This window comes from Thalassotalea sp. PS06 (assembly GCF_007197775.1).
GTDB lineage: Bacteria > Pseudomonadota > Gammaproteobacteria > Enterobacterales > Alteromonadaceae > Thalassotalea_A.
In genome coordinates this window covers 1,211,102-1,268,772 of the sequence record NZ_CP041638.1, presented here as the reverse complement: position 1 = coordinate 1,268,772, position 57,671 = coordinate 1,211,102, and the positions used below count along the sequence as shown (strand labels likewise).

The 57,671-nt window shown below is 45.4% G+C and carries 48 protein-coding genes, 2 tRNA genes and 4 rRNA genes (2 of these 54 running past the window's edge); 24 read left to right on the top strand and 30 right to left on the bottom strand.

Annotation, left to right across the window (positions count from 1 at the left end):
• The 13 genes from nuoH to FNC98_RS05480 all read right to left on the bottom strand — a co-directional run.
• A protein-coding gene (gene nuoH / locus FNC98_RS05540) for an NADH-quinone oxidoreductase subunit NuoH (RefSeq protein WP_143580318.1) crosses the window boundary here: on the bottom strand, positions 1 to 711 show its 5' portion. 294 nt of this gene lie to the left of the window's left edge; only the first 711 of its 1,005 coding nucleotides appear in the window; its start codon is at positions 709 to 711; the stop codon falls past the left edge of the window.
• The gene (nuoG, locus tag FNC98_RS05535; RefSeq protein WP_143580317.1) at positions 711 to 3,638 is read right to left on the bottom strand and encodes an NADH-quinone oxidoreductase subunit NuoG; all 2,928 of its coding nucleotides are present in this window, start codon (positions 3,636 to 3,638) and stop codon (positions 711 to 713) included. Before nuoG ends, nuoH begins: the two co-directional genes overlap by 1 nt.
• 14 nt (positions 3,639 to 3,652) lie before the next feature.
• Complete coding sequence (nuoF, locus tag FNC98_RS05530) at positions 3,653 to 4,951, bottom strand: NADH-quinone oxidoreductase subunit NuoF (RefSeq protein WP_143580316.1); 1,299 nt, start codon at positions 4,949 to 4,951, stop codon at positions 3,653 to 3,655.
• Positions 4,952 to 4,963: 12 nt separating this feature from the next.
• Positions 4,964 to 5,494 carry an NADH-quinone oxidoreductase subunit NuoE gene (nuoE, locus tag FNC98_RS05525; RefSeq protein ID WP_144035470.1) on the bottom strand — a complete coding sequence of 177 codons (531 nt, stop codon included), beginning with the start codon at positions 5,492 to 5,494 and terminating at the stop codon, positions 4,964 to 4,966.
• Positions 5,495 to 5,578: 84 nt separating this feature from the next.
• Positions 5,579 to 7,369 (bottom strand): NADH-quinone oxidoreductase subunit C/D, encoded by a 1,791-nt coding sequence (gene nuoC, locus FNC98_RS05520; RefSeq protein ID WP_143580315.1) that lies wholly within the window; start codon positions 7,367 to 7,369, stop codon positions 5,579 to 5,581.
• Positions 7,366 to 8,004 carry a NuoB/complex I 20 kDa subunit family protein gene (locus FNC98_RS05515; protein ID WP_143580314.1) on the bottom strand — a complete coding sequence of 213 codons (639 nt, stop codon included), beginning with the start codon at positions 8,002 to 8,004 and terminating at the stop codon, positions 7,366 to 7,368. The genes nuoC and FNC98_RS05515 overlap by 4 nt, the downstream gene beginning before the upstream one ends.
• A gap of 3 nt (positions 8,005 to 8,007) precedes the next feature.
• Positions 8,008 to 8,421 (bottom strand): NADH-quinone oxidoreductase subunit A, encoded by a 414-nt coding sequence (gene ndhC / locus FNC98_RS05510; protein WP_260680489.1) that lies wholly within the window; start codon positions 8,419 to 8,421, stop codon positions 8,008 to 8,010.
• A gap of 684 nt (positions 8,422 to 9,105) precedes the next feature.
• Positions 9,106 to 9,477, bottom strand: coding sequence for a hypothetical protein (locus FNC98_RS05505; RefSeq protein ID WP_143580312.1), 372 nt, complete (start codon positions 9,475 to 9,477; stop codon positions 9,106 to 9,108).
• A gap of 179 nt (positions 9,478 to 9,656) precedes the next feature.
• On the bottom strand, positions 9,657 to 10,094 hold the full coding sequence (locus tag FNC98_RS05500; protein ID WP_143580311.1) for a T6SS immunity protein Tdi1 domain-containing protein: 438 nt from the start codon (positions 10,092 to 10,094) through the stop codon (positions 9,657 to 9,659).
• Positions 10,095 to 10,318: 224 nt separating this feature from the next.
• Positions 10,319 to 10,741: a hypothetical protein gene (locus FNC98_RS05495; RefSeq protein WP_143580310.1), complete on the bottom strand. Its 423-nt coding sequence runs from the start codon at positions 10,739 to 10,741 to the stop codon at positions 10,319 to 10,321.
• A 266-nt stretch (positions 10,742 to 11,007) separates the two neighbouring features.
• A complete protein-coding gene (locus FNC98_RS05490) occupies positions 11,008 to 11,406 on the bottom strand; it encodes a hypothetical protein (RefSeq protein WP_143580309.1) in 399 nt (132 codons plus the stop codon).
• A 1,119-nt stretch (positions 11,407 to 12,525) separates the two neighbouring features.
• Positions 12,526 to 14,919 (bottom strand): Lon protease family protein, encoded by a 2,394-nt coding sequence (locus tag FNC98_RS05485; protein ID WP_143580308.1) that lies wholly within the window; start codon positions 14,917 to 14,919, stop codon positions 12,526 to 12,528.
• A gap of 97 nt (positions 14,920 to 15,016) precedes the next feature.
• Positions 15,017 to 15,502 (bottom strand): zinc ribbon-containing protein, encoded by a 486-nt coding sequence (locus FNC98_RS05480; protein WP_143580307.1) that lies wholly within the window; start codon positions 15,500 to 15,502, stop codon positions 15,017 to 15,019.
• A gap of 263 nt (positions 15,503 to 15,765) precedes the next feature.
• Here FNC98_RS05480 and leuS point away from each other — a divergent pair, with 263 nt between their 5' ends.
• The 14 genes from leuS (at position 15,766) to lipA (ending at position 29,555) form a co-directional block, all read left to right on the top strand.
• Positions 15,766 to 18,345, top strand: a complete 2,580-nt coding sequence (gene leuS, locus FNC98_RS05475; RefSeq protein WP_143580306.1) for a leucine--tRNA ligase — start codon at positions 15,766 to 15,768, stop codon at positions 18,343 to 18,345.
• Complete coding sequence (gene lptE / locus FNC98_RS05470) at positions 18,345 to 18,848, top strand: LPS assembly lipoprotein LptE (protein WP_143580305.1); 504 nt, start codon at positions 18,345 to 18,347, stop codon at positions 18,846 to 18,848. Before leuS ends, lptE begins: the two co-directional genes overlap by 1 nt.
• Positions 18,849 to 19,904 carry a DNA polymerase III subunit delta gene (gene holA / locus FNC98_RS05465; protein WP_143580304.1) on the top strand — a complete coding sequence of 352 codons (1,056 nt, stop codon included), beginning with the start codon at positions 18,849 to 18,851 and terminating at the stop codon, positions 19,902 to 19,904.
• Positions 19,904 to 20,551 carry a nicotinate-nucleotide adenylyltransferase gene (gene nadD / locus FNC98_RS05460; RefSeq protein WP_143580303.1) on the top strand — a complete coding sequence of 216 codons (648 nt, stop codon included), beginning with the start codon at positions 19,904 to 19,906 and terminating at the stop codon, positions 20,549 to 20,551. Before holA ends, nadD begins: the two co-directional genes overlap by 1 nt.
• A gap of 49 nt (positions 20,552 to 20,600) precedes the next feature.
• Positions 20,601 to 20,924: a ribosome silencing factor gene (rsfS, locus tag FNC98_RS05455; RefSeq protein ID WP_143580302.1), complete on the top strand. Its 324-nt coding sequence runs from the start codon at positions 20,601 to 20,603 to the stop codon at positions 20,922 to 20,924.
• 6 nt (positions 20,925 to 20,930) lie between these two features.
• Positions 20,931 to 21,401, top strand: a complete 471-nt coding sequence (gene rlmH, locus FNC98_RS05450) for a 23S rRNA (pseudouridine(1915)-N(3))-methyltransferase RlmH (protein WP_143580301.1) — start codon at positions 20,931 to 20,933, stop codon at positions 21,399 to 21,401.
• Positions 21,402 to 21,404: 3 nt separating this feature from the next.
• Positions 21,405 to 23,360, top strand: a complete 1,956-nt coding sequence (mrdA, locus tag FNC98_RS05445) for a penicillin-binding protein 2 (RefSeq protein WP_143580300.1) — start codon at positions 21,405 to 21,407, stop codon at positions 23,358 to 23,360.
• 28 nt (positions 23,361 to 23,388) lie between these two features.
• Entirely contained in the window at positions 23,389 to 24,501 is a 1,113-nt protein-coding gene (gene rodA / locus FNC98_RS05440) for a rod shape-determining protein RodA (RefSeq protein ID WP_143580299.1), read from the top strand.
• Positions 24,502 to 24,570: 69 nt separating this feature from the next.
• Positions 24,571 to 25,449: a septal ring lytic transglycosylase RlpA family protein gene (locus FNC98_RS05435; protein WP_143580298.1), complete on the top strand. Its 879-nt coding sequence runs from the start codon at positions 24,571 to 24,573 to the stop codon at positions 25,447 to 25,449.
• A gap of 120 nt (positions 25,450 to 25,569) precedes the next feature.
• Positions 25,570 to 26,733 carry a serine hydrolase gene (locus tag FNC98_RS05430; RefSeq protein ID WP_143580297.1) on the top strand — a complete coding sequence of 388 codons (1,164 nt, stop codon included), beginning with the start codon at positions 25,570 to 25,572 and terminating at the stop codon, positions 26,731 to 26,733.
• Between the two features lie 3 nt (positions 26,734 to 26,736).
• The gene (locus FNC98_RS05425; RefSeq protein WP_143580296.1) at positions 26,737 to 27,591 is read left to right on the top strand and encodes an aminotransferase class IV; all 855 of its coding nucleotides are present in this window, start codon (positions 26,737 to 26,739) and stop codon (positions 27,589 to 27,591) included.
• Positions 27,592 to 27,608: 17 nt separating this feature from the next.
• The gene (ybeD, locus tag FNC98_RS05420; RefSeq protein ID WP_185968075.1) at positions 27,609 to 27,875 is read left to right on the top strand and encodes a DUF493 family protein YbeD; all 267 of its coding nucleotides are present in this window, start codon (positions 27,609 to 27,611) and stop codon (positions 27,873 to 27,875) included.
• A 98-nt stretch (positions 27,876 to 27,973) separates the two neighbouring features.
• The gene (gene lipB / locus FNC98_RS05415) at positions 27,974 to 28,582 is read left to right on the top strand and encodes a lipoyl(octanoyl) transferase LipB (protein ID WP_144035468.1); all 609 of its coding nucleotides are present in this window, start codon (positions 27,974 to 27,976) and stop codon (positions 28,580 to 28,582) included.
• A gap of 4 nt (positions 28,583 to 28,586) precedes the next feature.
• The gene (gene lipA / locus FNC98_RS05410; protein ID WP_143580295.1) at positions 28,587 to 29,555 is read left to right on the top strand and encodes a lipoyl synthase; all 969 of its coding nucleotides are present in this window, start codon (positions 28,587 to 28,589) and stop codon (positions 29,553 to 29,555) included.
• A gap of 78 nt (positions 29,556 to 29,633) precedes the next feature.
• Here the strand turns inward: lipA and FNC98_RS05405 are convergent, their stop codons facing one another.
• From FNC98_RS05405 to prmB, 3 genes are all read right to left on the bottom strand, one after another.
• A complete protein-coding gene (locus tag FNC98_RS05405; RefSeq protein WP_185968074.1) occupies positions 29,634 to 30,812 on the bottom strand; it encodes an MFS transporter in 1,179 nt (392 codons plus the stop codon).
• Between the two features lie 262 nt (positions 30,813 to 31,074).
• On the bottom strand, positions 31,075 to 32,163 hold the full coding sequence (gene aroC, locus FNC98_RS05400; protein ID WP_143580293.1) for a chorismate synthase: 1,089 nt from the start codon (positions 32,161 to 32,163) through the stop codon (positions 31,075 to 31,077).
• A 2-nt stretch (positions 32,164 to 32,165) separates the two neighbouring features.
• Positions 32,166 to 33,101, bottom strand: a complete 936-nt coding sequence (gene prmB, locus FNC98_RS05395; protein WP_143580292.1) for a 50S ribosomal protein L3 N(5)-glutamine methyltransferase — start codon at positions 33,099 to 33,101, stop codon at positions 32,166 to 32,168.
• Between the two features lie 95 nt (positions 33,102 to 33,196).
• Between prmB and smrB the strand changes: the two genes are divergently transcribed.
• On the top strand, positions 33,197 to 33,736 hold the full coding sequence (smrB, locus tag FNC98_RS05390; RefSeq protein WP_143580291.1) for an endonuclease SmrB: 540 nt from the start codon (positions 33,197 to 33,199) through the stop codon (positions 33,734 to 33,736).
• A gap of 48 nt (positions 33,737 to 33,784) precedes the next feature.
• Here smrB and sixA read toward each other — a convergent pair whose 3' ends face one another.
• Positions 33,785 to 34,261 carry a phosphohistidine phosphatase SixA gene (gene sixA, locus FNC98_RS05385; RefSeq protein WP_143580290.1) on the bottom strand — a complete coding sequence of 159 codons (477 nt, stop codon included), beginning with the start codon at positions 34,259 to 34,261 and terminating at the stop codon, positions 33,785 to 33,787.
• A gap of 528 nt (positions 34,262 to 34,789) precedes the next feature.
• Here sixA and FNC98_RS05380 point away from each other — a divergent pair.
• From FNC98_RS05380 to FNC98_RS05370, 3 genes are all read left to right on the top strand, one after another.
• A complete protein-coding gene (locus tag FNC98_RS05380) occupies positions 34,790 to 35,209 on the top strand; it encodes a rubrerythrin family protein (protein ID WP_143580289.1) in 420 nt (139 codons plus the stop codon).
• Positions 35,210 to 35,277: 68 nt separating this feature from the next.
• A complete protein-coding gene (locus FNC98_RS05375) occupies positions 35,278 to 36,618 on the top strand; it encodes a heterodisulfide reductase-related iron-sulfur binding cluster (RefSeq protein WP_143580288.1) in 1,341 nt (446 codons plus the stop codon).
• Between the two features lie 288 nt (positions 36,619 to 36,906).
• Positions 36,907 to 37,509: a DUF3501 family protein gene (locus FNC98_RS05370; protein WP_143580287.1), complete on the top strand. Its 603-nt coding sequence runs from the start codon at positions 36,907 to 36,909 to the stop codon at positions 37,507 to 37,509.
• Between the two features lie 176 nt (positions 37,510 to 37,685).
• On the opposite strand, the gene FNC98_RS05365 is transcribed toward FNC98_RS05370, so the two are convergent.
• The 3 genes from FNC98_RS05365 to FNC98_RS05355 are packed head-to-tail and all read right to left on the bottom strand — an operon-like array spanning position 37,686 to position 42,449.
• Positions 37,686 to 38,756, bottom strand: a complete 1,071-nt coding sequence (locus FNC98_RS05365) for an efflux RND transporter periplasmic adaptor subunit (RefSeq protein ID WP_143580286.1) — start codon at positions 38,754 to 38,756, stop codon at positions 37,686 to 37,688.
• Entirely contained in the window at positions 38,749 to 42,126 is a 3,378-nt protein-coding gene (locus tag FNC98_RS05360) for an efflux RND transporter permease subunit (protein WP_143580285.1), read from the bottom strand. Before FNC98_RS05360 ends, FNC98_RS05365 begins: the two co-directional genes overlap by 8 nt.
• A gap of 20 nt (positions 42,127 to 42,146) precedes the next feature.
• Positions 42,147 to 42,449 (bottom strand): ArsR/SmtB family transcription factor, encoded by a 303-nt coding sequence (locus FNC98_RS05355; protein ID WP_143580284.1) that lies wholly within the window; start codon positions 42,447 to 42,449, stop codon positions 42,147 to 42,149.
• A 227-nt stretch (positions 42,450 to 42,676) separates the two neighbouring features.
• Here FNC98_RS05355 and FNC98_RS05350 point away from each other — a divergent pair, with 227 nt between their 5' ends.
• Entirely contained in the window at positions 42,677 to 42,859 is a 183-nt protein-coding gene (locus FNC98_RS05350) for a DUF2892 domain-containing protein (RefSeq protein WP_144035467.1), read from the top strand.
• Between the two features lie 6 nt (positions 42,860 to 42,865).
• Positions 42,866 to 43,213 (top strand): rhodanese-like domain-containing protein, encoded by a 348-nt coding sequence (locus FNC98_RS05345; RefSeq protein WP_143580283.1) that lies wholly within the window; start codon positions 42,866 to 42,868, stop codon positions 43,211 to 43,213.
• Between the two features lie 6 nt (positions 43,214 to 43,219).
• On the opposite strand, the gene FNC98_RS05340 is transcribed toward FNC98_RS05345, so the two are convergent.
• On the bottom strand, positions 43,220 to 44,575 hold the full coding sequence (locus tag FNC98_RS05340; RefSeq protein WP_143580282.1) for a glycoside hydrolase family 2 TIM barrel-domain containing protein: 1,356 nt from the start codon (positions 44,573 to 44,575) through the stop codon (positions 43,220 to 43,222).
• Positions 44,576 to 44,985: 410 nt separating this feature from the next.
• Here FNC98_RS05340 and FNC98_RS05335 point away from each other — a divergent pair, with 410 nt between their 5' ends.
• Positions 44,986 to 45,510, top strand: coding sequence for a DUF4136 domain-containing protein (locus FNC98_RS05335; RefSeq protein WP_143580281.1), 525 nt, complete (start codon positions 44,986 to 44,988; stop codon positions 45,508 to 45,510).
• A 78-nt stretch (positions 45,511 to 45,588) separates the two neighbouring features.
• The gene (locus FNC98_RS05330) at positions 45,589 to 46,311 is read left to right on the top strand and encodes an SGNH/GDSL hydrolase family protein (RefSeq protein WP_143580280.1); all 723 of its coding nucleotides are present in this window, start codon (positions 45,589 to 45,591) and stop codon (positions 46,309 to 46,311) included.
• 17 nt (positions 46,312 to 46,328) lie between these two features.
• On the opposite strand, the gene FNC98_RS05325 is transcribed toward FNC98_RS05330, so the two are convergent.
• Complete coding sequence (locus FNC98_RS05325; RefSeq protein ID WP_143580279.1) at positions 46,329 to 47,441, bottom strand: hypothetical protein; 1,113 nt, start codon at positions 47,439 to 47,441, stop codon at positions 46,329 to 46,331.
• Between the two features lie 360 nt (positions 47,442 to 47,801).
• Between FNC98_RS05325 and yegQ the strand changes: the two genes are divergently transcribed.
• Together yegQ and FNC98_RS05315 are read left to right on the top strand one after the other, a co-directional pair.
• On the top strand, positions 47,802 to 49,202 hold the full coding sequence (gene yegQ, locus FNC98_RS05320; RefSeq protein WP_144035466.1) for a tRNA 5-hydroxyuridine modification protein YegQ: 1,401 nt from the start codon (positions 47,802 to 47,804) through the stop codon (positions 49,200 to 49,202).
• Between the two features lie 2 nt (positions 49,203 to 49,204).
• Positions 49,205 to 49,459, top strand: a complete 255-nt coding sequence (locus tag FNC98_RS05315) for a YfhL family 4Fe-4S dicluster ferredoxin (protein ID WP_143580278.1) — start codon at positions 49,205 to 49,207, stop codon at positions 49,457 to 49,459.
• Between the two features lie 618 nt (positions 49,460 to 50,077).
• Here the strand turns inward: FNC98_RS05315 and rrf (FNC98_RS05310) are convergent.
• The 8 genes from rrf (FNC98_RS05310) to FNC98_RS05275 form a co-directional block, all read right to left on the bottom strand.
• A 5S ribosomal RNA gene (gene rrf / locus FNC98_RS05310) occupies positions 50,078 to 50,192 on the bottom strand.
• 128 nt (positions 50,193 to 50,320) lie between these two features.
• A 5S ribosomal RNA gene (rrf, locus tag FNC98_RS05305) occupies positions 50,321 to 50,435 on the bottom strand.
• Positions 50,436 to 50,622: 187 nt separating this feature from the next.
• Positions 50,623 to 53,623 (bottom strand): 23S ribosomal RNA (locus FNC98_RS05300).
• 478 nt (positions 53,624 to 54,101) lie between these two features.
• Positions 54,102 to 54,178 (bottom strand) — tRNA-Ile (locus FNC98_RS05295).
• Between the two features lie 19 nt (positions 54,179 to 54,197).
• Positions 54,198 to 54,273 (bottom strand) — tRNA-Ala (locus FNC98_RS05290).
• Between the two features lie 85 nt (positions 54,274 to 54,358).
• A 16S ribosomal RNA gene (locus tag FNC98_RS05285) occupies positions 54,359 to 55,901 on the bottom strand.
• The 16S, 23S and 5S rRNA genes sit together here with 2 tRNA genes alongside, the layout of an rRNA operon.
• A 613-nt stretch (positions 55,902 to 56,514) precedes the next feature.
• Positions 56,515 to 57,054 carry a D-glycero-beta-D-manno-heptose 1,7-bisphosphate 7-phosphatase gene (gene gmhB / locus FNC98_RS05280; RefSeq protein WP_143580277.1) on the bottom strand — a complete coding sequence of 180 codons (540 nt, stop codon included), beginning with the start codon at positions 57,052 to 57,054 and terminating at the stop codon, positions 56,515 to 56,517.
• A gap of 427 nt (positions 57,055 to 57,481) precedes the next feature.
• Positions 57,482 to 57,671 carry the end of an SDR family oxidoreductase gene (locus FNC98_RS05275; protein WP_143580276.1) on the bottom strand. 572 nt of this gene lie beyond the right edge of the window, so only the last 190 of its 762 coding nucleotides appear in the window; its start codon lies beyond the right edge, outside the window; the stop codon is at positions 57,482 to 57,484.

Here is a 57,671-nt window from a genome sequence, read left to right as displayed (position 1 = left end):
ATACTCGCCAAGAAAAAACAGGGCAAATTTTAATCCGGAGTATTCGGTATGAAAGCCAGCGGTAAGTTCAGTTTCGGCTTCAGGCAAATCGAAAGGTAAGCGATGACTTTCGGCAATACCGGCAACCAGGAATACCAGGCAACCGAGCCACTGGCTGGTAATGAACCAGCTATGTTGTTGGGCTTCAACGATTTCGCGCAGGCTAAAGCTACCCGCTAATAACACCACACCCATCATCGACAAGCCCATGAATACTTCGTAACTTATGGTTTGCGCCGCCGCCCGCATCGCTCCTAACAGCGCATATTTGTTTTTGGAAGACCAGCCGGCAAGGACAACGCCGTAAACCGCCAGAGATGTCATGGCGAGAAAGAAAAGCAGACCAATATTGAGATCGCTAACGCCAATCGATTGCGAAAATGGCACCACTGCATAGCTCATTAACACCGTGATGGCACCAATAAACGGTGCTAGCAAAAAGGTAAAACGATCGGAAAAGTTTGGCGTGAACTCATCTTTACCGAGAATTTTCAACAAATCGGCAACCGACTGCAGCACGCCGCCCGGGCCTACTCGATTAGGTCCAAGGCGATCCTGCCAGATGCCAATCATGCGTCGCTCTACCCACACCAAAAAAGCAGCGATCAATATCAACGCCAAGATGATGATGATCATCTCAATGAACGGGAATAAAGGCTCGATAAATTTCATTATCTGCCCTCCCCGACAAATTGAATGGGGATGGATTGATCATTTTTCTGCAAACGCTGTAGATCCCGATTCTTCTGTTCAAGAATGTACTGTAGGTTCTCTTTAAGTTGTTGCTTATGGGATTCGATATCTGCTGCTGTAACGTTACTAACCCCTCGAATTTGCTGCAGCAGATTTTCCCGATTCATGCTTGGATGGTGAAGGTAAGCCAACCCTCTGGCGATATCTTCACAGGCTATTAATTGCACCACTAATGAGGTGTTATCTATCAGGTCGATACTGATGTATTCAGGATTATCTGCGGCTAGCTCGGAAACGTCGTTAACATGCACCACAAGACACGGAGGTGGCGACATCAATCGAAACTCGGCGACTTTATCGGTCAGTTCATCGTTAGCAAATAAGTGCTCTAACTTGCGAATAGTGATGCCGTTGATTTTGGTTTCAATGGTTTTTGAATTGGCGGAGGATGGCGTCGTTTCCGTTTCCAGAGCATAGGTAAAGTTACCGGCAACACTGAAAAGCGCCTGTCGTTCGGCGATTGGACCTGACACTCGAATTTGGTATTTACTGACGGATTGATTTGAGTTCCAGCCAGGTGCCCAGGAGAATGGCTTGGGTAAGGTATGTCCGCGATCATCGCTTTTGCCCGGGCCTTCCATGGAAAAACTATAGGGCGAATCGGTATCAATGGGGTTTTTCGGTTCATGCACCGTTTGGTTGGCAATCATCGCTGTCCGGCCTGAATAGCGCATCGGTTGACGGGCGGATTTAAATATCAGTTGTTCGGCTAGCAGCTGACTCATATCCGGGAAGCCAGGCTCTTGCTTGGCAAGAAATGCTCTTAGATGAGAAAGCTTATCTAGCTCGTTAAATATTCCATTACCAATAACATCATCAAGTAATCGACACCATTGCCAGCCCATATGCAGGGGTTGGACCTGAGGTTTGGCGGCATAAAAGGGTTGTGCCAATCCCATGTAATTTACGATTACGCCATCGCTTTCGGTAAAAGGTGTGGAAGGTAATACGATATCCGCCAGTTCAACAAGTTGATGATGACAATGATCGATGACCAATAGCTTTTCAGCGCGTGAAGCAAGGTCTTGTTTTTGCGCATTGGTAAGCATGGTTAGTGAGTTTTCCATGCAAATGAGCATAGTATTACCAAGGTCTCGCTCTACCAGCTGCTCCAGACTCAAAGTATGTTCATCAATAAGCCCGATAAGCCCCATGGCATTGGGCGCATCCGGCAATAAGGCAAACTGCCAGTTATCTGGGGCATTGGCGGCAATTTTTTCGATGGTCGCTAACAGCTCTGTTTGCCAATGACTGCAGCCGCCGATAATTAACGGCCGTTTGGCGTTTTGCAAGGATAATTTAATACTGTCGAGTAAGCTTTGCTCGTTCTCATCTAAGTCGGTGCGGTTACTATTGCTTGCAACAGCAGTGCTATTATCAGCATCCATTGATTGCAGAGCCGCTAACAAAGATTTAGCGATGGCAAGTATGTTTTTAGGTGACATTGGCGCCGCGAAAACCGCGCAATCATCAAGTTTGGAGCTTTTGCTTTGCAGCAAGTAAAGATCTGAGCGTAAATCCTGTGCCGCGGTTCTTACCGCATCATCCTGCCATCGAGGAATGCCCATTTGTTCAGCGCGCTTGAACGCCGCATTGCGACTAGCTTGCCTAACCGCCAGAGCGATTCGCGCCGACGTTTGCGTTAAATCTTCATCAAGGACGATAATACAATCACTTTGCTCAATATCTTTAATGCTTGCCTGGCGGTTATTCAGCATTAATGCCTGACATGATCGCAAGGAAGCAAGTTGCTGCTCGGTCAGTCCACTGCAGAAATTTTCGGCGCCAACCAGTTGTTTCAGGGCGGCATTACTTTCCAGGCTTGCTCGGGTCGAACCTATCCCTAGATAAGCAGATGACTTATGTTTGGCCATGGCGATAGAAAATTCATGGCGAGCAAACGCTCGGGCTAAATCGACACCGTCAAGGCGTTGTACTCTGTCTTCGCTATTTACATAGGCAAAGCCAAAGCGGCCTTTGTCACAGATAAAGTAGCCGTTGATATCATCAAAGTAGCGATTAATTACCCTACGCACACTGCCATAGCGCTCACCAACACTGATATTGCACCCTACTGAGCATCCATGGCATATGGAGGGCGACGATTGTAAATCCCATTTACGTGTGTAGTGGGAGGCAAATGGTTTGTCAGTGAATACGCCCGTGGGGCACACTTCCACTAAGTTACCCGCAAATTCACTTTCTAATACACCGTCTTGCTGACGACCAAAATACACCTGATTTTTAGAGCCACAGGCAGCAAAATCTTTGCCACCGGCGTAATCTTTATAAAAACGCTCACACCGATAACAGGTAATGCAGCGATTCATTTCATGATTAACCAAAGGTCCTAGATATTGATTGGTAAAGGTGCGTTTCTGGCCTTGGTAACGACGATGCGAATGCCCGGTCATGACAGTCATATCCTGTAAATGACAGGCGCCACCTTCACCACATACCGGACAATCGTGGGGATGATTGGTCATCATCGCGGAAATAACCTGCTCCCGAAACTCAACCGCTGGTTCGTGGTTGAGCCCCAGATACATGCCGTCAGCAACCGGTGTCATACAAGCCATAATGGTTTTGCCGCGCTGCTGCTCTTGATCAGCAAATAAAGTAACCGCACATTGCCGGCAGGCACCAATGGACCCCATAGATGGGTGCCAGCAAAAATATGGTAGATTGAGTTTTTGCGATAGTATTGCCGCCAGCAGATTCTCACCCTTGGGTAATTGCCAGGGTTTTCCATCAATATGAACCGTTACTAATTCCTCGGCTAATTCCTGAGCTAAAAGCTTGCTCGGCTCTTGCTTCGACTGCTTTTCAGGTTGAAATTTATCCATTGTCTAAATTCCCCCTAGTGGCGACCATGATATGGGCAACAGTGCTTGGAAATGTGTTGCTCAAAATCGTCATGAAAATATTTCAAAGCACTTTGTAATGGCTCAACGGCGCCGGGAGCCAAAGCACAATGGGTTTTGCCAAGCCACATGAAATCACATAGCTTGTGGAGATTATCGAGATCTTGTTGATTACCCTGACCATTTTCGATTCGGGTTAAGGTTTCCACTGCCCAAGCCGTGCCGTCACGACAAGGGGTACAAAATCCACAGGATTCCTGGGCAAAGAATTTTAAAAGATTGAGTACCATGCCCACCGGGCAATTCTGGTCATCGAGGACAATGATGCCGCCAGTACCAAGACGACTGCCAGCTTTGCTGACTTCGTCATAACCCATCACCAAATCCAGATGTTCGGCGGTTAAAAAATCCGTGGATGCACCGCCGGGTAAAAACCCTTTTAGATTCAGGCCATCCTGCATGCCTCCAGCATGTTCAAACAACAGCTCGCGAACGGTAATACCCATCGGCAGTTCCCATAAGCCGGGGCGTTTTACCCGACCACTGGCACCATAGATTTTGGTACCAGCATCCTGGTTTTTGGATATGTCTTTGAACCAGGCGGCACCCTGGTTAATGATGTGCGGAAGGTTGGATAAGGTTTCGACGTTGTTGACTATGGTTGGCTTGCCAAATAAGCCGCTCACCTGAGGAAATGGTGGCTTTGCCCTGGGGTTTGCGCGCTGCCCTTCTAAAGCATTGATAAGGGCCGTTTCTTCACCACAAATATAACGACCGGCACTGGTATGCAGATATAAATCAAGATTAAAGCCCGACTTTAAAATATCCTTGCCAAGATATCCCTGCTGATAAGCTTCATCGATAGCACTCTGCAAACGCTGAGCGGCAAGATGATATTCTCCTCGCAGAAAGATGAAAGCCTTATTAGCGCCGATGGCGTAACTGCCGATAATCATCGATTCCACCAGTTGATGGGGAACGCCTTCGAGAAGCCACCTATCTTTGAATGTACCGGGCTCCATTTCATCGGCATTACAAATCAGGTATTTGTCTTCACCAAAGCGCGGATGCCCCTCATCAAATTCAGGCACAAAACTCCATTTCATCGCCGTTGGAAAACCCGCCCCACCGCGACCTTTCAAACCCGATTCCTTAACCACTTCCTGAACCTGTTTGGCGGACATTTTCGTCAAAGCAGTCTTCACGCTTTGATAACCACCAACGTCAACATAGCCAGCCAAATTCAATGGCTGCTGCAAATTAATATGCTGGGTTAATGGTTTTTCAAAAGTCATGTAAGCCTCGGTTTATTCGTTGCTGTTCGGCGAGTCCTGACTGCTTTGCTCTCTAAGTTCTTGTAAAATGCCAACAGCGGTGGCTGGTGTTAAATGTTCAAAGTGATCCTCTCCTACCATCATTGCCGGGGCTTTATCACAGCTTCCAAGGCAGGCATTGGTAAGTAAGGTAAACATGCCATCTTCAGTGGTTTGTCCATATTCAATACCTAGATGCGCTTTAATGGCACTGCTAACTTGTTGATAACCGGTAAGATAACAGCTAATCGAATCGCAAATGTGGATGACATAACGACCTACGGGCTGGCGATAAATCAGATTGTAGAAAGTCGCAATACCCTCTAACTGGCTCGCCGGCATTTGCAGAATATCAGCAATGGCATACAGGCTATCATCGGATATCCAGCCGCGATTTTTCTGCACCAATTTTAACGCTTCAATGCCTGCGGCATGGCGTGCCCCCATAATCGCAACTTCATGCTCGATGGCGTTTATTTCATCGGATGTCAGATAGCTTCGATAATCGAGCTGTTGAATTTCAATATTGCCCTCGCCAATGCGAGGTAGTTGCGTAGCTAGTGACACTGAGATTTCCTTATAACGTTTTGTTGCATAACTATGATTTCCTTATCGGTCGACGTCGGCCATGACGTAATCAATACTGCCTAACGTCGCAATTAAATCGGCCACCATTTGCCCACGCGCAATTAACGGGATCATTTGTAAATGAGCAAAAGATGGGGTTCGAATTCGGGTGCGATAACTGATGGTAGAGCCATCACTTACCAGGTGGTAGGCCATAATGCCTTTGGTAGCTTCAACACTGACACTGACTTCGCCAGCAGGGATAACAGGGCCCCAGGAGACATTGACAAAGTGAGGGATCAGGGTGTCGATATCTTTCATCGTCCGGCTTTTATCCGGTGGTGTGGTTTGCGGGTGTTCCGCTTTATAAGGACCTTCCGGCATGTTGTTCAGGCATTGCTCGATAATGCGAATACTTTGTCGCATTTCTTCAACCCGAACCCGGCAACGATCGTAACAATCACCTTTATGGCCCACAGGAACTTCAAACTCTAACTGGTCATAACCACCATATGGGCGTTGTTTGCGAAGATCCCAGGAATAACCCGTAGCCCGTAAGCCTGGGCCTGTAACACCATATTCAATCGCTTCTTCTGTGGTATACGCGCCAACATCAACAGTACGGGCCTTGATTAAGTTGTTTTGCATCACCAGTTTTTCGTATTCATCAAGACGTTTTGGCAAGTAATTAACGTATTCACGAACCAGAGTGTCCCAACCTTTAGGCAGGTCCATGGCAACACCGCCTATGCGAAAATAACTCGGATGCATGCGAGCACCGGTGAACGCTTCAACAATGGCAAACAGCTTTTCACGGTCAATAAACATATAAAAAATCGGTGACAGCGCGCCGATATCCTGAGCGAAAGTGCCGTAAAACAGCAGGTGGCTGAGAATGCGAAACATCTCCGCCATCATGATGCGGATCACCTTTGCCCGTTCCGGTACCTCAATTCCGGCCAGCTTTTCGACCGCCATCACATAGGGGAAGTTGTTCATTACTCCACCGAGATAATCTATGCGGTCGGTGTATGGGATATAGCTATGCCAGGATTGACGCTCCCCCATTTTCTCAGCGCCGCGATGGTGATAACCAATATCCGGCACGCAATCGATTATTTCTTCCCCTTCCATTTGCAGGACAATGCGAAAAGCACCGTGTACAGATGGATGATTTGGACCCAGGTTTAAGAACGTAAAATCGGCATCTTTACTTTGTCGTTTCATGCCCCAGTCTTCGGGGCGAAATTTTAACGCTTCCTGCTCAATATCCTGCTGTTTATCCGGCAGGCTAAATGGCTCCATTTCAGTCGCTCTGGCGGGGTGGTCTTTGAGCAGCGGATGGCCAACCCAGGTGGGTGGCATAAGAATTCTGGCAAGGTGGGGGTGATTGTTAAAGCGAATGCCAAACATATCCCAGACTTCACGTTCATACCAATTTGCATTTGCCCATATACTGCAAACACTGTCGATGGTTTTATCGGAATCTGATAAGGCGACCTTGATACGAATATCCTGGTTGCGTGTCATTGAACGAAGATGATAAACCAGCGTGAAATCAACACACTGACTGGTTAGTTTATTCTCCCGGACCCGTTCATCTACGGCAAACAGATCAAAACACATATCAAAACCGTTGGGGATTTGTTGTTTTAACAATTGCATTAGCGACAGCAATTTATGTTTATCCAGCCAATAGGTTTCAATTTGATCCTGGACTTTCTGATCCTCTAAACCAAGGTCAGGGTTTATATGGGCAATTTCGTCGCGCAGATTAAAGTCATACCCAGGTTGCCAATCACTGACATTTTTTATGTTATTGGCCTGATTCATATCTGGTCAGGCTCCGGCAGATTCTTCACATGAATACGATGCTCATGCTTAATATCTCGTAGTGATGGCTTAGCAATTTCCTGAACCCCCTGCTCCCCTACCATATAACTTAGAGGCCTAGGCTGATGGGCTATTTTTTGTTGTAGTAGTAACAAGCCTTCCATTAACGCTTCCGGGCGAGGTGGACAACCTGGAACATAAACATCGACAGGGATAAACTTATCAACGCCCTGTACCACAGAATAAATGTCATACATGCCGCCGGAATTGGCACATGAGCCCATAGAAATAATCCAGCGCGGCTCCAGTAATTGATCGTATAAATGACGAATAACCGGTGCCATTTTGCGAAAACAGGTTCCGGAAATTACCATTAAATCCGCTTGTCTCGGAGTGGCTCGAATAACCTCGGCGCCAAAGCGTGCAATGTCATGACGAGAAGTAAAGCTAGTGGCCATTTCCACATAGCAGCAGGACAGCCCAAAGTTAAATGGCCATATTGAATTCTTTCGCCCCCAGTTGACCATGTCATCAAGTTTGGCGAAAAACACCGAACGTTTTAAATCCTGTTCAGCAATCTGCTTGGCCGCCGACATTTGTTTGTCTAGTTCGGCTTTGGTGAGAGACCATTCCATAAGCTATTGCCTCATTCGCGCAGGGCGATGTTTGCGAATTAATTCCAGAGCCCCGACTCGCCATAGGTATATCAGCGCTGCCAGTAAAATAGTGATGAAAATACTGGCTTCGATAAACCCGGCAATACCGCTTTCATCAAAGGCGATGACCCAGGCGAATAGGAATATGGTTTCTAAATCAAAAATCACAAAGAAGATGGCGTATAGAAAAAAGTGGTTGGTGAATCGGGTCTTGGGCGCGTCAACGGCGACGATGCCGGATTCGTATGGCGTGTGGGTTCTGCGCCCGCGGGTTTTCGGACCAAGAAACATAGCCAAGGCCAACATTGCCAACAACAGCACCACCAGGATGATGAAGTAGCTTGCTATAGGCCAAATTTGATCGATATTGGTTGCGATAGAATTGTCTGCTGTCACGCCGGATCCCGCCATCAACGATAGACAACCTACCTGTGAATACGACTAAGGCAACAAACTATCTTGACTGATTTCCCGATAAAGAAATCAATCGGTTAATTGTTCTTGCTTAAAGGATAGACAAAAAAGTGGAAAAGCAACAAGTTAGGAGGGCGGGAAGAGTTAGAGAGAGGACGTTGTCGGATTTGGCCATGGATTGGCCTATATGCCGAAAATGCAGGAGCAATTTTCGGTGAGGACTGCGTCGGTGAGGATTTCATCGCTGAGGACGCTGTCGAAATTTTAGTCTTGTCATTGCGGCGAAGGCCGTAATCTCGCTTTTTCAGCTTAAATTTGAGCCTAGTGAACGTCTCTTAAGTGCCACAAGCGGGAGTTAAAATATCGTAAACGATACTCCGAGTACGTGGCGGAATACGCCACTTCGAGCACGCTGATGTCATCAGCTCCGAGCACACGCTATTCCTAGCAAAAGCAAAAACCCCTGAGTCATACCGTGATACTACACGGTATCTAGGTCGAGAGCCGAACGTCTCTAGAGTGCCATTAGCTGCCCGTTAGCTATTGCTAATATAAGCTAGTTTTGGGGTGTTAACGCCAGCGCAAGGGGCTGATAATGAATGGACAAAATCTGTGACATCTAACCAACGTATAGACGTCCTTACCGTTTGTCGACTTGTTAGGTGTCTATTGCACCGAACTAAAATACTGGCGCATGTTTTTTGTTGGCTCTTTACACATTTTCTTCCAGAAGAAATCATAATTTATATCTTGGGGTTTTCTAGCCCACCAACGCTGGGCATCTCTTCGAATTTTAATCGAATGTTCGGCGGATATTTTTGATGCTATTCTAAATTTCTCTAGCAACTCTTCAAAGTCATCTGCGTGACCATCAGCGCTTGACAGTTCTGCGCAAATATAAACCATACCTAAGACGTTTTCATCGGGTGACCTTTGAAACTCGGGTGTTTCGTAATATGACTCTCTGTCAAAATTTTCATCGGCAATTGAGTATAAGCTAACCGACATAATTGTTAACAGAGTAAGAATTTTATTCATGATTTCCTTGATACCTAACAGTTTGTTGTGTTGACGACCCAGTAATTCCCGTTTAGGAGAAGGATGAATGACTGCAGTTCGCTCACAGCCGCCGCTCGACACTGCACTTTTTTATCAATAACTTACGCTAGATTCGTGACTGACGCAAACGTGCCAATAGCTGTATTAAACAATTATTTTTATCCGCTTTTTACTTGTTTAGCAATCTGGCCTGTAATAGAAAAGTGCACTTCGATATCCGTTGGTTCAATATTAGATAATTCATATTTCCCACCAAGCAACCAAGGTGTATTTAAACTAAATATTTGACCAGGGTTTAGACTCTTGCCAGATTGATTTAAATCTCCAATCATTTGGACAGCGAAACAATCAACAACAAACTCTTTATCTGTTAATAGCGAGTTAAATTCTTCAGGCGAGTCAGCTACTTTAGATAACTCACTTCCTCCAGTATCTAACCACCATATTTCGCCATTATCTATATTTTGAACGAATGCGTCGCCGGAAGCTGAAAGTAAAATTGGTAAATAATAGCCACCTAGTAGCCACTCCCAATCGCTTAATAAAGATTCTCTCTGCAAGTGAGAAAAATTAACAGTAAGGTCGTTTAAAGTCATTATTCGCCCGATGAAATTATCATATGAATACTAGATGTGCTGAATTGATGGATTAGCTGAATTAATTGTAAATGCCTCTTGTTCGCTCTAAGAATACATTAACCTTTTCAGTTGGTTAGCGTCAAATTCATGTGATGCGCTATCAAAATCTAGCCAGAGTGGTGTCTTAGAAGTTGATAAAAACGTCAATGACACGAAGTAACTTTTAATTCTGGACGATTTATTTATTGCTCCTCGAAGCTGGCACCTTTCAAGTTTTTCACTACAGCTTTAATTTCCTGAACAAGGTAACTCAAAGATTTCGGATTCACAGGAACACTATCATTGTTGTAGAAGTGAAAATTATAAACATTTGGATCAAATGGGTTTACGCCGATTATCTTGATGTCTTCACGCCAAAGCTGAGTCAGTGAGCTATCTGAATTTGGTCTTGTAGGCGCGCTTCTAATCGCAAATGCATTCGCTTCGGCAAATGCCTCAATGCGCGAATAAAAAACATTCCTAGTGGTAGGAGAAATTTTGAAGGTGATACTATAAATAGGATTTTCAACATCATCTGTATCAGGTATTGTCGAATAACCAAAAGCCACACAAGCAACTGCAACAATAAGCCCCACCAAGCAGTTCCAGAGGTTTTTCCCTGTCATATCAACCCTCCAATCCGTGATATTTTCGTATGTTGGCGATCACCTGTTGATCGACATACCAGAAGCTTACGAACTTGCAGGCCGATTATCACCGTCCTCAATTCGTATTAGATTTGAATCTCCATTAGCGATTTACTTACAGTTAGTTTGAATGACTGTAGATCGCTCACTGCAGCCGTTCGAGACTGACTACTTTTCAATAACTTACGTTATTTATAGCGACGTCGCAATTGTGCCAGGAAAAGTCAGTCATTTTATAATTAGATTTAATCTTCATCATCTAAAACTTGAATAATAAAAGGCCCGTCTGGACCAATTATTTTAGTTTTTAACCAAGAGATACTAAAACCAATAGTTGCCAATAATGCCATACCAAAACCAATAGCAGACCCAAATACAATTGCTAAATAAACATATGTAGATTCCACCCATTCATAATGACTACCGATTAAAAACAACAAACTATATAAGTATATAAATTGGAGCAGCCAATTGAATGTGTATATGATTTTGCGAAGTTTGAAGTTGGAATATAGTTCACCTTCGACAGGTACAGGTCCGAACCAAGCAAAAGCTAATGCGCTAATTGGATTCTTGTAGTAAATCGATAATAGTGCATAGAGCGAAAACGCAACAACATAAAATATTATTATTTTTTCGATCATAATTTAAAGCCTAAAATTATTTTTACACTGCTAGTTGACTGGCCGCTGCTCGCTCACTGCAGCCACTCGTGATTGCATTTTCAATCAATAACTTACGTTATCACCCCGACTGGCGCAAACGTACCATTTTTAGCCAGTGAAAAATAACCAATATTCGATGATTTATTGAGTTAAAGGCGAGCAATTTATTGCAACTCCGGTTCGATAGAGCACGTTTTTATAGGCTTTGTAAGATGCGTAACTTTATACTTTCGATGAATTTTTCTCGGTAGCCATAAAGTCAGAACTGGCAATATCAAGAAAATATAGTTTTCATTTATGAAATCACAAACACTTAGAAAATAAATCATGAAACTATTAAATTCTTCACCTCTACTACTAAGATTTTCAGTAAGGTCCGGAATTATCTTAATTAAAAGCCATGCAAAAGGAGATGCAACCAACTGGAGTAATACAATTATTAAGAATGAATATCCAGTATACAATGCCATAAACAACAATCTATTGTTTACCTTCTTAAAGATATAAATAACTGGGAAGGCTAGCGTGAGAAGCAATAATATCAATATTGAGTATTCAATAAGGCTCACTTGTTAGCTCCTTAAAAATCTTTATTAACATTAAGGTTGCAGCACAAGAAACTGTAAAAAGACCTCCACCTTGCGAGGCGAATATAAACATTTTTTTATAGAAGCCAGTCGATTCAGGAGCTACTACCAGGCTGAAACAAACAGCAAAAAAAGTAAACCCATAAATAAAGAATCTAAGTAATATTGCTAACGTACTGATAATTTCACCTTTCATCTAAAACAATAGAGGTAGACGATTTTGCAATTTTGAGTTCAGACAATCTGAATGTCTCTAGATCGCTCACAACAGTCTCTTCCGACTATGTTTCCCTGTCGTAGCAGGGAATGACTAAGTTTTTTTGCTTTTGCTTTTTGCTCGAAACAGCGAACCCGGAACATCGCTTGCGATACGTCCTACGGGAGCTTCAATCTTTCGACAGCGTCTCCCTCGACGAAGTCCTCTACGACGAAGTCCTCTACGACGGAGTCCTCTACGACGAAGTCCTCTACGACGAAGTCCTCTCACCCGAAGCGTTAAACTCCCGTTTCCCTATTCCTCATCTTCTCCATTAATCATTTGCGATAAGCTGGCAAGCTTAGCAAGTGCCTGGCCGTGAATGGTTTTCTTCATATATCCACCGTTACGACGACGAACACCCGCTTCCACGCCAAGTAAGATTTCCAGCGCCTGGTCAATATTTTCCACCGCATAAATGTGGAACGTACCTTCCTCAACCGCACGAATCACTTCGTCATTAAGCATTAGATTAATGGCATTGGTTTTCGGGATAATAACGCCCTGCTCGCCAGTTAAACCTTTGTCGTAACACAAGCGGTAAAAGCCTTCGATTTTTTCATTAACGCCACCAATGGATTGCACTTCACCATGTTGGTTAATGGAACCAGTAACCGCTAAATCCTGTCGGATGGGCAATTTGGTGATTGCCGATATTAACGCGCAAAGCTCAGCCATTGAGGCGCTATCGCCATCGATATGACCATAGGATTGTTCAATCGCAATGTTGGCGGAAATGGATAGCGGGAAGCCCTGACCGTATTTGTGGCCAAGATAACCAATCAACAACAATACGCCTTTGGAGTGGATAGATTTGCCTAGCTCGGCTTCTCGCTCGATATCGGTTACGCCCTGTGAGCCGGCGTAAACCGTCGCGGAAATTCTCGCAGGGGTACCAAACACCGAATCACCAATTTCCAGAACCGTTAAACCGTTAATTTTGCCAACGGCTTCCCCTTCAGTGGAAATCAGTAGCTGTTCTTCTTTGATTTCCTGTAACCAGGTTTCGCTTAACTGCCCGGTACGACGGGCTTTGGCTTGCAGTGCATTGTGAACATCCTGCTCTTCAATCTCACCGCTCTTGCCTTGCTTTTGATACAGAAAATGTGCTTCATCTAACAAGTCATTGATTTGCACGATGTTGGCGGAAAGTTTCAACTGATGCTCAGCACGACGCAGGGAATAACGAACCAGATAAGCAATGGCTTCATCGCTTATCGGCGGATACTGCATCTTTTCACCATGCTGACGAATCAAGGTGCCGTAGGCAGCAAGATTATCCTCGTCATTCACCAGGTGACGGTCGAAATCCGCCAATACCCGGAACAGCTCAGTAAACTCCTGATCGTATTCCTGCAAGGTGTAATAAAGCTCTGCATTACCGAGTAATACCACTTTCACCTTTAACGGGATCTTCTCAGGAGCCAGGGTAATGCTGCCGCCGTGGGACAGTTCCGCATAGGGGTGTTCAATGGAGATTTCACCGGTTTTCAATGCCAGTTTCAGGTGTGACCAAATGATTGGCTGGGCCAGCAGTTTTTCCACATCTAATAATAAGTAACCGCCATTGGCACGATGCAAAGCGCCGGCCCTAAGAAGTCGATAGCTGGTGTATACAGCACCTTGTACCGCGGTGTAATCTATGCTGCCAAATAAGTTTTGAAACGTTGGGTTTTGCTCGTATACAACCGGTGCACCTTGATCCGGTTCGCGGGAAACCAGCAGGTTTGGCATAAACCTATCGACCATTAATTTGCGACTGGCTTTGTCATCGCGGTTTTCGTTTTCTTCTTCAACCAGGATATCCAGTACGGCGTCTGTCAAATGGCCACTCACATCTTTGAGATATTTCAAAATGCCAAGGTTGCTGGCAAATTCCCGTTCCAGTTCTCTAATTAACGGGCGAATGGTCTGTTCAGCGGTATCATGTTTGAGTTTGCGCAGCTGCACACTTGATTCACGTTTCCAAAGGGGCAGTTCCAACAAGGTTTCGCTTAACAGCTCTTCTAATTCCGCCAACAGCTTGTAAAATTCGGTTCGGTCCGCTTCTGATAAATTCGAGAATTCTTTGTCATTGAGCGGCTTGCCTTCTACTAACGGTGCAAAACTTATCTCGCCTTTCTCTTCATAAACAGCAACGCCCTTACTCAGCGCTAAGGCTTCAACCTGTTCAATGGCACTGTCGTATTTTTCGTTAAACGCTCGGTCGATTGCCGCTTTTTTACGTTGGTAGCCTGGGTTATCAAATATTTCCGGAAACAAATCAAGAAGGTCGTCAATCAGCAGCGACATTTTATCGAGCAATTGCTTTCCTTCGCCGGGATTCAAATACAGCTTTTTCGGCGCCTGCACATCGCTAAAATTATTGATGTAACACCACTCATCGGCAGGTCCATGCTCCGCCGCATAACGCTTTAGCATTTGTTGAATTAAGGTTTTTCGACCCGTCCCATGTTCACCTTTAGCATAGACATTAAACCCGGACGATGGCATCGAAAGGCCAAACTCCAGAGCTTCTTTCGCCCTCTCGTGACCGATAAAAGATTGTGTTTTTTGTTTGTCGACCTGACTCGTTGAGAAAATCGCGGGTGAGAATTGAGCGCTAAGGGAAGATGCGGGAATTTTTCTGGCGTCGTTATTTTTGGTCATGAAATGCTTGGTACCTGGATGGAAGTGAATATGCAAATCCAGTGTAAACCCAGCAAGGCCTCAAATACAATGATTTATACTTTGTTTTTCAACGATCTTATGGAGAAAGTGGCAGGCGTTCAAATTCTTCACCATCGCATTTTACGCAAGGAATGATTTTTGAAGCGTGCAGGACATCAATTTTATGGCCACAGCTAACGCATCGTAGTTGCCCAAATCCAATGAGCTCGCCACTGTGATAAATACCTTTATGTTGAAAATCCTCTTCCAGCTCAGTCCACTCAACCTGAGATTTATCGGTCATCTGCGCCAGCTGCAACCAAATGCCTTCACGAATATTTTTCAGATAAACCGATTGGTTCGCCTGCTCTTTATATTCCTGATAAAACTGCTGCAAATCGTTTTTAAAACCCTGCAGTGAAAGTTGGTATTCATTGACCGACAAATCCTCTGCCGCCTGCAGGTACTCTTCACCTTTTTCCACCAGGTTTTCTATGGTCTTTTCTTCCTCTTCACGGAATTCTTTTAACCAATTCGACATACGCTCATAAAAGCTCTGATATTTTGGATGTTTCTCACTCATCTGATACCTCCCCCGGTGACCGATATCGCGAATTGCGATGGGCTGGTAAGTCAATTTCAATCACTATCTGGATAAAAGTATAGTTAACGAGAATGTAAGCTTGTTGAACCTTGGGATAATAAGGTATTCTATGGCGCAAATTTTTTATATTGGGCAGTTGTCTCTGCAAAAGCGAAAATACGGCATCGGGATAAACGATGCTATCATCTAAACTAAGCTGCAGAGTCGATATTTAGTGTCACACAGATGTTTGAGAATCATTAATGGAATCCACGTATAACCCCCAAGCCATTGAGCAAGATATCCAAAAATATTGGACCGAAAACAATACCTTTGGCGCCAAAGAAAAACCTGGCCAGGAAAAGTTTTATTGTTTGTCTATGTTCCCGTACCCAAGTGGTCGCTTACACATGGGGCACGTGCGCAACTACACCCTGGGTGACGTAATCAGTCGTTACCAACGACTACAGGGTAAAAACGTGCTTCAACCTATGGGTTGGGATGCCTTCGGTTTGCCTGCAGAAAACGCTGCAATTAAGAACAAAACGGCGCCGGCAAAATGGACTTATCAGAATATCGATTACATGCGCGATCAGTTGAAGTCACTTGGTTTTGGCTATGACTGGGATCGTGAATTTGCGACCTGTCGCAAAGAATACTATCGCTGGGAGCAATGGTTCTTCACTAAGCTGCATGAAAAAGGCTTAGTCTACAAAAAGAACGCTACCGTAAACTGGGATCCGGTTGACCAAACCGTACTTGCTAACGAGCAGGTAATCGATGGCCGCGGCTGGCGCTCTGGTGCTCTGGTTGAGCGCAAAGAGATCCCGCAGTGGTTCATCAAAATTACCGATTATGCTGAAGAGTTGTTAAATGACCTAGATCAGCTAGAAGGCTGGCCTGAGCAGGTTAAGACCATGCAGCGTAACTGGATTGGTCGCTCTGAAGGTGTTGAGATGACCTTCCAGGTTGCCGACAGTGATGCGAGTTTCGATATCTACACTACTCGCCCTGATACCTTGATGGGTGTCACTTACGTAGCGCTTGCGGCGCAACACCCATTAGCGTTGGAAGCGGCAAAGAATAATCCTGAGTTGCAGGCATTCATTGACGAATGTAAAAACAACAAAGTGGCTGAAGCCGACATGGCTACCATGGAAAAAGCTGGTGTTGATACCGGTTTGAAAGCGATTCACCCTCTAACCGGTGAATTAGTCAGTGTCTGGGCCGCCAACTTTGTATTAATGGATTACGGTTCAGGTGCGGTTATGTCTGTTCCAGGTCATGACCAACGTGACTGGGAATTTGCCAAGAAATATGGCTTACCGGTTAAACAGGTTATTGCCAGCGACGATGTAAATATCACTGATGAAGCGATCACTGAAAAAGGCACACTAATTAATTCAGGCGACTTTGATGGTCTTGATTTTGACCAGGCATTCAAAGCAATCGCGGATACCTTAACCGAACAAGGCAAAGGTAAAGTGACCGTTAACTACCGTCTTCGTGACTGGGGTGTTTCCCGTCAACGTTACTGGGGTACACCAATCCCAATGTTGAACCTGGAAAATGGCGAATCAGTGCCGGTTCCTGCGGATCAATTGCCGGTAGAATTACCAGAAGATGTGGTAATGGATGGCGTTACCTCGCCAATTAAAGCGGATCCTGAGTGGGCAAAAACCACCTATGAAGGTCAGGCGGCGTTCCGTGAAACCGATACGTTCGATACCTTTATGGAATCTTCCTGGTATTACGCTCGCTATGCGGATCCGAAAAATGACCAAGCCATGTTAGATCCAGCCAAAGCCAATTACTGGTTGCCTGTTGATCAATACATCGGTGGTATCGAGCACGCTATCCTGCACTTATTGTACTCGCGTTTCTTCCACAAACTACTTCGTGATGTAGGTTTGGTTGAATCTGACGAACCATTCAAGAGCCTGTTGTGTCAGGGTATGGTACTTGCTGATACTTTCTATCGTGAAGAAGATAACGGTGCTAAGCACTGGTATTCACCAAGCGATGTTGACGTTGAACGCAATGAAAAAGGTCAGGTAGTTAAGGCTATCTGTAAGACCGACGGCGAAGAAGTTCAATCCGCCGGTATGAGCAAAATGTCAAAGTCGAAAAACAATGGTATCGACCCACAATCGGTTATCGATTTATACGGTGCTGATACGGTTCGTCTATTCATCATGTTTACCGCGCCACCAGAGCAAACTCTGGAATGGTCTGATGCCGGTGTTGAAGGTGCACATCGCTTCTTAAAACGTGTGTGGAAACTGGTATTTGATTACCAACAGGCAGCCGCCGATGTCGACGCTTCTGGCGAGTTGAACTTCACTAGCGTCCATAAAAACCTGCGTCGTGATCTTCATAAAACCATTGCTAAGGTAACCGATGATATTGGTCGTCGTAATACCTTTAACACCGCTATCGCTGCGATCATGGAGCTGATGAACACGCTTGCTAAAGCCAAACTTGCAAGCGCAGAAGACATCGCGGTAATGAAAGAAGCGGTTCAGGCAATCGTGGTAATGCTAACGCCAATCACGCCACATTTAGGTCATCACTTATGGCAGCTTGTGGGTGACGGTAATGCGGTTGAAGATACCGAGTGGCCTCAGGTAGATAAAGACGCGCTTGTTGAAGACGAGAAGCTAGTCATCGTTCAGGTAAACGGCAAATTACGTTGCAAGATCACTGTAGCGGCAGATGCTTCTCAAGAAGATGTTGAAAAACTAGCGTTTTCGCAAGAGAATGTAGTTAAGTTCACTGACGGTAAAACCGTACGTAAGATCATTTACGTACCGGGCAAACTATTAAACATCGTTGCTAATTAATGAAAAATAAAACGTATCGTTTCTCACTACTATCATTGATTCTGGTTGCTACAACGCTGCTTAGCGCTTGTGGCTTCCAGCTTCGCGGTAACTATCTGTTGCCTCAGGAATTACAAACCCTGTACCTGAGCTCAACCGATACCCATGGCGAACTGACCCGATTGGTAAAACAAAACCTGTTGGTCAATGATATCGAAGTATTGAAACAATATCGTACCGACGTTCCGGAACTGCGTATTTTGAACGACAGTCTGGATCGTCGCACTCTTTCATTGTTCGAAAACGGCCAGGTTGCCGAATACGAGTTAACTTACACCGTTCGTTATGAAATTCGCATGCAGGGCAAAGAGAATCAGGATTTCAAATTCGAAATTTATCGTAACTATCAGGACAACCCCGATCAGGCGCTGGCAAAGAGTCGTGAGCTGACCTTACTGCGCAAAGAAATGCGCATAGAAGCCGCCGATCGTATCCTGAGAAATATGGCCTCCATTACCCTATAGATGCGTATATACCATAGCCAACTCGCCCAACAATTGAGTAAACCTCTGGTTCACTTCTTTTTGGTGTTCGGCGACGAGCCCTGGCAAAAAAACGACGCCCTCGAACAAATTAAATCCGTAGCCCTGCAGCAAGGCTTTAGCGAAGTGATTCGCTTTAGCGTCGAAGAAGGCTTTGACTGGCAACAGGTTATGGAGGAATACCAGTCGTTATCACTTTTTGCCAGCCAGCGTATTCTCGAAATCGATATTGGCTCTGGCAAACTGGATGAATCTGCACAAAAAGTGATTTTGCAGATCTCGGAAACGGATCATGCGGATGTGATGCTAATACTTCATGGCAGCAAACTTGATGCAGCAGTTCCTCGCAAGAAATGGTTCAAGGCACTGGATAGCAAAGGTTGCTATATCCCGGTATACGACCTCGAAGGACGCGGTCTCAATATCTGGTTAAATCAGCAATGTAAAAACCTTGGTGTGCAACTCGAAGGCCAGGGATTATCTTTACTCAGCGATTGTTATACCGGGAATTTACCGGGGTTGCACCAGGAGCTGCAGAAACTGGCTATCCTGTACCCTTCGCGCCCGGTAGCGCCAGCAGAGCTGGAAGCTTTATTAATTGACCAGGCAAAATTTACCCCGTTTCAGCTTACCGACACCTTGTTAGCCGGAGACCTGAAACAATGCATGCATATCCTTACCCAGATGAAGCACGAAGGTGTTGCGGTTGGTCAGTTAATCTGGGTACTGCATAAAGAAATCTCTCAGCTGGAAGGCATGTATATTCGTTTAAATCAGGGGCAGGCAATCAATGATGTATTCAAGCATTATAAAGTCTGGGATAAGAAAAAACCGCTGTACCAAAAAGCCCTGAATAACAGCACTCTGGTTAATGTCCAAAAAGCGAAATCAAGATTGGCGAAAGTCGACTTACTCACTAAAACCGACACTGAACTCGATGGTTACTTATTGCTGGCCGATGTTTGCATGGCGCTTTATCACGGTGACACACTTAGTCAGTATCCGTTGCAGATACCAGAGCCTGTTGCAGGACTGTAATGGAAACCAGGCAAGCGATTGGGATTTTTGGCGGTACCTTTGACCCCATTCATTACGGCCACATCAAGCCGGTATTAGAAGCGTCATCAAAACTTGGGTTAACCCAGGTGTTATTAATTCCAAACCGCGAGCCAGTACATAAACCGACCGCTAGTGCCAGCACTGACCAGCGCCTCGATATGTTGAAGCTGATTTGCGAAAACTACCCAGTATTCAAATTAGACACCCGGGAAGTGGAACGTCAGCAAGAGTCTTTTTCCTTGCTAACGCTGCAGGAATTGCGTAAACAATTTCCACAACAAAGAATTTACTTTTTTATTGGTATGGATTCGCTCAACACCCTACCTTGCTGGTTTGGCGGTGAGCAACTCTTTGACTATTGCCACTTTGTGGTCACCCGTCGCCCAGGGTATACGTTAACGCCTGAAGTCGCTGCGACATTTTCCCAACGAATTATTGAAAACCCTGAAACAGCACCACAAAACGATGCCGGTAAGGTCCTAATTTTCGATACAAATCAGCTAGATATTTCCTCTTCACAAATTCGCCAGGCAATTCGCGAAAATAGCCCCATGGAACATTTACTGCCCGACGATGTATTCAGTTACATATCTAAACAAAAACTTTATCAAGAACCTGTATCTTAGTTGTCGTTCACGTTAGAATTGAAGCAACGTTTTAAACAGGAATACTCTTTTGCAAACTGAACAACTCCTTCCTTTCGTAGTTGAACAACTTGAAGAAATTAAAGCCAGAGACATAGTTACGCTCGATGTTCGTGAAAAAGCCAGTTTTACTGACTTCATGGTTATCTGCTGTGGTAACTCTTCCCGCCATGTAAAATCCATCGCCGAACACGTCAATCTCGAGATGAAAAAGCAGGAAGTCGATGTCCTTGGCATTGAAGGAACAGACATTGGTGAGTGGGCGTTAATCGATTTAAACGATGTTGTTGTGCACGTGATGACCGACGATATCCGCGACCTGTATCAGCTGGAAAAACTTTGGGCTGACGAGTAACTTAGCATGCGCATCACCCTGATAGCCGTTGGTAACAAAATGCCAGCCTGGATAGCCCAGGGTTTTAGTGAATATGCCAGACGCTTTCCCCGTGATTTAAGTTTTGACCTGGTTGAAATTACCCCAGGCAAACGCGGTAAGAATGCCGATATTGCGCGAATTCTTGAAAAAGAAGGTGAGCAAACCATGGCGGCGGTACCGAAAGGTAGTCGAATTATCACTCTGGAAGTTGAGGGCAAACCATGGACCACACCGCAGCTTGCCCTGCAATTAGAACGCTGGCAAATGGACGGTAGGGATGTTGCACTACTGGTGGGCGGTCCGGAAGGGTTAGCACCACAGTGTATTCAGGCCTCTGAGCAAAAATGGTCACTTTCACCACTAACACTCCCCCACCCCATGGTTCGCATTATGGTTGCTGAAAGCCTGTATCGCGCCTGGAGCATTAATAATAACCATCCATATCATCGGGAGTAAGATGTGGTAAGAAAACGCGTCACCATAAGAAACCACACCGCTGAGGCAAACCTGTTTGCCCGGCGAGCCCTGATCACCTTTCTCGGGGTGATCGCGCTATTAATGGTGCTTTTGAGTAACGTCTACCAATTAGAAATTAACTCCTACGAACAATACAAAACCCGTTCGAACGAAAACCGCATCAAACTTTTACCGGTTGCTCCCAATCGCGGTTTGATCTACGACAAAAACGGGGTTTTGCTGGCAGAAAACGTACCGGTATTCTCGTTATCAATAATCCCTGAACAGGTTGATGATATTGATGAAACCTTGACAGAGCTGGCCAGTCTCATTGACATCAGTGATGAGCAACTAGAAAGCTTTCGCAAAAGCATTCGCTCTAATCGTCGTTTTAAACCGGTCGAGTTGATCTCACGACTTGACGAAAAAGAAGTGGCCAAACTATCCGTTAATCAACACCTGTTTCCCGGTGTCATCGTTGATGCGCGTTTGAAGCGCTACTACCCGTTTGGCGATTTAACCACCCATAGCCTGGGTTATGTCGCAAGAATCAACCGCAACGATTTAACCAACCTTGAGCTGCAGGGCAAAGGTGAAAACTACAAAGCGACCCGGGATATCGGCAAGCTTGGTCTGGAAAAGTTTTATGAAGATCAGCTCCATGGCACCATAGGTCATCAGGAAGTAGAAGTGAATAACCAGGGTCGGATTCTTCGAACCCTGAACTACACCCCACCAATACCCGGTAACGATCTACATCTGACGCTGGATATCGAACTACAAATGATAGCCAAACGGGCATTAGATGGTAAACGCGGCGCTGTGGTTGCTCTTGATCCGCGCGATGGTGGTGTGTTGGCCCTTTACTCAAACCCAAGTTACGACGGCAATCTGTTTGTGCACGGGATTTCCAGTAAAGAATATAAGAAACTGCAAAATCGAAACCGCCCACTGATTAACCGGGCGACTAAGGGTACTTACCCGCCAGCATCGACGATAAAGCCGTTTTTAGGTCTTTTAGGATTAGATGAAAACCTGATTCACCAAGGCACAAAAATCTGGGATCCAGGTTTCTTTCAGTTAAAAAATGGCACAAGAAAATACCGTGACCATTTGCGCTGGGGTCATGGCTGGGTAAATTTAGATGAAGCCATCATGCGCTCCTGTAATACCTTCTTCTACGATCTCGCCTACAAACTCGGGGTCGACAGAATTTCTGACACTATGGCCAAATTTGGATTCGGTGAAAGCAGCGGATTAGATATCCATGAGGAAAGCCCGGCAATTTTACCTAGCCGAGGCTGGAAACGCGCCAGATATAATCAGCCTTGGTATCACGGCGATACGGTAAATATCGGTATCGGCCAGGGCTTCTGGACGGTAACACCTTTGCAATTAGCTCAGGCCACCTCAATTCTGGTTAATAAAGGCCAGGTAAAAGAGCCGCATTTTCTGGCGGCGACGAAATTATCGGCACCGAATATTACCGCTTCGGCGGAAACTATTATCGAAAATGACGAAAATCTTGACGGTGATAGTGAACTTGCACAACTATTAATCCCCTATGAGGTTAATGAGAAACCACCGATCGAGTTAGCTAATCCTGAGAACTGGGACATCGTCTTAAAGTCGATGCACAATACCGTACAAAAACCTATCGGAACCGGTTATAACGCGTTTTTAAATACCGATTATAATGCCGCTGGCAAGTCCGGTACCGGTGAAATCGTTGGTCTGGGTGAAGATGTAAAATACGATGCCAGCAAGATTGCCGAAGATAAACGGGATAATGCAATGTTTATCGCCTTTGCTCCGTACAAAAATCCGGAGATTGTGGTCGCGGTAGCAATCGAAAACGTTGCCACTGGTGGTGGTGGCTCCAATGCTGGTCCGGTAGCCAGGCAAATCATGGATCAGTATTTTTCAAATCGTAAACTGATTACCAATAACCAAGAATAAAAACGTAAAAGAGATACGGTCTGAAATTATGCAAGCGGTTACTGACGAACCTAAAAAGAAAACATTTTTCGAGCGCATACATATCGATTTTCCGCTGTTGGGACTGCTATTAGTATTAATGGCAGTAGGCCTTGCCGTTATTTACAGCGCTGGCGGTCAGGATACCGGTTTAGTTATCCGTCAAATCACTCGTCTTGGTATTGCTCTGGTAGCTATGTTTATCGTTGCGCAAATCCCGCCTGTGGTGTTTCAACGCTGGGCTGTGGTGGTATTTGTATTCGGCTTGGCAATGTTAGTCGCGGTGCTGCTATTTGGTCATGTGGGTAAAGGTGCGCAGCGCTGGTTAGATCTTGGTTTTATTAAGTTCCAACCATCAGAAATCATGAAACTTGTGGTGCCTATGACGGTCGCCTGGTTCATTAGTCAGTACAATTTGCCGGTTAAGATTCGTCATGTGTTGGTAGCCTTTGCGCTGGTAATAGTGCCGACGCTTTTAATCGCCAAACAACCAGATTTAGGTACATCATTGTTGATTGCCAGTTCAGGGATTTTCGTTATTTTTCTTGCCGGGGCAAGCTGGCGGCTGATTGGCATTTGCGTTGCCGGTGTGGTGGCATTCCTGCCAATACTTTGGTTTTACCTGATGCGTGATTACCAAAAGCAGCGGGTGCTTACTTTTCTCGATCCGGAGCAAGACCCATTAGGTGCCGGTTATCACATTATTCAGTCTAAAATAGCCATTGGTTCTGGCGGTCTCACCGGTAAAGGCTGGTTGCAAGGGACTCAGTCACAACTGGAATTTTTACCAGAGCGCCACACTGATTTTATTTTTGCGGTATTCAGTGAAGAATTCGGATTAATCGGTGTCATCGCCCTGCTCGCCCTTTATTTGTTGATTGTAATGCGCGGACTTTGGATATCGGTAATGGCTCAGGATGCCTTTACCAAATTACTGGCCGGTAGTATCACCTTGACCTTTTTCGTATACGTGTTCGTAAACATTGGTATGGTATCTGGGATCTTGCCGGTTGTCGGTGTGCCTTTGCCACTGATAAGTTACGGCGGAACGTCGATGGTAACTCTGATGATGGCCTTCGGGGTTTTAATGGGAATAAGTACTCATAGACGATTAATTTCCTGATCTAGACAGGACCATCGATAAAAATTACATTATAAAAAACTGCCCAAAGCGGCAAAGAGAACAATAACAATGACACAGACGATGAAGCATTCACGATTTCTTCTTATCTCGGCACTGGTCAGTGCGTTAGCGGCCTGTTCCTCTGCACCGCGGCCTGTCACCGGCGGTGATGAATATCAGCGTACCCGTTACAACCAAAAGCACGACTCTATTCCGACACGCCTGCCAGATCAAACGCAATTGCAGGAGCCTTTACCGCAAATCGTTGCAAAGAGTCGCGGTGGCAACAAAGATTACAAGGTGTTTGGCAAGTCCTATTCGGTGTTACCAAGTGCCGATAATTATGTAAAAGTGGGTATGGCGAGCTGGTATGGCAAAAAATTCCACGGTCATAAAACCTCGAATGGCGAGATCTATGACATGTATGGATTTAGTGCCGCTCATAAAACCCTGCCTATTCCCACCTATGCCCGGGTAACGAATCTTGCTAACAATAAATCGGTGATTGTTCGTATTAACGATCGAGGTCCATTCCACCACAATCGCATTATTGATTTGTCTTATAGCGCCGCATTTAAGCTGGATATGCTCCAGCAAGGTACGGCAAAAGTAAAAGTTGAAGCTATAACGGCCACTAACATTGCCCAGTTTACCAGCGCAAACGCCCAACCTGCCGTTGCCAGCAGACCAACGCCACTGGCGCCAATTACCAGTAATATCGCCAACAAGTACATCCATGTATTGGTTACCCGCGAAAAAGCGCTAGCGGAAAATACCGCTAAAGGCTTGAAATTCCTGCTTCAGGTACCCGTAAATTTGACCCAAAATAATGAACTTTATCGGGTGCAGATAGGACCAATAGATAACAGTTCTGAAGTAGATAGTGTTTTAAGCAACCTGCATCAACAAGGTTACCCGGAAGCCTACCCTACAACAGCCCTGAAATAGTGGCCTCTAGCCCCTATACCTTTGCTCTCAAACTGATATACTGTAGGGCAAATTTCGCGCTAATAACTGCCCTGCAGACGAATGTCTGCCGGCACTTTAGAAAAAAATCACAGGAAAACAATGACTAAGTCAGCTCAAAAATTGATATCTTTTATCAGTGGCATAGTTTTGGCCACGTCTTCATTGACCTCGACCGCAGCCACTATCATTCCCGATGCACCAAAAATTAACGCCGAAGGCTACATTTTACTGGATTTTGATACCGGTAAAATCATCACCGAAGGCAATGCAGATGTACAATTAGAGCCTGCCAGCCTCACCAAAATGATGACCAGCTACATCATAGGTAAAGAGATCCAGGCCGGTAACATCAATAAAACCGATTTAGTACCAATTAGTGAAAATGCCTGGGCCAAGAACTTCCCAGACTCTTCAAAAATGTTCATCGAAGTGGGTACCGAAGTTCCTGTTGATTTACTGAATCAAGGTATTATCGTGGCTTCAGGTAATGATGCCTGTGTAGCGATGGCCGAGCATATTGCTGGTAGTGAAAGTGCCTTCGCGGATTTGATGAACGCCCACTCTCAGCAATTACAGATGTTAGGCACTAACTTCCAGAACAGTCATGGACTAAGTGGTAACGAGCACTATACAACACCACGCGATATGGCAACTCTGGCAGCAGCACTGATTCGTGACGTGCCAGATGAGTATGCCTTGTACAAACAGAAATCTTTCACTTACAACAATATTAAGCAATATAACCGTAACTCTTTGTTATGGGATAAGAGCATGAATGTTGACGGTTTGAAAACCGGCCACCACTCTAAAGCCGGTTATAACCTGGTAACCTCAGCGACTAAAGGTGACATGCGTTTAATCTCTGTTGTTATGGGTGCTAAGAGTGAGCAAGCTCGTAAAATTGAGAGCAAAAAACTGCTTAACTACGGTTTCCGTTTCTTTGAAACTTACACCGCGTTTGAAGCGGGTGATACGTTTGCGACCAACCGTGTTTGGATGGGTGACCAGGAAGAAGTGGACTTAGGTATTATTACCGACGCAAAGATTACCATTCCTCGTGGCCAGCGTAAAAACCTGGAAGCAAACTTTGTTCTTGACCGTCAGTTGGAAGCGCCATTAAGCAAAGGCGAAGTTGTTGGCACCGTTACCCTTGAGCTAGAAGGTGAAACGGTAGCTGAGTACCCGTTAGTGACATTACAGGAAATTAATGAAGGCGGTATGTTCAGTCGCGCGGTTGATTATATCAAGCTTCAGTTTCAATAATTAATGACAGATATTGTTTATCTGAATGGCGAATTCATCGCCAAAGAACACGCAAAAATCTCGGTCCTTGACCGAGGTTTTTTGTTTGCGGACGGGGTTTATGAAGTCATTCCTGTGTATCGAAAGACCCCATTTCGCAGCAAACAACACTTAACTCGTCTGTTTGATTCCCTCAAGAAAATTGATTTGCCCTCCCCTTTTGATGAACAGCGTTGGCTAGACCTTATCGATGAGGTGGTTGCTCTTAATGTTGAGCACCTTGGCGAGAACCAATCAATTTATTTACAGGTAACCCGCGGCTCTGAACCATACAGACAGCACCAGGTAATGGCAAAGCCAAAACCTAGCGTATTGATCATGAGTTCAACACTCAAAGACTCGGCGCAAACATTAACGCCGCAGCGTGCTACCTTGATGGAAGATATCCGCTGGCTGCATTGTGATATCAAATCCATTGCCCTGCTGGCCAATACCTTACTGATAAACCGAGCCAAAGCTCAGGGCTTTGATGAGGCTATACTTTACCGTGATAACGAACTTACCGAAGGCGCAAGTTCAAATGTGTTTGTGGTGAAAAGCGACAAGATTTACACGCCGCCAAAAAGCCAGTTCATTCTTGGTGGTATTACCCGGGATTTAATTATCGAACTTTGTCTGCAACATGGGCTTGAAGTTTACCAACAACGTATCCATATAGAGGAATTGCCTGAGGCCGATGAAATCTGGATTTGCAGCTCTACCCGTGAGATTTCACCTATTGTTGCAATTGATGATAAAATAATCGGCTCAGGAGAAATTGGGCCGTTAACGACACGGATTTCCAGCGCCCTTCAGGATTTTAAATCCCAATTATTGTGACGTAAGTAGTATTTATTATGATGAAAACCAAATTTAACGAACTATTGGAATTCCCATGCGTGCTGAATTTCAAAGTCATGGGTGTTGCCGTTGATCATCTGCCGGATCTGGTTGTCGCTGTATTGCAAAATGACACCCCGGGCGATTATGCGCCGTCTATTAAGCCGAGCAGTAAAGGGACTTATCATTCAGTATCTGTGGCCGTAACCGTTACTAGCCAGGAACACATCGAGAAGTTGTATACGGAACTGTCCGCTATCGAAGAAGTTCGTTACGTATTGTAAGCATTGGTCTTTGGAATTAGAAAGATTATAATGCCGGCACTTAATTTCCCAGGAAGTAGACAGTGAGCCAACCTCTCGTAATACGCCAGTTAGACACCATGGACTATGAAACCGTGTGGCGGGCGATGCAAGATTACACCGATAATCGCGACGAACAGAGCCTTGACGAATTGTGGCTGGTAGAGCACCCGCCAGTATTCACCCAGGGCCAGGCCGGTAAAGAAGAACATTTGTTGATGCCCGGTGATATTCCTGTGGTCAAGGTTGACCGTGGTGGTCAGGTAACCTATCACGGTCCGGGACAGCAGGTAATATATTTTCTCATCGATTTAAAACGCCGTAAGCTCGGTGTTCGCGATTTAGTGACCATGATTGAAAACTCAATCATTAATATGTTGGCACAGTTTGATGTTGAAGCTTTTGCAAGACCTGACGCGCCTGGGGTTTATGTTGACGGTCGTAAGATTGCATCGTTAGGCCTGAGAGTGCGAAAAGGCTGCACTTTCCATGGTTTAGCCATCAACATCAATATGGATTTATCACCGTTTTTACGAATCAACCCATGTGGTTATGCCGGAATGGAAATGATTCAAACTGCCGATATTGGTGGTCCACAACAAGTGAGTGAGGCAGGTGTTGCCTTGGTATCAGAGATTCAACAATTATTGGCAACGCAAGACGTTCGCCATCAAACAGGATTAAACTAAGTTCATGAGCAAAGCAACGACTCGTGTGGCTCCGGGCACAAAATTACGTGACGCGGAAAAAATGGCGCACATTCCGATTCAGGTCATTCCTTCAGAGCGTGAAACCATGTTGCGCAAGCCGGATTGGCTAAAAATCAAATTGCCTCGTACCAGTGAAAACATCGATAAGGTGAAAGCGGGCTTACGTAAAGGCGGTTTGCACTCAGTTTGTGAAGAAGCTTCCTGCCCTAATCTGGCGGAATGTTTTAACCATGGTACCGCCACCTTTATGATCCTGGGTGACATCTGTACCCGCCGTTGTCCTTTCTGTGACGTTGGCCATGGTCGTCCGTTGGCACCGGATGCAGAAGAGCCGAAAAAACTGGCGATGACGTTAAAAGATATGGCGTTGAAATACGTGGTTATCACCTCAGTAGACCGTGATGATCTGCGCGATGGTGGGGCTCAACAATTTGCCGACTGTATTCGTGAAATCGACGAACATGCGCCGCACACCAAAGTCGAAATTCTGGTACCGGATTTCCGCGGTCGTATGGACAGAGCGTTAGAGATATTAAATTCGCATCCGCCACACGTATTCAACCACAATATGGAAACGGCGCCGCGCTTGTACAAAAAGGCTCGTCCGGGTGCAAACTATCAATGGTCATTGGATCTTTTGAAGAAGTTCGGCGAAGCCAATCCTGACGTTCCAACCAAATCAGGTTTGATGGTAGGTTTAGGTGAAACCAATGAAGAGATTCTTGAAGTGATGCGCGATTTACGTGCCCATGGTGTAACCATGCTGACCATAGGTCAGTACCTACAGCCCTCTAAGCATCACTTACCGGTTGAACGTTATGTTCACCCAGATGAGTTTGAAATGTTCCGTCAGGAAGCTGAAAAAATGGGCTTTGAACATGCAGCCTGTGGTCCACTGGTTCGCTCAAGCTACCATGCAGACAAGCAAGCGGCTGGTGAAGAAGTTAAATAATCGCTAGCTGTCGAAGTTCAAAGTATAAAAGGCACTGTTAACCAGTGCCTTTTTTGTATCTGGCTCAGGTAAATGTATTTAGGCAGTTGACTCGCTTTTGAGACTCACTTTTGGCGTGAATATCACAAATATCAGGCCTAGCATTGCCGCGACTGACGCTACCAGGAAGCTGGTTTCACCGGAACCGGATTGATTCCACAACCAACCAGTAACGATAGCACCTACCGCACCACCTACCCCATAGAAAAGCCCGTTGTACATTGCCTGTGCGCGGTTTTGCTGAGAGTGGCTGAAATAGCGCTGAAAAAATGCCATACAGGCGCAGTGATAAAGGGCAAAGCTAACCGCATGCATACTCATCGCAATTGCCAGAATAAGCGCATTATCGGCATATAAGGCGGTCAATAGCCAGCGAACCGAGGTTATCAAAAAGCAAAAGATGAAAATCGTATTTACCGACCATGCTTTGAAAAACAGATAGGCGCCATAGAACATCGCCAGTTCGACAACTATTGCTACGCCCATAAAAACGCCAACATAACTGGTATCAAAGCCAGCATCTCTGAGATAAAGCGCAAAGAAATTATAAAATGGTCCAAAGCTTATTTGCATTAATAAACCGGAGATCAAAAAGCAAATAAACCCAGGGTGGCGAATACGCTTCATTACCGACGTTTGTGGTTCAGACGATGGCGAAGTTACTGCAATGTTAGGATCACGATTGAGTGTTGATACCAAGGTCAATAACACCACCCAGAACATCGCCAGGTAAGGAAAGTATAAAGGTGAGGTTACGGAAAGAATTTCTCCAGAAGTCAGTGTCGCAACGATAAAGCCCAGGCTTCCCCATAAACGAATGCGGGCATAATTCTGACTCGCTCCCTGGATAGAGGTTAATGTAAGGACTTCCAATTGCGGTAAAATGCCATTGAAAAACAACATAAACAAAGAAAAAGTGAACAGCAACGGCCAGAAACCTTCGCTGACAAACACTAGGGTTAACGATGCTACCGTTAATATGCAGCCAAGTAAGATTATTCTCGATAAACGGCCACTTTTGTCGGCAATATGCGCCCAAAGCCCGGGACCGATAATTTTGGTGGCGGCAACAACTGCCAGGATTTCGCCAATTTGTAGTGCATCGAATCCTTTCGCATCCAGATACAGGGAAGCGAACGGCATGAATAGGCCAATCAGGGCAAAATAACAAAAAAAGCCACCGCTAAGGGTGGCATAGGTTTTTCGTCGAAGCGTCAATATACCAATCCACGTTGAAATGTGAGCTATTCAGAATGTCAGCCGAGGGAGTTCTACAAGGCGTTGATATTTAGGAATGGCCATTCCATTTCAAATATCGAGTACGCAGTAGAAATGCCTCTCGGGCATTCCCAGCTGGGCAAATATGAAATACCATTAATTCAATTTACCTTACTATATATCAATAATATTCGATGGTTTAATCAGTGAGCTTGTCATTTCGAATATTTGCTGAATGATCAATCTTTAATGTGGATTGGTATCACTCAATAACAGGTGTAGGACACTGAACGTCGGCATTTTGTGCTCGGTGTCTTAGCACATGATCCATCACGGTGATGGCCATCATGGCTTCGGCAATTGGTACCGCGCGAATACCGACACACGGGTCGTGACGACCACGGGTAATGATGTCTTTTGGGTTACCTTCGATATCAATGGTTTTCCCGGAAACACCGATACTGGAGGTTGGTTTTAGTGCTATGTTAGCCACTAAATCCTGTCCAGAAGAGATACCGCCCAGCACGCCGCCAGCCTGATTAGACAAAAAACCATCTGGTGTCATCTCGTCACGGTGCTCGCTACCACGTTGATTTACGACATCAAAGCCTGAGCCTATTTCAATACCTTTTACCGCATTAATGCTCATCAAGCTATGCGCCAAATCGGCATCCAGGCGATCAAATACCGGTTCACCCAAGCCCACTGGCATGCCTGTTGCGACAACTTTAACCGCGGCGCCGATAGAATCTTTCTCTCGTAAAATGCCACGGATCAATTCATCCAAAGCATCCAGTTTTGACGCATCAGGGAAAAAGAATGGGTTAAGTTCAACTTGCTGCCAGTCATAGTTCTCGGCTTTTATATCACCAATCTGGCTAACACAGGCGCGGATTTCAACACCAAACTTCTGTGCCAGATACTTCTTGGCAATGCTGCCCGCAGCAACGCGCATCGCTGTCTCACGCGCCGACGAGCGGCCGCCGCCACGATAATCGCGAATGCCATATTTTTGCCAATAGGTGTAATCGGCATGGCCGGGGCGGAAACTGTTAGCGATTTCGCTGTAATCTTTCGAGCGTTGATCGGTATTTTCAATCATTAAACCAATCGGCGTACCTGTGGTTTTACCCTCAAACACACCCGATAGAATTTTTACCTGATCCGCTTCGCGTCTGGCTGTTGTGTATCGAGAGGTGCCCGGTTTGCGACGGTCCAAATCCCGTTGTAAATCTTCTTCTGTTATTTCCAGTCCTGGAGGACAACCATCAATGATCGCGCCGAGCGCCAAACCATGACTTTCACCAAAGGTGGTGACCTTGAATAACTGCCCTATCGAATTTCCCGCCATAATTACCCTACTACCTTACTATCCAATGTTTCCTTAAATTCAACTAATTGCGCTTTGGTAATTGCAAAAACTCCTAAACCACCCAGCTCAAAGTCGAGCCATTGAAATGGTACGTCCGGATATTCCTCGATTACATGAACCATAGAGTTTCCGACTTCGCAGATTAACATACCATCATCATTTAAAAACTGGGCACTTTGCGCCAATATTTTTCTTACTAAATCCAAACCATCATGCCCGCAGCCAAGGCCCATTTCCGGCTCATGGTGAAATTCGTCTGGCATATCGGCGATATCTTCATCATCGACATACGGTGGGTTAGTTACAATCAAGTCGTATTTTGCGCCAGCAACACCGGCAAACAAATCCGACTGGATCAGAGATACGCTATGCTCTAACTGGTGATTTTCAACATTGATCGCCGCAACATCCAAGGCATCGGTCGATAAATCAACCGCATCAACCTCAGCTTCAGGGAATTGATACGCACAGGCAATGGCAATACAGGCACTACCAGTACACAAATCTAAAATTCGATTCGGAGCGTGTGCTAACTGTTCGCTGAAACGATTCTGAATTAGCTCGCCAATTGGAGAACGCGGCACCAGTACCCGCTCATCCACATAAAATGGTAATCCCGCAAAGTAAGCCTGATGAGTGATATAGGCTGCGGGGATTCGCTCATCGGCGCGTCTTAAAATCAATTCAATGATGCTAAGTTTTTCTGTACGTGTTAGTCGAGCCGTAAGCAGTGACTCGTCTTTATGTGGAGGCAGGTTCAGGGCAAAGCAAATTAACGTAAAGGCTTCGTCCCATGGGTTATCGGTTCCATGACCATAAAACAAGTCAACTTCATTGAAACGACTGACACTCCATCGCAACATATCCTGAATGGTCTTTAAGTCTTCAACCACTTCATTGACTTTAATTTCTAACACACAAAACTCCAAAATTGGTGACTTTCGGAAAAATTTGTCACCCAAAAACAAACCTAACTATTTTCTCGTCAATCGCTATCAACTAGAATAGCCAGATGAAATCTAAAACTCCCCTTAACCAAGACGATAAAGCGCTTTTTGAACAAGCCATGGGTTCCGTGAAACCCATCTCACAGGATAAGGTAAATTTAAAACAACCTACGCAATCGCAAAAGAAGCAACAAAGCCAACGTTTACGCTTTGAAAAACAACAATTTCATTTTTCCGATGAATTTGAGCCCCAGCTACCAAGCACGGGACCGATGAAATATGTTCGGGAAGATGCCGACAGCTTTGAAGCCAAGCTATTACGTCGTGGAGAATATACTCCGGAGCTTATTTTAGACCTGCATGGCCTCAAACAACAAGAGTCAAAACAAGAAATTGCTGCTTTATTAGCGAGTTGTATCAAACAACATGTGAAATGTGCCTGTATTATCCATGGAATTGGCAATCGGGTACTGAAAACTAAGGTACCACATTGGTTAGTTCAACACCCTGCAGTGCTGGCATTTCATCAGGCACCGCTGGAATGGGGTGGAATGGGAGCGTTATTAGTGCTGCTTGATTTACCGGACGACCCTTTCAGCAAATAACGCTGATACAGCAGCGCGCTTAAGCGCTCTAAATCGCAATAACGCACACTAGCAAAAATCGTCCGGGGTATAAATTCCTAAGAAATTTCCTTTCATTTGCTCAACGTCATAGTCAATTTCGGCAATCGCCGCAGTGGCAAACACTGGTGTACTGCGTTCCAGGCTGAGCTCAGCGGTAAGATAACTTACCAGAGGCATGTGCGAGACAATCAAAATATTTTCCCAGCGTTCAAGGCTTAGAGTGCCATCAAGATAATCATGGCAATCGGTTGCCGAACCAGACGGGGTCAACATCGACAGCGTTTGCAATGACAATTCACCACCTAGCTTTTCATTCATAAGTGCAGCGGTTTGCTGAGTTCGGACATAAGGACTGACGAGAATCGCATCGACAGTTACCGATTTTTTGGTTAGCCAGCGCGCCATAACTTCGGCTTCCAGAGCGCCGAGCTGGGTGAGCTTACGAGACATATCGGATTCGGACTGCAACTCGGCTTCGCCATGTCGCATGATAAATATCTTCATTGAAATAATACCAATTCCATTAAATTTTTGCACAGCTCAGAGTTAGGGCAGAGGTGCAGTTGCAACATAGATTTCATTGATATAGTCATTCTATATTACTGAAATCTAGGGCCGCAAATGAGCCTCTGGTGAACTCCCTACGGGTGAGTTTTAAAGGCGTTTATACTACGTTACTGATTTTGAAAATGGAGCGACCATTCTCTGCAATCAAGGCCTTGCCTAAAAGCCTTTAAATTCTCACTGAGCGAGTAAACACTTAGTGGCATTGGTATAAAGTCTTTATTTCTCTTTTTCATCGATGATACTAGCACCAAAATTTAACAAGTCATACCGTTTAACCGCCCTAATTACGAAATTGTTACGATTGTCAGTTTCGTGAATTTCGGTTCAATCCAGGATCAACGATTTTTTTCAATCAACCTAATCAAAAATAGTCACGAGTAGGCCCGATAATATCTTCTATAGTTAAGCTGACTACTTTGTACTTTTATTAGTTGTACTTTCGTTACTTGTTTAAATGGAGGCATTATGTCTTTAAAAGATTCAAAAACGGAACAAAATCTCAAGGATGCCTTTGCGGGTGAGTCACAGGCGAATCGTCGCTATCTCTATTTTGCTTCTAAAGCCGATGTCGAAGGTTACAACGATGTCGCAGCCGTCTTCCGCTCGACCGCTGAAGGTGAAACCGGCCATGCTCATGGCCATCTTGAATATCTTGAAGAAACTGGCGACCCGGCCACCGGCCTGCCGTTCGGGGGTACTGAAGCCAACCTGAAAACTGCGATTGCCGGTGAGACTCACGAATATACCGACATGTATCCGGGCATGGCGAAGACCGCCCGTGATGAAGGTTTTGATGAAATTGCAGACTGGTTTGAAACGCTTGCCAAAGCAGAGCGTAGTCATGCCAATCGCTTCCAGAAAGCCCTGGACAATTTAGACCAGTAACCTTACGTCCCCTCATCCTTCTCTTTAACGGAGAAGGATGCTCTTAGCCTATTTGCGAGAGTCAAACCATGAGCGAAAACAGAAACCGGGAAGGGAGTCTTGAAGCCCCTACCCGACATCCTATCGACTGGCAATCCGAAGATTACTGGAACAAAGACAGCCTCAACAAAGAGCTTGAGCGGGTCTATGACATTTGCCACGGGTGCCGCCGTTGTGTAAGTCTTTGCGATGCATTTCCAACGTTATTCGATTTGGTAGACGAATCCGAGACGATGGAAGTCGATGGTGTCAGTACCGACGATTATCACAAAGTGGTAGAGCAATGTTACCTGTGTGATATGTGCTACATGAGCAAATGTCCGTACGTGCCTCCGCACGAATGGAATGTCGATTTTCCTCATTTGATGCTAAGAGCAAAAGCAATTCATTTTAAAGAGCAAGGTGCTAGCAAAAGAGACAGTATTATTACCAACACCGATATGGTTGCAAAAATGGGCACCATTCCGGTCGTTGACGTTACCATCAACAAGCTTAATAAAAGTGAAGGCTTTCGAAAAACCCTGGAAAAATCGTTTGGCGTCCATCACAAAGCGCCATTGCCAGAATTTTCATCGAATACTTTGCGCAAACAAGCAGGTAAAGTGATTGAACCTCAGCGTGTGGAAGAGCTTGGCAGAACCAAAGGTAAAGTAGCGCTGTTTACCAGTTGTTATGGCAACAGTTATGACGCGCAAACCGGGTTAGACTTGATCAAGGTATTCCAGCACAACAACATTCAGGTGGAGTTGACGCCGAGTGAAGTATGCTGTGGCATGCCAAAACTGGAACTGGGCGATTTAGATGCCGTACACAAAGCCAAACAAAGCAATATTGCTATGCTGCATGATTTGGTCATGAGAGGCTACGACCTGACGTCTACCATCCCCTCTTGCGTTCTAATGTTCAAACAAGAGATCCCCTTGATGTATCCCGATGATGAGCAGGTTCAAGCGGTGAAAGAGGCCTTCTTTGATCCGTTTGAATACCTGTTCCTACGCCACAAACAAGGGGCTTTCAATACCGAATTTAGTAAAGATTTAGGTGACATCACCTATCAGGTAGCCTGTCATTTGCGGGTGCAGAATATCGGCCTGAAAACCCGGGATATTTTGTCGATGATCCCCAATACTCAGGTGCACGTTCAAGAACGTTGCTCAGGTCATGATGGTACCTACGCGGTGAAAGCGGAATCTTATGATAAGTCAGTAAAAATAGCGCGACCAGTGGTGCGCAAAGTCGACCAGGTTAAGCCTGCATATCACGCCAGCGACTGCCCGATGGCTAGCAAACAAATAGTTCATCTGGCGGAATCGGTAGACACCGCAAGTCACCCGATGACCCTATTGCGAATGGCATACGGGTTAGATTGATACCAATTCCGCTAAGTTTGTGCACAACTCAGAGTTAGGGCAGAGGTTCAGTTACAACATAGATTTTATTGATATAGTCATTCTATATTAATGAAATATAGGGCCGTAAATGGGCCTCTCACTAACTCCCTACGGGTGACTTTTAAAGGCGTTTATCCCGCGTTACTGATTTTGGCCGACTTTGAGATAATGGAATAACCATTCTCTGCAAACAAAGCCTTGTCTAAAAGCCTTTAAATTCTCACTGAGTGAGCAATAATTTAATGGGATTGGTATAAGGAGCAAATTATGGAAAAGTTAGACAGACAACAGCTTTGGTCGTTAGAAGACTACGCGCAGTTTCGACCAGCATTTCGCAATGAGGTAATGGCTCATAAGAAAAACCGGCAACTGACACTTGCAGAACATATAAGAATTTTGTTTGAAGATAGAAAAACTATCCAATATCAGATCCAGGAAATGTTGCGCATTGAACGGATATTTGAAGCGACCGGTATAAACGAAGAGCTTGAAGCATATAACCCGTTAATTCCTGACGGCTCCAACCTTAAAGCAACATTACTAATCGAATACGATGATGTGACAGAACGAAAGGCGCAATTAGCAAAGCTTTTGAATATTGAAAAGGCCGTGTATCTACAGGTGGGAAATTTTGAAAAAGTCCACCCAATTTGCAATGAAGACCTTGATCGGCAAACCGATGAGAAGACGTCATCAGTGCATTTCCTTCGCTTTGAATTTAGCCGTGCGATGATCACCGCCTGGTTCCAAGGCGAGCCAGTGTTTGTGGGTGTCGAGCACGCCAACTACCCACGGGTGCACGAGGCCCTCGCTGACAACGTCAGAGGGGCGTTACAGGAGGACTTCGATCCCCCAGCCCTAAAACACTAAAATACTGGAACACTGAAATACTAACACACCAACAGCCATCAACGACCTTGAGAATGAGTTCTATAGCGCGTTTTTAGAACTCTTTTCTGGATCTCGTTTCTGGAATGGGTTATCGATTTTCACTCGCTGGCCATAGGAAGAGCGATTCCCTTTCTATCCATGGAAAGAGCAAAAGCTTATTCTACCGGAAGAGCAATAGCTTCGTTTGGATCAAGACCAGAAATGATTTCCACTTTATCGCCAAAGGTTCGCCCCAGACGAACATAACGTCGGGTTAGCTGTTGGTTGTTAGCAACCCACACCATATCCATCTGCCCAAACTGGCGCAAATACTCTTGGGGCACCAGCGTACGTTCGACTTTTCCGGTTGTTACCAATACCCGGGCAAACATGCCGGGTAGAAATTTAGGATTAAATTTAATATCAGTTTTTACCTCAAAGCTTCTCGCATTGGCATCAGCCGCGGGGACAATTTCGCCAACGGTGCCATCAAGAATTTCCTGCAAACTATCAATTTTTATTTTTACCGAATCGCCAACAGTTAAATCCAAGGCTATGGATTCACGAATATTGGCAACCACCTGCAAACTGGATGGGTTATATAAACTTAAAAGCGTTTGCCCTGGCGTAGCCATATCACCGGGCTCGGCGAGTCGATCAACAACGCGTCCGGATATCGGCGATTTAATGGTTGCATAAGCTAACGCCGATTCAGCTTCTTGTAAGGCCTGCTTAGCACCAATTAACTGGGCTTTAGTCTGCCTTGCACTGGCACTGGCATTGTCCAGTTCGCTTTTGGAAACCAGCCCCTGACTCTGCAATTCTTTAACCCGAGTAAAGTTTCGCTCTGCTTCATCGGCTCTGGCCTTCACCGCACTTATCTGCGCTTTTGCCTGAGAAACCCGGGCGTCGAGATCGGTACTGTTTAGGGTTATCAGCACATCGCCTTTTTCAATTAATTGCCCGGCGCGAACATTGATGGTTTCAATCCGTGCCAATATCCGACTTGAAACCAATGTCGCATCCCGCGCCTGCAGCGCTGCCGGAAATGACTCAAAGTCATCAAGGGTTTGGCGTTCAACCGTAAACGCGGCCTGGTAAGGCATGTCTTTAGCGGCAACAACCGCAGGCTCAACTTTGTCTTTAAACGCGCCTGCCAACCAGGCAATAGCCAGTAATAACACCGCGATAGCGACCAGCGGCATGACTAATATTTTGATTCGATGAGTAATAGGTTGACTAGTCATTAATCGAAATACCTTCTGGGTTTGAGTCTTTATCAAATACTAAAAAATACACCATGGGAACCACCAACAATGAAAACAATGTCGATGCAATGATGCCGAAGATAATAGCCAGTGCCAGGCCATTAAAAACGGGATCCAGGGTGATGATGAGGTTACCAAGCAAGGTGGTACCGGCGGTCAGCAATACCGGCCGCATCCGCACTTCGCCAGCGGTTAAAATGGCTTCTTTTATGCTCGCCCCCGCGGCTCTGGCCTGAGAAATAAACTCAACCAGGATCAGCGAGTTTCTGACCACTATCCCTGCCAACGCTATCATGCCTATCATCGCTGTAGCGGTGAATAGCACGGGTTCTGGCGCCCCGGCAATAACCCTTTCACCAAACTGATTCATCAGGAAAAAGCCGGGCATGATGCCGATGATGGTCAAGGGAATCGCTGACATAATAATTAACGACAAGGCGGTGCTTTGAGTCTGCCACTTCAGGACAATGAAGATACCCGTTAACGCAAAAGCAAAGGCAATACCCATATCGCGAAATACATCAATGGTAATGCGCCACTCGCCTTCACCGGAAAACGAATAGCTGGTGCCATCGGGTAAACTCCAGCCAAGGCCTGCACCGGAGCTTAAAAATGTGCGTTGCTGCCAGTCTTTGCCTGCCGCTTCAGGTTGATTAAAATCACTACTTATATCGGCGATAACTTCGGCCGGTGTGCGGCCGGAAAGCTCGGCAGTTACGTAGATAACCGGGCGAAGATCTTTACGCATGATCGGCTGCGATACGGATTTCGTTTGCCATGTTCCTAATTCGGCCAAAGGTACAATGGGTTGTGGCGCGTTTTCCAGTCCTAACCCCTGGTTTTGCTGTGCAATACCCATCCGGCCTTTTAACTGCATGGCGGAGATATGAGATAAATCCTGTCTTATTTCAAAAGGAAGTTTTACCTTGATTGGGATTGGCTGAGCATCAAATGGCTGCTGATACACACCCGCAAATGACCCATCAACCGCAATAGCAAGTGCTTGATTCACTTCCTGAGTGGAAATCCCGGAAAGTGCTGCCTTTTGCTTATCAATGACAAACCGGGAGATCTGCTGACTGGCAATCATGCTCGAATCCACTTCGACCACATGAGCTTCTTGTTCTAAACGTGCTTTTACCTTATTCGCGGCTTGATAATGAATATCTTTGTCTACCAAAGGTTCTGCATAGACTTCGGTCACTAAGGTGCTCATCACCGGCGGTCCTGGCGGTACTTCGACAACCTTTATCGAAATATCGTCGGTTTGCAACGGCGCCAAAAGCTGCCGTAACCTCAGGACAACGCCGTGAGATTGATGCTGGCGTTCCTCTTTATCGATTAGAACCACCCGAATGTCACCAAGATGTTGGCCCTGTCGCTGATAATACCCACGTACTAAACCATTAAAATCGATAGGGGAAGACTCGCCCACATAAACGGCCAGAGCCTCGACTTCCGGTAAGCTCTGAGCGATTGTTGAAACCTTTTGTGCTAACGCTGCGGTTTGTTCAAGAGAAGCGCCTTCAGGTAAATCCAGTAAAACCTGAATTTCATTTTTGTTATCAAAAGGCAATAGCTTTAATGGCACCGCTCGGAAGATTGGCAGTGATGCCGAGGCGATGAACAATATGAGTACCGCAACCAATCCCAATTTGATTCGACCGCGGCGCTCGAGAATAGGATTAAGAATACGACGATATAAGCTTGTACCTGTCTGTGTCAGAGCAGATTCGGTTATAGCCGATTCGCTTGCAGCGTGTTCAGATTGAGCTGACTTGGTTTGGGAAGTCTTTTCGGTTCTCAGAAATTTTTTAGCAAGCCAGGGAGTAACCAAAAAGGCGACCAGGGTTGAGATCATCACCGATACCGGAACATTAAATGCCATCGGTGCCATGTAGGGTCCCATCATCCCGGTAATAAAGGCTAAGGGTATAAACGCCAGAATAATGGTTAACGTAGACATCAACAATGCGGGACGAATTTCCTGCATCGCCGCAACAATTTTTTCGCTGGCATTGCGACCTGCCTGCTTAAGCGTACGCTCAATGTTGTCGATACCGGTAATCGGATCATCAACAAGCAGGCCAAGGGATAAAATAAGGGCGAATAAGGTCACGCGGTTAATGGTGTAACCGAACATGTAATCGAGCATCAATGTCAGCCCATAACATACAGGCACCGCCAGACCAACGACGAGTGCCGGACGCCAGCCGAGGAACACGCCAATAAATACCACCACGGTAAATATCGCAAAAGCCAACGATGATGTAAGATTGTTCACTTTATCATTAGCGGTTTGGCCATAATCTCTTAACAGCTTGAATTTAACTTCTTCAGGCAAGATGGTTTGACTTATCTCTTCCATAGACTGCAGTACATTGGCACTAACCGATACCGCATTACTGCCTTTTTGTTTGGCGACACTAATGGTTACCAGGGGTAAGGATTCTGCCTGCTGCGCGAGTGCAAGGTCGTTGGTTTTGCTGTTACTGTCGGTTAGTTGCAACCACTGATAAGATTTTAACTCTTGCGGTCCATCAGTCACTTTTGCCACATCTTTGAGCAGCACAGGTTTGCCATTGATGATATTCACCACCATATTTTGCAACTGTTGGACATTACGAAATACGTCACCAGACTCAATAACAACCTGCTGATGAGAAAGGGTTAGAGAACCGTGGCGAGTCAGTTGATTGGAAATATCAATGGCACTGACAACATCGAGTACGGTGGTTTGTCGGGCAGCAAGCGCCTGAATGTCGAGATCAATTTGCAATGCCCGTTGCCGGCCGCCAACAACGTTAATCTCACTGGTATCATCGATTTGTTGCAATGAAGTAGATATTTCCTGGGCAAATCGACGTAATTGAAAATCGTCATAAAGAGAGGGAACAGTGCTATACAATCCGAGCATTAATATCGGCACATCATCCACTTCCTGAGGTTTAACCTGCCATTTGTCGACGACAACGGGAAGCTTGTCCTGGTTGGAGTAGAGCTTATTGTAAGTATTTACTATCGCTTTTTGTCTTTCTTCACCAACGTGAAAACGCAAGGTTACCAGTAACTTGCCATCCATGGAGGTCGAATAAATGTGTTCGATTCCGGAAATTTGCGATAACAGTTTTTCCAGAGGAATGGTGACCTGTCGCTCTACCTGGTTCGCCGTTAAGTTTGGCGCAAGCACGGAGACATCAATCATTGGAACCACTATCTGCGGTTCTTCTTCACGAGGTGTGATCTTAAGAGCTAATAACCCAAGTACCAGTGACAGGAAAAATATCACCAGCGGAATTCTCCCCTGTAGCGCCCTGGCTACCAGGTTATCGATCGGATGCGAGTTCATTATCGTACTATCTCGGCTTATTAATCGTCATTTTTACAAAACAGTTCATAGAGCTGTTCAATAAGTTTTACGGCTTTGTCATCGCTTATCGCATAGTAAATCGTTTGTGCGTCACGCCTGGTTTTCACGACATTGGCCTTTCTCAGAGCGGCTAGATGCTGTGATAAAGCGGATTGTGCCAAAGGAACCTGCTCATTTAATTCGGTTACTGAACACTCCGAATCCATTAAGCGGCAAAGAAGCATCAAACGATTTTTATTGGCTAAAAGCTTTAGCAATTGTTCCGCCTGTTCGGCATTTCCAGCCATTGCCTGTGCGTCCATTTTCCCTCCTCTCATCGAGGTATTAGTTGATTTATTGGCGTTCAGGAAGACTCGCAATCTAAGGCTGAGAATTCCCATTTAAGGTTGAGTATAAACCATTAAATTAGAAATGACTAATATTAGAGTTTGCTAATTTAAAAATATCTAATATACTGAACGGCGTAACTAGACAATTTTTTGGAGGCTTCATGGAAAGCGATACTGCGACAAGTACTTCTGGATTCAGCATGCATCAGGCTTTACGACTCATAGCCGGGATTATGATTTTAGTCAGCCTGGCATTAACACACTTTGTTCACCCCAACTGGGTATTTTTTACGGTGTTCATTGCACTAAACTTAATTCAGTCAGCCTTCACCAAATGGTGCCCAATGATAACGATATTAAGATCAGTAGGATTTAAGGAGTAAAAATAAATGCTGAAAACTATTCCCGAGTTAGTAAAAGCGGCAAGCGCAAATGTTCGCAAGATCAGTGCTGAGCAGGCACAGCAAGAAATGGCAGAGAAAGATGCTCTGTTTATTGATGTAAGAGAGCCTGGAGAGCATCAAAAAGAAGCGGTTGCCGGCAGCATCAACATTCCTCGCGGTGTTTTGGAAATGCAATTGGTTGAACGTGAAAAAGACCCGATGAGACCGATTTATCTGCACTGTGCTACCTCAGGCCGAGCGACTTTTGCAGCGGAACAGCTGGCCCGAGTTGGCTATCAGGATGTAACAGTAATTAGCTGTAAATTTGCCGACATTCAGCAAGTGTTTAAATAAGTTTTACTATTCAACTTTAAAGGGAAAGTTGGCATTGCCGACTTTTCCTTTGCCATCATAGCTGTAAATAAATAACCGATATTCACCCGCATGCTCTGGGGCTTTAAAACTCAGGCGCACCCCATCCTTAGTCTTCATTGTTTCAATAGTACTTAGTTTCACCGCTTGTGGCTCTTGCTCAAAAGCGCCGCCATCACTTCGCTCGGTAACTTCGGTTAATAAACGCCATTGATGGGTTAAGTCATCGTTCTCGGGATCCTTGACTACAACATCGGCTGTCAGCTCTTCACCAGGAGCGACGATAACACTGGACTGGGGCAATTGTTGATTTAACTTAATAGATTGAGTGAGCGGTGCACGGTTATTAGGATAGCTGCCGGTCCAGAAACGTGTCATTTCGTCTACTCTGGCATTGGCACTGCCATCTTTATTGAACATGCCAAACCAGGTTGGTGTGCGCTCCTGTTTCTGCCCCCAGTAAAATGCGTAATTACCGATAATTTTACCGGTGCGATCATTAACCAGGGTATTCTCAATACGAGCCATCATCGCTTTGGCCTTTACTGCGCTAGGCTCTTCAATCTCCCTACCCCACTGGGTTGTCGGCATCTCCCAAAATCCTGTAGGTCCGTATTCGGTAACCATTACCGGAATGTCGCGATTAATCTCTTCAATCGCTTCTGGCAGAATCTGCAAATCCCCATACACCTGAACCGAGAGGATATCGACAGTTGGCGTAAGCTCAAGCGCAACATCGATATGCTCTTTGATGGCTCCGGCAAAGGTATACGTTACCGGATGGTTGGGGTCGGTTTTGTGAATGTATTCGATCATCTCATTGATAGCCAAATACACTTTCGGATTAACCTTAGCTAAGCTGCCATCTTCAGCGAATAACAGGTTCGGTTCGTTGGCAATTACCCAAAGTAAAAGGTTCGGATGATTTTTGTACTTATCAACCACCGTCTTGAATCGTTCAAATTGTTCACGAACAGTCTGTTCATCGTTATAGTCGAAACCATGTAATTGTTTCTCGGTATCAAATCCCAGGGCTACCATTAACCCCAACTCCTTGGCTTTCGTCAGGATTTCGTCGGCATTATCTGCGCTCCAGGTGCGAAAGCTATTGCCCCCAGCAGCTTTTAACGCTTCCAGGTTTTTCCCTTGGTTCCAGCCAAGCCCAACACCTTTTACCGTGAACGGTTGGCCGTCGACCATGAGTTGATAAGTATTTTGCTGTTTTTCAATTTCTACTTTTTTCGGAGACCAATCGGTTTTTGCATGGCCATGAAAAGCGAAAAGTAACAGCTGTAAAAACATCAATATTGGTAATCGAGTATTGCATCTTTTTCCGCTATTCATTGTTATACCAATCCCATTAAATTATTGCTCACTCAGTGAGAATTTAAAGGCTTTTAGACAAGGCTTTGATTGCAGAGAATGGTCACTCCATTGTCAAAATCAGTAACGCAGGATAAACGCCTTTAAAACTCACCCGTAGGGAGTTAGTGAGAGGCCCATTTACTGCCCTATATTTCATTAATATAGAATGACTATATCAATAAAATCTATGTTGTAAATGAACCTCGGCCCTAACTCTGAGTTGTGCACAAACTTAGTGGGATTGGTATTAGGCGCCTTTTTATCTTATTGTTTCAATTACCTTACTCGAGGAAATTGATTCAAGTCCAATGAAAAACTTGGTCTAAACTTAAAAAAGTTTCGTGATCCCGCCGTACACATCAACCGAACAACAAACTAAGGTACTTCCTATGATCAAACTTAAAATATTGATTGTTGTCGCACTAATTGGCCTTGCCGGCTGTTCCAGCATCAATGACGATATTGAGATCATCTCTGATGTCGATCCCAAAGTGGATTTTATTGGCTATGAGACCTACGCCTGGATGGGATCCGCTGTGGTCGCATTTGATGAACAAGGCCAGTGGGAGCCACCGGGTTTTGACGCTGACAAAGAAGTTAAGTTTTATATTGACCGGGAATTAAGAGCCCGGGAAATGAGCGAAGATTCCTATAACCCAGATATGTTGGTTACTTATGTAGCCGGCGTTGATATGGACCATATTGAAGAAATAGATACCAATGATTCTAACTTGCCGAGCCTGGCCAATGTGCCTAAAGCGGCGCTAGTTGTTGTGTTCTTTGACGCCCAGACCGGTCAGCCAATATGGTATGGCGCCGCCGAAGGTGACGTGCAAGAAGATAAAACCGTGATGGAAACAAAAGAAAGACTCGATTACGCGGTATCGAAGATAATGGATGAATTTCCAAAATAATCATCAGGCCAACTAGCCTGATCTTTAGGCAACCTCAGCCGTATTAGTTGATATGTAATTCAATTTTGGGTGTTAAAGATGGATGGATATCTTTCAGGTTTAGCATTGTTACCTATCCTATTTGTGCAGGGAAAACAGGTACGCAGGCAAACCCCTGTGCTTCCAGAACCTGGTGGCCCGAGAATAGGCGTTGACGGCAATGGCAAGCCACTGAAGTTATTGATTGTCGGTGATTCTGCAGCTGCCGGGGTAGGCACTCAGCAACAGGATACAGCGCTGCTTGGACAAACCTTAAAACACCTCAAGCAGTCATTCGAAGTAAGTTATCAATTAGTGGCGCGTTCTGGCGCCACCACAGCGGAAACCTTAACCGTATTGGAGACACTTCCAAGTCAAAGCTTTGATACGGTTATCACTTCTCTTGGCGTTAACGATGTCACCAGCTCCGTCACTTTATCCACCTGGAGACAACAGCAGGCGATGCTAAGAAGCCTGCTTCAGGATAAATTTAAAGCCAAACAAGCGATTATCACTAAAGTACCGCCGATGCACCGGTTTCCGGCACTACCCAACCCTCTACGCTGGTATCTGGGAGACAGAGCCAAGCGCTTTAACGAGGTGTTGTGTCAGGATGTCGAACTGGAACAAAGGTGTCAGCTTCTTAATTTAGAAACCGCCGAAAAAGACATTCCAATGGCCAGTGACGGTTTTCATCCCGGTCCTGATATCTATCATCGCTGGGGTAAAAGAAGCGCGCATTTGATTAAGCGTTTTCATGCTAGCCCTTCCGAGGAACACTGAGTTCACCTTTTAGTGGGTTAGCCACCACTATTAAATATATCGTAGATGAAATTGCACAATGCATTGTCTCCTTGCGTTTCATACAAGTAGGTTGCTTCTTCCTGCATCATAGCGTGAGATTCAACTTCACCATGGACATCGATGTTTTCAAACCAACGTCGTAATAATCTTTCATCGAACAACATCATCAAGCTGATTGCAGTATTTGTATTTGCATTCGCATCTCTGCGTTGATAAAAGCTTTGTTTTTCGCGTTCAAGTGCTGTAACAATCTCTTCGTTATCCAACGCTTCATAAATTTTCTTCTGCAGCCCAAGCCCCATATGCCAACTGATGAGAGTCTTTCCTCGGTCGGTAAGTTCAGCGCCAAGAGAAATGCAGGCATCTGATATAGCCGCTTGTTCCAGACCTTTTTCACACCAATCAAATACAGGTTTATACGAAAGAAAAGGTACTGCCCCTATTCCCTCATAAGCGGCCAATCTGAAGTCACCAATTTCCGCTCCTGCCAAAGCCTGAGCATAGGTTAAAACCCTCTCGCCATACCTTTCATTAAAAGTCGATGCTTGTTCAATATGCTTAATATGCTCTATGACTTTATCGTCTTCTCCCTTTGAAGCGTAAAATATTGTCGCCGATACGTGCGGCGCGCCATTATTACTGTCTGCCGACACCAGATCGTCAATCAACGAGTCTGAACACCTTTCGTCTTCAGCACCGATACAGGCGTTAATAATATCGACGGAAATTAGAGGGTTACCAGGGAATTGTTGATGGTATTCCATTAATAAATCGAGTCGCGTTTTACCTTCAGGTGGAGGGGCAAAAAGCGAATAGTTAAAAGCATCAGCGTTTGATAAATGCCTTTTGGCTGCGTCCACTCTCTTTTTTTCATAGTCCTCAAAATGTTGTTGCAACTTTTCTTTTCTATCTTCAGCGTCCTCAAATAACTCGGGTAAGCACGCAAGTATTTCGGATTCAGCATCATCATTTTCAATAGAATCTTGCTGCAGTTCAGAGTCTTGAGGTTCTGATGATTCCGGAGGCTTAGGTTCGCTAGTTTGGACGTTAGTAATTTGGTTTTGCGATTGCAGCGGTTCTGTGTTTGCAGTTTCCGGTTTGCCAGTCAAAAACCACAGAAACAAAGCTAGGATAGCGAGTAGTCCTGCTCCTAAAATTCCTTTTTTAGCATTGTTGGGAGCTCTTTATTAAAACAAAGGTAGGGGTTGACTATAAAGCATTGAACCTATGAATTAAATGGCAAACGATTAATCATCATAGAATCAATTTGTTATATACAGTTCAGGAAGTTACCTGCAATAAAATATGTAAACTATATCGTGCCCGAATCAGGTTATTAGAAATTTGTTACAAAACCACATTAACACTAGGGTTATTTGGTGTTATCACGTAAAATTCAGCCATTAATTTATATCAAATCCATTAGAGAATTAAATCGCTGGAAATGCGGTTTAAAGAGCAGTGAGATGATGGCAACCGAAAACACCTTTGTACCCGAATTATTATCCCCAGCTGGTAGCTTAAAGAACATGCGATATGCGTTTGCTTATGGCGCAGACGCCGTTTATGCTGGACAACCCAGATATAGCCTGCGCGTTCGCAACAATGAATTTAACCATGAAAACCTGAAGATAGGCATCGACGAAGCTCACGCCCTGGGGAAGAAGTTATACGTGGTATGTAATATTCAACCTCATAATTCTAAACTTAAGACCTTTATCGATGATTTACGCCCTGTCATTGAGATGGGACCTGATGCACTGATCATGTCAGATCCTGGATTAATTATGATGGTGCGTGAAGCGTTCCCTGAAATGCCAATTCACCTGTCAGTACAAGCGAATGCGGTAAACTGGGCAACGGTAAAATTCTGGGCGGCAAATGGCGTTGAACGGGTTATCGTTTCTCGTGAATTGTCGTTAGAGGAAATCGAGGAGATTCGTGAGCATTGCCCTGAAACAGAGTTAGAGGTATTTGTTCATGGCGCCCTATGTATGGCCTATTCCGGGCGATGCCTGTTATCCGGATATATCAATAAGCGTGACCCGAATCAGGGAACCTGCACCAATGCCTGCCGCTGGGAATACAAGGTAGAAAAAGCGAAAGAGGACGACGTTGGCCAGATTGTTGAAGAATTTGATCCTAACCAAGCTCAAATCGTGGAAGTTCAGGAACAACGCCCTGATGTCGCAATAGGAAAAGGTAAACCTAGTGATGAGATGGTCCTACTTTCTGAAAGTCATCGACCGGATGAAAAAATGGCGGCATATGAAGATGAACATGGTACGTATATCATGAATTCAAAAGATCTGCGCGCTGTCCAACACGTTGAGCGGCTAACGAAAATGGGCGTACATTCGTTAAAAATTGAAGGACGCACTAAGTCTTTCTATTACTGTGCGCGCACCGCTCAGGTTTATCGTAAAGCCATAGACGATGCCGTTGCTGGTAAGCCATTTGATCAAGATTTAATGGGCACACTAGAGAACCTGGCACATCGTGGTTATACGGAAGGTTTTCTGCGTCGACATACCCATGATACCTATCAAAATTACGATTATGGTTATTCTGTTTCTACCAGCCAACAATTTGTTGGTGAATTTACGGGTAATCGCCGTGGCGATTTGGCAGAGCTTGAAGTTAAGAACAAGTTCATTGTTGGTGACAAGCTTGAGTTAATGACGCCACAGGGCAATGTCATCTTTACTCTCGAGCATATGGAAAACCGAAAAGCAGAATCAATCGATGACGCTAAAGGCAGCGGCCATATCGTTTACATTCCGCTACCTAAAGATTTAGATTTGCAATATGCACTGCTAATGCGAAACCTGAACGATGGTCAGGATACCCGCAATCCCCAGGGTAAATAACGATGGCGTTATTAATTACTAAAAAATGTATTAATTGCGATATGTGCGTACCGGAATGCCCAAATGATGCAATTTCTATGGGCAAATCCATCTTTGAAATCAATCCTGACCTATGCACCGAGTGCAAAGGTCATTACAACAAGCCCACGTGCCAGTCTGTATGCCCTATCAGTAAGTGCATCATTACCGACCCAAATCGCATCGAAACCGAAGATCAGCTGTACGAAAAATACGTGGTAGTTCAGGGGTTGGCGTAAATAAAGATTAGGTATGAGGTGGACTTGACGATAGTCGTCAAAGGTGGATTCGAATCAAAAACCGATTCGAGGGTGGAGTTAAAACGATATCGTTTTAATGGTGGAGTTGCAGCCTAGCTGCAATGAAAAAGGTTACTAGGTATCCCAAAACACGAGGAAGTCGAGTGTTTTGCTCCTCAGTAAATTGCTCTTCGATAACTGCTCCTGCGTTATTCTAACCACATACATCCATGTATTAGTGCATTTTCTGCATATAGACCGTCCATGGTCAAAAGCGAATAGGGTTCCTATTCGTCACCCAAAAATACGACGCAGTGGAGTATTTTATCCAACTGTCTTCTTGAGTTGGTCAAGCCTAGGCTTTCTTTGAATTTTCCGCTGATATTTAATACTTACGCGGCCTAGCGATTATGTCCACGGATGGACGGTAAAGCGACGTTTCAGGGATGGTTAAACGTCGCAGACCTACGCTCACATGCGTTCCCGCAAGTGGGGTGTTAGCCTTTATTCGAATGAAGAAGGGCATCTATCCCTTTAACTTTTATTTTGCGCTATTTTATTTTCCGCGCATAACGAAAAAGGGCACCCTTTCGGATGCCCTCTTTCATTTGAATGGGAGCCTAGCGATGACCTACTCTCACATGGGAACTCCCACACTACCATCGGCGCTATTGCGTTTCACTTCTGAGTTCGGCATGGGATCAGGTGGTTCCACAACGCTATTGTCGCTAGACAAAAACTGGTTTAATTTTGAATAAAGTCTAAGTGAATTAACTCTGCTCAAACATCATTTAAAATGAAACTTTACATTTTAAGTTGAAAAGCCCGCTCAGTTGAGCGGGCTTTTGTCGTTAATTAGGAGCCTAGCGATGACCTACTCTCACATGGGAACTCCCACACTACCATCGGCGCTATTGCGTTTCACTTCTGAGTTCGGCATGGGATCAGGTGGTTCCACAACGCTATTGTCGCTAGACAAAAATCGTACGCTAGAAGATTTTTGCCCCGTTGGCGAACGGGGCCTCCTGATGCGTTCTGAGTATTGTTTACTCCGCTATCAAGACGCTTCTAACTTTAATTCGAAAAGCTGTATTAATTTCAATTCTTACTCTATCTATTTGACTGCGTAGCATGTCAAACAACACAATTTTCTTTGGTGTTGTATGGTTAAGCCTCACGGGCAATTAGTATCAGTTAGCTCAATGCCTCGCAGCACTTACACACCTGACCTATCAACGTTGTAGTCTCCAACGACCCTTTAGGGAGCTTAAAGCTCCAGTGAGAACTCATCTCAAAGCCTGCTTCCCGCTTAGATGCTTTCAGCGGTTATCAGTTCCGAACATAGCTACCCGGCAATGCCACTGGCGTGACAACCGGAACACCAGAGGTTCGTCCACTCCGGTCCTCTCGTACTAGGAGCAGCCCTCTTCAATTCTCAAACGCCCACGGCAGATAGGGACCGAACTGTCTCACGACGTTCTAAACCCAGCTCGCGTACCACTTTAAATGGCGAACAGCCATACCCTTGGGACCGACTTCAGCCCCAGGATGTGATGAGCCGACATCGAGGTGCCAAACACCGCCGTCGATATGAACTCTTGGGCGGTATCAGCCTGTTATCCCCGGAGTACCTTTTATCCGTTGAGCGATGGCCCTTCCATACAGAACCACCGGATCACTATGACCTACTTTCGTACCTGCTCGATGTGTCTATCTCGCAGTTAAGCTGGCTTATGCCATTGCACTAACCGTACGATGTCCGACCGTACTTAGCCAACCTTCGTGCTCCTCCGTTACGCTTTGGGAGGAGACCGCCCCAGTCAAACTACCCACCAGACAGTGTCCCCAGCCCCGATTAGGGGCCTAGGTTAGAACATCACGCATACAAGGGTGGTATTTCAAGATTGGCTCCACTCTATCTGGCGACAAAGTTTCAAAGCCTCCCACCTATCCTACACATGTAGGAGCAATGTTCACTGTCAAGCTATAGTAAAGGTTCACGGGGTCTTTCCGTCTAGCCGCGGGTATACGGCATCTTAACCGCAAATTCAATTTCACTGAGTCTCGGGTGGAGACAGTGTGGCCATGATTACGCCATTCGTGCAGGTCGGAACTTACCCGACAAGGAATTTCGCTACCTTAGGACCGTTATAGTTACGGCCGCCGTTTACCGGGGCTTCGATCATGAGCTTCGCTTGCGCTAACCCAATCAATTAACCTTCCGGCACCGGGCAGGCGTCACACCGTATACGTCATCTTTCGATTTTGCACAGTGCTGTGTTTTTAATAAACAGTTCCAGCCACCTGGTTACTTCGACCGACCGAGGCTTAGAGAGCAAGTCTCATCACCCTAGCCGGCGTACCTTCTCCCGAAGTTACGGTACTATTTTGCCTAGTTCCTTCACCCGAGTTCTCTCAAGCGCCTTAGTATTCTCTACCTAACCACCTGTGTCGGTTTGGGGTACGGTTCCTTATAATCTGATGCTTAGAAGCTTTTCCTGGAAGTAGGGCATCAACAACTTCAGCTCCGTAGAGCCTCGTCTCGTATCTCAGCCTTAAGAAGAACCGGATTTACCTAATTCTTCAGCCTACATACTTTCACATGGACAACCAACGCCATGCTTGCCTAGCCTGCTCCGTCCCTCCTTCGCAATTATAAGAAGTACAGAAATATTAATCTGTTTCCCATCGACTACGCGTTTCCGCCTCGCCTTAGGGGCCGACTTACCCTGCCCTGATTAACATGGGACAGGAAACCTTGGTCTTTCGGCGTGGGGGTTTTTCACCCCCATTATCGTTACTCATGTCAGCATTCGCACTTCTGATACCTCCAGCAAACTTCTCAGTTCACCTTCAACGGCTTACAGAACGCTCCCCTACCACTGGAGCATATCCTAAAATCATCTCTATCCGCACAGCCCATCGACTGTTTGGGGACGCTTGAGTGTTTTCTCTTCATTTATCAAAAAGAAGAAAACACAGAAGTCTTAAATAACTTTAGTGATATGCTCCAATCCGCAGCTTCGGTGCATAGTTTAGCCCCGTTACATCTTCCGCGCAGACCGACTCGACTAGTGAGCTATTACGCTTTCTTTAAAGGGTGGCTGCTTCTAAGCCAACCTCCTAGCTGTCTATGCCTTTCCACATCGTTTCCCACTTAACTATGACTTTGGGACCTTAGCTGGCGGTCTGGGTTGTTTCCCTTTCCACTATGGACGTTAGCACCCATAGTGTGTCTCCCGGATAGCACTCATTGGTATTCGGAGTTTGCAAAGGGTTGGTAAGTCGGGATGACCCCCTAGCCTTAACAGTGCTCTACCCCCAATGGTGTTCGTCCGAGGCTCTACCTAAATAGATTTCGGGGAGAACCAGCTATCTCCCGGCTTGATTAGCCTTTCACTCCGACCCACAGGTCATCACCGCATTTTTCAACATACGTGTGTTCGGTCCTCCAGTTGATGTTACTCAACCTTCAACCTGCCCATGGGTAGATCGCCGGGTTTCGGGTCTATGCCCTGCAACTGAACGCGCAGTTAACACTCGCTTTCGCTACGGCTCCCCTATTCGGTTAACCTAGCTACAGAACATAAGTCGCTGACCCATTATACAAAAGGTACGCAGTCACCCCGAAGGGCTTCCACTGCTTGTACGTATGCGGTTTCAGGTTCTATTTCACTCCCCTCACAGGGGTTCTTTTCGCCTTTCCCTCACGGTACTGGTTCACTATCGGTCAGTTAGGAGTATTTAGCCTTGGAGGATGGTCCCCCCATATTCAGTCAAGATTTCTCGTGTCCCGACCTACTCGATTTCACGGTAAGTTCATTTTCGTGTACGGGGCTATCACCCTGTATCGCTGAGCTTTCCAGCTCATTCCACTAACTTACAAACCGCTTAAGGGCTAATTCCCGTTCGCTCGCCGCTACTAAGGAAATCTCGGTTGATTTCTTTTCCTCGGGGTACTTAGATGTTTCAGTTCTCCCGGTTCGCCTCGTTAAGCTATGAATTCACTTAACGATACCCGCCTGATGACGGGTGGGTTTCCCCATTCGGACATCTGAGCCTATAACGCCTTTTATCGGCTTAACTCAGCTTTTCGCAGATTAACACGTCCTTCATCGCCTCTAACTGCCAAGGCATCCACCACATACGCTTAGTCACTTAACCATACAACCCAAAGAAAACTCACGAAGAATCTCTTCAAGACGACAAATGGCAGAATTCAGAAAGCAGAATCTGCTTGCTGTGCTCTGTGCACTGTTGTCTTTCGTTGTATGTCTGACAATTTCACGCAATCTAATAGATTACTTGAGTAAGAATTAATAATCATAAAGATTATTAGCCGGATAACTTACGTTATCCGTTTTGGTATTTATATTTGGCCAACACCTCGCGCGACACGAGTTGTTGAATATAAACACCGGGTTTAATATCAGCTTTCCAAATTGTTAAAGAACATTGAAACTGCACACATTCGGCAACTTCATGGTTAAAAAAACCAAACGTAAATTATAGTTCATCCATAACTTAGGTTTGGCCTTTCTTTCGATGACTCGTTTTCTTTTCGCGTTTAGTCAAGGCGTTTGGTGATGACGTTTATTTTTCAATAAACGAATCGACAAACAACGCAGAATAAACGTGAAATTGGTAGGTCTGAGTAGACTTGAACTACCGACCTCACCCTTATCAGGGGTGCGCTCTAACCAGCTGAGCTACAGACCTACTATGTACTGCAGTCAAATGGTGGAGCTAAGCAGGATCGAACTGCTGACCTCCTGCGTGCAAGGCAGGCGCTCTCCCAGCTGAGCTATAGCCCCATAATTCTGACGTACAGGGTCATCGTCTTAATTTCGTTATCAAAGCAATTTGTGTGAACACTCAAGAAAGTTGTTTTACTTAAGGTAAGGAGGTGATCCAACCCCAGGTTCCCCTAGGGTTACCTTGTTACGACTTCACCCCAGTCATGAATCACAAAGTGGTAACCGTCCCCCCGAAGGTTAAACTAGCTACTTCTTTTGCAACCCACTCCCATGGTGTGACGGGCGGTGTGTACAAGGCCCGGGAACGTATTCACCGTGGCATTCTGATCCACGATTACTAGCGATTCCGACTTCATGGAGTCGAGTTGCAGACTCCAATCCGGACTACGACAGACTTTGTGGGATTCGCTCCACCTCGCGGTCTTGCTGCCCTCTGTATCTGCCATTGTAGCACGTGTGTAGCCCATCCCGTAAGGGCCATGATGACTTGACGTCGTCCCCACCTTCCTCCGGTTTATCACCGGCAGTCTCCTTAAAGTTCCCGACACTACTCGCTGGCAAATAAGGATAGGGGTTGCGCTCGTTGCGGGACTTAACCCAACATTTCACAACACGAGCTGACGACAGCCATGCAGCACCTGTCTCAGAGTTCCCGAAGGCACTAATCTATCTCTAGAAAATTCTCTGGATGTCAAGGGATGGTAAGGTTCTTCGCGTTGCATCGAATTAAACCACATGCTCCACCGCTTGTGCGGGCCCCCGTCAATTCATTTGAGTTTTAACCTTGCGGCCGTACTCCCCAGGCGGTCAACTTAGTGCGTTAGCTGCGCTACCCACGGATCAAGTCCACAGACAGCTAGTTGACATCGTTTACGGCGTGGACTACCAGGGTATCTAATCCTGTTTGCTCCCCACGCTTTCGTGCCTCAGCGTCAGTTTTTGTCCAGGTGGCCGCCTTCGCCACTGATGTTCCTTCCAATCTCTACGCATTTCACCGCTACACTGGAAATTCCACCACCCTCTACAAAACTCTAGTCATACAGTTCGAAATGCAGTTCCCAGGTTAAGCCCGGGGCTTTCACATCTCGCTTATACAACCGCCTACGCACGCTTTACGCCCAGTAATTCCGATTAACGCTCGCACCCTCCGTATTACCGCGGCTGCTGGCACGGAGTTAGCCGGTGCTTCTTCTGCGAGTAACGTCACAGCTAGCAGTTATTAGCTACTAACCTTTCCTCCTCGCTGAAAGTGCTTTACAACCCGAAGGCCTTCTTCACACACGCGGCATGGCTGCATCAGGGTTTCCCCCATTGTGCAATATTCCCCACTGCTGCCTCCCGTAGGAGTCTGGGCCGTGTCTCAGTCCCAGTGTGGCTGATCATCCTCTCAAACCAGCTAGAGATCGTCGCCTTGGTAGGCCATTACCCCACCAACTAGCTAATCTCACTTGGGCTAATCAAAAGGCGAAAGGTCCGAAGATCCCCTCCTTTGGTCCGTAGACATTATGCGGTATTAGCAGTCGTTTCCAACTGTTGTCCCCCACCTTAAGGCATATTCCCAAGCATTACTCACCCGTCCGCCGCTCGACGCCGAAGGTGCAAGCACCTTCTCGTTTCCGCTCGACTTGCATGTGTTAAGCCTGCCGCCAGCGTTCAATCTGAGCCATGATCAAACTCTTCAATTAAAAAGTTGTTGTCCTTGCGGACCATGCTCAATGAATCACTTGTTACCAATTAAGGTAACTGACATATAAACGTATATTAAATAAATTAATAAAGACTCATGTGTCACAAATCATTAAGACTTTTATATTGCTCTTACGAGCTATATGGTAAAACTGTCTTAACTTGAGTGCCCACACAAATTGCTTGATAACTAATTGTTAAAGATCTGCACATGGATGTGCTTACACCGAATCGATTCATGGAAGAATATTGATTCGATGCCTTCCTTTATAGGAAGGAGAATTAAGTCGCATTCGCTTAACTCTCATTTGCTTGCAGGCCTTGCCCGAAGCAGGATGCGCATTCTACGCCATCCAGTTTTGATGTCAACCGCTTTTTGATAATTATTTCGAAAAAGTTGTTTTCGAATATTTCTCAGTTTCGGTCGTGATAACCGGGTTAAACCCTTGAGGTTATCGTATCAAAACACTTCGTTGGGATGTCCCGTGGAAGTGGATGCGCATTTTAGGGATTTTCCGGTCGCCGTCAACACCCAAATCAACAAAAATTACAAAAAAAAGATCGTTCGCCTGAAAAATGAACGATCCTAACATTTGGTTTACCAAATATTGATTAATCGATTAAATACTTCGATACATCTGCCAAAGATTCGATGCGATGTGCATCTACCGAACCATCATCCGGGTAATGTCCCGACAAAAATAAGCGTGTCGGAACGTTTCCAGCTATCGCCGCTTCCATATCCGATCGCTTATCGCCCAGGAAAATACTTTCAGAAAGATTAATATCATGACGACTGGCCGCATCGAGGATCATGCCAGGCCCAGGTTTACGACATAGACAGTCTTTTAAATAGGGAGGATTGGCGCTGGTGGGATGATGAGGGCAATACATAACATCATCGATGGTCACGTCATGTTCCGCAAAACGAGCTTTCATCCAATCTGTCAGGTGATGAAAGTCCTCCTCTGTATATTTGCCACGGCCGATGCCAGATTGGTTAGTTACCACAATTAGCAGGTAGCCTTTTTGCTGCGCGGCAAAACATATTTCAAAAATACCTGGCATAAAATCAAATAATTCGATTTTAGATACATAGCCATGATCAATATTGATAATACCGTCACGATCCAAGAATAAGGCTTTGGTCATTATTTAAGTTCTGCAAGTTATATAAAGAGGGAGAAACCCCGTAAACGTGCACTATATCATAAAGGGCAAGGATAAAGAGTAGCCATAGGTCGCAATTTAAGTTGCCATATCGATATAAGGTTTACGGGTGTAGGCAGCGCTTCAAACGCTGCCTTGGTATTCAATACCAATCACACTAAGTTTGTGCACAACTCAGAGTTAGGGCAGAGGTTCAGTTACAACATAGATTTTATTGATATAGTCATTCTATATTAATGAAATATAGGGCAGTAAATGGGCCTCTCACTAACTCCCTTCGGGTGAGTTTTAAAGGCATTTATCCTGCGTTACTGATTTTGACAATGGAGTGACCATTCTCTGCAATCAAAGCCTTGTCTAAAAGCCTTTAAATTCTCACTGAGTGAGCAATAATTTAATGTGATTGGTATTACATGGCAAGGCCGCCATCAATCTCGACAACACGACCCGTGAAGAAGTCATTTTCGAAAATATAGCGAGCAGTGTGGGCTATTTCTTCAGCCTGACCCAATCGACCGACTGGCTTCATTTTCTCTAAGCGCTCACGCATTTCAGGTTTCATGGCATCTGTCATCGCGGTTTTAATAACACCCGGGGCA

Excerpts from the sequence above, each read along its gene's own strand:
- FNC98_RS05375 (WP_143580288.1), top strand. The coding sequence starts at position 35,278 with ATGAGCGAAAACAGAAACCGGGAAGGGAGTCTTGAAGCCCCTACCCGA.
- nuoG (WP_143580317.1), bottom strand. The coding sequence starts at position 3,638 with ATGGATAAATTTCAACCTGAAAAGCAGTCGAAGCAAGAGCCGAGCAAG.
- lptE (WP_143580305.1), top strand. The coding sequence starts at position 18,345 with ATGAAAAATAAAACGTATCGTTTCTCACTACTATCATTGATTCTGGTT.
- sixA (WP_143580290.1), bottom strand. The coding sequence starts at position 34,261 with ATGAAGATATTTATCATGCGACATGGCGAAGCCGAGTTGCAGTCCGAA.
- FNC98_RS05435 (WP_143580298.1), top strand. The coding sequence starts at position 24,571 with ATGACACAGACGATGAAGCATTCACGATTTCTTCTTATCTCGGCACTG.
- FNC98_RS05330 (WP_143580280.1), top strand. The coding sequence starts at position 45,589 with ATGGATGGATATCTTTCAGGTTTAGCATTGTTACCTATCCTATTTGTG.
- FNC98_RS05355 (WP_143580284.1), bottom strand. The coding sequence starts at position 42,449 with ATGGACGCACAGGCAATGGCTGGAAATGCCGAACAGGCGGAACAATTG.
- FNC98_RS05425 (WP_143580296.1), top strand. The coding sequence starts at position 26,737 with ATGACAGATATTGTTTATCTGAATGGCGAATTCATCGCCAAAGAACAC.
- nadD (WP_143580303.1), top strand. The coding sequence starts at position 19,904 with ATGGAAACCAGGCAAGCGATTGGGATTTTTGGCGGTACCTTTGACCCC.
- FNC98_RS05380 (WP_143580289.1), top strand. The coding sequence starts at position 34,790 with ATGTCTTTAAAAGATTCAAAAACGGAACAAAATCTCAAGGATGCCTTT.
- lipA (WP_143580295.1), top strand. The coding sequence starts at position 28,587 with ATGAGCAAAGCAACGACTCGTGTGGCTCCGGGCACAAAATTACGTGAC.
- smrB (WP_143580291.1), top strand. The coding sequence starts at position 33,197 with ATGAAATCTAAAACTCCCCTTAACCAAGACGATAAAGCGCTTTTTGAA.
- ybeD (WP_185968075.1), top strand. The coding sequence starts at position 27,609 with ATGATGAAAACCAAATTTAACGAACTATTGGAATTCCCATGCGTGCTG.
- FNC98_RS05340 (WP_143580282.1), bottom strand. The coding sequence starts at position 44,575 with ATGAATAGCGGAAAAAGATGCAATACTCGATTACCAATATTGATGTTT.
- FNC98_RS05315 (WP_143580278.1), top strand. The coding sequence starts at position 49,205 with ATGGCGTTATTAATTACTAAAAAATGTATTAATTGCGATATGTGCGTA.
- FNC98_RS05490 (WP_143580309.1), bottom strand. The coding sequence starts at position 11,406 with ATGATCGAAAAAATAATAATATTTTATGTTGTTGCGTTTTCGCTCTAT.
- nuoF (WP_143580316.1), bottom strand. The coding sequence starts at position 4,951 with ATGACTTTTGAAAAACCATTAACCCAGCATATTAATTTGCAGCAGCCA.
- FNC98_RS05360 (WP_143580285.1), bottom strand. The coding sequence starts at position 42,126 with ATGAACTCGCATCCGATCGATAACCTGGTAGCCAGGGCGCTACAGGGG.
- holA (WP_143580304.1), top strand. The coding sequence starts at position 18,849 with ATGCGTATATACCATAGCCAACTCGCCCAACAATTGAGTAAACCTCTG.
- FNC98_RS05365 (WP_143580286.1), bottom strand. The coding sequence starts at position 38,756 with ATGACTAGTCAACCTATTACTCATCGAATCAAAATATTAGTCATGCCG.
- rodA (WP_143580299.1), top strand. The coding sequence starts at position 23,389 with ATGCAAGCGGTTACTGACGAACCTAAAAAGAAAACATTTTTCGAGCGC.
- nuoC (WP_143580315.1), bottom strand. The coding sequence starts at position 7,369 with ATGAATCAGGCCAATAACATAAAAAATGTCAGTGATTGGCAACCTGGG.
- FNC98_RS05495 (WP_143580310.1), bottom strand. The coding sequence starts at position 10,741 with ATGACAGGGAAAAACCTCTGGAACTGCTTGGTGGGGCTTATTGTTGCA.
- FNC98_RS05350 (WP_144035467.1), top strand. The coding sequence starts at position 42,677 with ATGCATCAGGCTTTACGACTCATAGCCGGGATTATGATTTTAGTCAGC.
- leuS (WP_143580306.1), top strand. The coding sequence starts at position 15,766 with ATGGAATCCACGTATAACCCCCAAGCCATTGAGCAAGATATCCAAAAA.
- lipB (WP_144035468.1), top strand. The coding sequence starts at position 27,974 with ATGGACTATGAAACCGTGTGGCGGGCGATGCAAGATTACACCGATAAT.
- FNC98_RS05345 (WP_143580283.1), top strand. The coding sequence starts at position 42,866 with ATGCTGAAAACTATTCCCGAGTTAGTAAAAGCGGCAAGCGCAAATGTT.
- FNC98_RS05485 (WP_143580308.1), bottom strand. The coding sequence starts at position 14,919 with ATGACCAAAAATAACGACGCCAGAAAAATTCCCGCATCTTCCCTTAGC.
- FNC98_RS05515 (WP_143580314.1), bottom strand. The coding sequence starts at position 8,004 with ATGGAATGGTCTCTCACCAAAGCCGAACTAGACAAACAAATGTCGGCG.
- yegQ (WP_144035466.1), top strand. The coding sequence starts at position 47,802 with ATGGCAACCGAAAACACCTTTGTACCCGAATTATTATCCCCAGCTGGT.
- FNC98_RS05335 (WP_143580281.1), top strand. The coding sequence starts at position 44,986 with ATGATCAAACTTAAAATATTGATTGTTGTCGCACTAATTGGCCTTGCC.
- FNC98_RS05370 (WP_143580287.1), top strand. The coding sequence starts at position 36,907 with ATGGAAAAGTTAGACAGACAACAGCTTTGGTCGTTAGAAGACTACGCG.
- gmhB (WP_143580277.1), bottom strand. The coding sequence starts at position 57,054 with ATGACCAAAGCCTTATTCTTGGATCGTGACGGTATTATCAATATTGAT.
- rlmH (WP_143580301.1), top strand. The coding sequence starts at position 20,931 with ATGCGCATCACCCTGATAGCCGTTGGTAACAAAATGCCAGCCTGGATA.
- aroC (WP_143580293.1), bottom strand. The coding sequence starts at position 32,163 with ATGGCGGGAAATTCGATAGGGCAGTTATTCAAGGTCACCACCTTTGGT.
- FNC98_RS05430 (WP_143580297.1), top strand. The coding sequence starts at position 25,570 with ATGACTAAGTCAGCTCAAAAATTGATATCTTTTATCAGTGGCATAGTT.
- FNC98_RS05505 (WP_143580312.1), bottom strand. The coding sequence starts at position 9,477 with ATGAATAAAATTCTTACTCTGTTAACAATTATGTCGGTTAGCTTATAC.
- FNC98_RS05480 (WP_143580307.1), bottom strand. The coding sequence starts at position 15,502 with ATGAGTGAGAAACATCCAAAATATCAGAGCTTTTATGAGCGTATGTCG.
- FNC98_RS05500 (WP_143580311.1), bottom strand. The coding sequence starts at position 10,094 with ATGACTTTAAACGACCTTACTGTTAATTTTTCTCACTTGCAGAGAGAA.